Source organism: Labrys sp. LIt4 (assembly GCF_017813775.1).
GTDB classification, from domain to species: Bacteria; Pseudomonadota; Alphaproteobacteria; order Rhizobiales; family Labraceae; genus Labrys; species Labrys okinawensis_A.
The window spans coordinates 226,189-283,859 of the sequence record NZ_JAGIPY010000003.1; the positions used below are offsets into that span (position 1 = coordinate 226,189).

Below are 57,671 nucleotides of genomic sequence, written 5' to 3' on the forward strand. Positions count from 1 at the left end.
ATTCCAACAGCTCTAATCCTTGATTTCCAACACAAAATTCAGCAATTCAGGATCAATAAATTCATCCAAATCAAAACACGTTTCGGCTTGTTTTTTAAGAACGTCGGCAAAAACTTCAAAACGCCGTACCAAGTCCGATTTTGTTTTGGCTGCCGCAGCGCAATATGCTGAACGGCAGTGCCACCCGGGATGAATACCATAACGTAATGCAGCACTCTGACCGAGGCGAGAGATGGAAAACTTGGCTAGCTCGAACAATCTTAGCCGTATACCCGGCAAAGACGATGCTTCCTTGTTCCAATCAAATAGGCAAAAAAGCGGCCTATCCCTGGAATTGGCAAGAGGAGGCAAGCGCGTGCTCGATATCGTCACTGCCTCGGCTGCACTCGTCTTCCTAATGCCACTTTTCGTGCTGCTGCTCGGAGTGCTGCTCGTCCTTCAGGGCCGGCCGATTTTCATTCGGCACAACCGCGTCGGACGTGGTGGCGCACTCTTTCCCTGCCTGAAGTTCCGTTCGATGGTAACCAACTCGGACGAAGTGCTGCGCGAGCACCTTGCTGCCAACAGTGCTGCCCGCCAGGAATGGGAAGAGACCCACAAGCTCAAGAACGATCCGCGCATCACGCCGCTCGGCCAGTTCCTGCGCAAGTCCAGCATCGATGAGCTGCCCCAGCTCCTCAATGTGATCCGGGGTGACATGAGCCTTGTCGGCCCGCGCCCGATCGTCCGCGACGAAATGGTGCGGTACGGCGCCCATATCGAGGACTATCTCAAGGTGCGTCCCGGCCTCACCGGCTTGTGGCAGGTCAGCGGTCGCAGCGACGTGTCCTACCAGCACCGCGTCAGCCTCGATGTCCGCTATGTGCGGGAATGGAGCCTGTGGAGCGACATCGTCATCATCCTGAAGACGATCCCCGCCGTACTGCGTCCCTCCGGCTCCTATTGAGCTTGGTTCAAGAGTCGGCCGCAGTTCAAGCGATCGAATAACTGTCAGCCTTGCGCCCGAAGCACCACCGACTTCGGGCGTTCTTTTTTTGACTGTTGTGGCTTGTCTCGGCCGACATCCCGCACGCTGGTCCTCAGGTTGCTTGCATCGAAGGGGAATGCCTGCGATGAACATCGACACACTGCCGCAGTCGAGCGCAATTGACACGGCTCCCGCCCCACGAGCTCTTTCGGCCACCATGACCGAGCCGCTTTCCTTTGCGATCAACGGGCGTTTCCTCACCCAACCGGTCACCGGCGTGCAGCGTTATGCGCGGGAAATCACCGCGCATATCGACGACCTCCTGCAGGAGCAGGGAGGACGAGCCAGCCTCTATTTGCCCGGCAGCAGCGAGGCGCCTGCCTATCGGGCCATCCAGACCAAGCGATCCCAGCGCCTGCGCGGGCATTTCTGGGAACAGATGACGCTGCCCACGCTCGATCGTCGGTTCCTGCTGAATCTGTGCAATTTGGGACCCGTCGCACGCCGCAGGCAGATCGTCTGCATCCATGATGCGAATGTCGCGAATATGCCGGCGAGCTACAGCAAGGCATTTCGCGCCGTCTACGGCACGCTCCTGCCGCTGCTGGTCCGACGCGCCGCCGCGATCACCACCGTCTCGCATTTCTCGGCGGGCGAGCTTGCGCGCCATCTGCCGATCGCTCGCGAAGACATTGTCGTTCTGCCCAATGGCCACGAGCATGTCTTTCGCTGGAATGCATCCCGCTCCTCGATTCGCAGCAAGCACCGGTTCGAGCGTCCCTATGTCTTCATCATCGGCAGCCGCGCCCGCCATAAGAATGTCGCCATGGTGCTCGAGCTCGCCGAAGCCCTTGACGAACTCGGCATCGACATTGTCGTGACCGGCGGCCAATCCAGCATTTTTGCCACGGAAGAACACGGGATTCCCGCTCCGAATGTCCGGTTCATGGGCTTCGTCGACGATGACGACCTGGCAGCCTTGCTGCAAGGCGCGCTGTGCCTGCTGTTTCCCTCCTTCACCGAAGGGTTCGGTCTGCCGATCATCGAGGCCATGGCACTCGGCTGCCCCGTGATTTCATCCGATCGGGCCAGCATGCCGGAAGTATGCGGTGAGGCCGCCTTGCTGGCGCCGCCCGACCAACCCGCGACCTGGCTCCGGCATATCCAGAGCCTGGCCTCCTCCGACACTTTGCGCTCCGCCTTCGTCGAACAGGGGCGCAAGCGTGTCGAAGCCTTTTCATGGCGAAAATCGGCCCAAGGCTATCTCGACCTCATCCGCGAGAGGCACGCCGGAAAAGCATGACATCTTTTTTGGAAAGTCATGCCATCGCCGCAACATGTTTTCGGTATGTGATTTGAGCTTGGCGCGCTGCGAACGCCAATCGGCCAAACCTTTCGTGATCATGACCAATAGTATTGCGAGCCAAGCATTGCGACATTCCTTCCCTAACTCTATAAGCGCGGCATTCGACCTGAACTCTGCACTGCCGGCGCGGAACTGGTCGCGCGGCAGCGCTCTGCTTCCGGGCTTTCTACAATGTGAAACGTTCGAGCGCGCTCGAACCGGATCGTTGGGATTGCACGCGGTCCCGTCGTTCTAATGTCGCCCTGTTCATGGATTTTGTTGAAGGTTCGAGGCCGCTGACATGCTCTATCTCAGGCCGCTGAATGATCAGCCCACGAGTTTCGGCTTGCGCGACATTCTCGTCGAGATCATGCGCTATGCCCGGGGCCTGGTGCTGTGGTTCATCCTCTGCGTCGTCGCCGCGATCATCTATATCGTCAGCACGCCGCCGGAATTTTATGCGGCCTCCTTCGTGATTCTGGAGCCGAGAAGCTCGTTCTCGAGTTCCCAGGGGGTCGATCCCGGCCTCCTGCAGACCAACCTCGATAATTCGCAGATCGAGAGCCAAATCCAGATCGTCAAGTCCGAACGAGTTCTGCGCCTGGTGTTCCAAACGCTCAATCTGCAGAACGACCCCGAGTTCGTTGGTCCGCTGCCGGCCCAGGGCGTGACGCCGGATCTGGTTAAGCGTCACGACGCGGCCGCCTTCGCCACTTTCAGCGACCGCGTCACGGTGCGCCGAATCGGCCAATCCCTGGTGCTGGAGATCGGCTACCGGTCGAAATCCGCGACCAAGGCCGCCTCGATCGCCAATTCGATCACTGCCGCCTTCATCCGCGACCAGATCGACGCCAAGTCGCTGTCGATGCAGCGCAACAATGAATGGCTGCAGGGGCGCATCGACGAGATCAAGGGCCAGCAGCAGGCTATCGAGGAAGCTGTACGCAAGGGCGTCCTGCCTGACCGCCAGTTCTCGGCCTCCGACGCCCGGATCATCAGTTCCGCGGCCGAACCGCTTTCCAAAAGCTTTCCGCAAACCAGGCTGATCCTGCTGCTGGCAGCTTCGTTCTCCCTGCTGACGGGCCTTGGCGCGGTCAGTATCTTTCATACGCTCAACCGCACGCTGCGGGCCAAGCGGCATGTCCAGCGGGAGCTCGGTCTCAATTGCATCGGCATCATCCCCTTTGCGACCGACAAGCGCGGCGCCGGCTTGCCGCACAGTTTCGCGGATTTCCGCCGGTATCTGGCCAGATTGCCAAAAACGCTGGTGGAAGCGATCAAATCGCTGCGGCTCAAGCGGCGCCAGGCCAGTTCGGGTGAGAACTACTTCGCCTATGCGATCTCGCAGGCCGGCATGCTCTCTCCCTTCGCCGAAAGCCTGAGAGCCGTGCGAACGGCGATCATGGGCAAGGAGCAGAGTTCCGGGGCGCGTGTCATCGGCATTGCATCGTGCCTGCCCCATGAAGGCAAGTCCACTATCGCCGCCAACCTGGCTCACCTGTTTGCCGCGAGCGGCCGCCACACCATGCTGATCGACTGCGATCTACGCGACGACGCGCTGAGCCGCCACTATGCCCCTGACGCCCGCTACGGGCTGAGCGAAGTTCTGCAGCAGCGTGGCAAGCAGATCACGGCGTCCGCGATCAACCTGGCGCCTCGACTCGACTTCATTCCCGCGAACAGGGCCGGCGGCTCGGTCGATATCGATCTCTTTATCGGCTCATCCGTCATGCAGGAACAGCTCAAGGCGCTGAATGCCTATGATTGTGTCATCGTCGATCTGCCAGCCATGAGCCTGTCTTCCGACGCCAAGGCGGTAGCGCCACTTCTCGACACGATGATCTTCGTCATCGAGGCAGGCCGCACCACCAGCGACGACGTGACGGAGGCGCTCGATACCCTCCAGCAGGCCAATGGCAAGGTGATGGGCGCGGTGCTCAACAAAGTGCCGAGGCGCGACTGGCCAGTGCTCCTGCGTCGCCCGCGTTCCTGACCCGAAATACCAAGTTTATCGCGACGTCGCTTCCTTGCGCAGTACTTTTCAGGAAGCCTGATTCGTCGTTTCGCCGTCTTTGCGATTTCCGGGAGCCCCCCTCTTGGGAGGAGCGGGCTCACCCGACCGGCGCGACAAGGAAACCGGCCGGCTGCCCGGAAAAACCTATCGATGTCGGCGGCAATACCATTTGTCGCCGCCACCACGCCAATCGGCGTCTCTCTCTACCCCAGCCCTCGCCGCGATCCAGCTCGGGGTACCGCCTTCGAATTAGATAGTACCTAAATCGGTCCCACCTTCCGCTCACGAGCTATCAACATTGCTAGATTGAATTGGAGCAGAGCTTGCAACATTCTGCAGGTGCTCATGATGGCATTGCAGTGCTCTAGACCAAGGAAATACCGGACTGAATCGCCGAGGTGGCGGCAATTCACAAGTCTTTCCTTCGCGGAACATCCTGCTTTTGCCAGGCATGACCAGCGGATAACGGGCGAATTCATGATCCAGGGGACGTTTTGTTCAGTCCGGCATCCCCGGCAGTAGTTGGCTGCCCTTTGGCTAGAGTTCGGTCCTACCCTGTCCGTCCATACGTTTTGTGAAGTGTCCAAATTGCGTCCGATAGATCTATCTTCCTCGGTGCCCTTGAGGCAACCTGGTCAATCATATGGCACCACCATGGTAGTAAGCAGTCCACCAGGACAAATCGCCATCGTCAATAATAAGACATTACAGCGCGACTGCTTAAGTCGCGTCTTGGCGGTAGAATTTCCTGAACGAAAAATTCTTCCATTCGCCAGGCTGGACGAATGGAATGCCGCCGCGGACAAACACGAAGAAGTTTCGCTTGTCATCATCTGCGAGGGTGAGGCTCCGAGTGATCTGTCCTCCCTGGCCGCAGCAACCGCGCATACCCCGCCGGCTGCTATCATCATCCTGTCGGACTCCGAGGATCCCGCCAGCATTTTCAGGGCTCTCGATCTCGGTGTGAAGGGCTACATTCCCAGCACACTCGGCGCCGAAGTGGCGATCGAGGCAACGCGGCTAGTCATCGCCGGCGGGGTCTTCGTGCCCGCCGCCAGTCTGATCCGGGCCGCGTCCGAGCCTTCCCTCGCTCGCCAGGAACAGCCCGGCCGAAACTATCCGCGCATTTCCCCACGGCAATTGTCGATCATTGCAGCCGTCAGCCGAGGCAAGTCCAATGCCGCCATTGCGACGGAGCTCAACCTGCGCGAGAGCACCGTCAAGGTCCACATCCGCAACATCATGAAGAAGTTGAAGGTGAAGAGCCGCACGGCAATTGCGCATAAATCCCGCGAAATCCTGCGCGCCGAGGGTTATGAGCTCCATAATGCAGCGGACATGCAACGCCTGAGCCTGGATATTGCCCGGTCTTCTTGACGAGGGGCTGCTCTTCGTCGGCGAGTGTCCGGCCAGGAAGCCAGGGGGAAGAACGACGGCTCCGTTCCCCGTCCATCGGAGCCGCAGCTGTTTCGGCGGCCGGCTCCGTTCTTCATTTGAACGACCGGCATTTCCGCCCTCCGCATCCTGCACTCATCCGGCGCTTTCCGGCGGCTTGCTCGCCATGCCCTGCCCCAGCGGAAGGAAGAGCCCTTCCTTTTGCCCCTGCCAGACCAGCACCCGGTTGCGTCCTTGCTGTTTGGCCCGGTACAGCAATTTATCGGCCCATCCCAGCAATGCGGCAGGCTTATCCGTCTGCGATACGAAGGCCACCACCCCGCCACAGCTGATGGTCACCACCTCGGCCGTACGGGACCGGGCGTGCGGCAGATTGAGGTCGAGCACCGCGCGTCTCAGCCTTTCAAGCAACGGCTCCAACTCGTGCAGGCCGGGCAGCAGCATCACGAACTCCTCGCCGCCATACCGGGCCACCACGTCATAGGGCCGCCCGGCCGCACGCTCGAGGGCCTGGGCGACCTGCCGGAGCGCCTCGTCGCCGGCACCGTGACCATAATGGTCGTTATATTCCTTGAAGTGGTCGACATCGATCATGCCGACACTGAGCGGCTCACCGGAACGAATGGCATGTCGCCACGCCAATTCGAAGGCCTTGTCGAAATAGCGCCTGTTGGCAATGCCGGTCAGGCCGTCCTTTTCCGACAGACGCTCCAGTTCGTTGCGCTGCGCCACCAATTTGAGATGGTTGCGCACGCGGGCTTTGACGATGGCAGGGCTGATCGGCTTGACGACATAGTCGGCAGCGCCCAGCGAAAGCCCTCGCTCTTCGTCCTGTTCATTCGTGAGGGCGGTGATGAAGATCACCGCAATATTGGCGGTCTGGGGCTCGGAGCGCAGCCGACGAAGCACCTCGTAGCCGTCCATGCCCGGCATCGAGACATCGAGCAAAATCAAGTCGATGCTGCGTTCGTCCCGCGCGCGCTGAAGAGCGGTCTCCCCATCCTTCGCCAGGAGTATTCGGCATTCACGCTGCAGCAGCTCAGCCAATACTGCCCGATTGATCCGGTCATCGTCGACGATCAGCACCGTTTGCAGAAAAGCGTCACTCACCTTGAGATCTTTCAAACACCTGTTGTTCCAGATCGGCATGCAATTGCTGCAATAGGTTTTCCGCCTCGGCCAGTTCGAGCTCCTCGAAATGACCGAGGATTGCCCTCGCTCTTTCGATCTCGACGCTGCCGGACAACTCGGCGATGATCTGATCCAGGATGGCATAGGCGGCATAGTCACCGCTTTGCAGCAAGGGCTTGGCCGCTGCAATGAGCCCTATGACCTTGCGCAGGCCATCGTGCCCCGGCTCTGCCCTTCCTGCCACAGCTTCTGTGGCAAGGCGATCGAGCTGGCCGAGCAGCACTGCCAGGCTGTCGCGGAATGCGGGAAGAAGAAGCCGGAGCTCGTCGAGGTCGCCACGACGGGAAACCTCCTCGATATCGGCTGCAGCCGCACACAGCTCCTGGGCATCCAGATAGGAAGCCGCCCCTCTGACGGCATGCGCCAGCGCTGCAACGGCTCCGGTATCCCCCCGCAGGGCGGATTGATGGAGTTGCGCGGGAGCCTCCCTGAAGTCACGAACGAACCCCTGGAGCAGACGCTGCAGCCGTTCGCGGCTGCCGCCCAGACGCTTCTGAGCCGCGGACAGATCGGCCCCGCTGACGGATGCGAAAATGTCCTGACCGCCATCTGCCTGCGCAGTGCGGGGGGCCTGCCCGTCTTCGGAATCCTGTGATGGAGAGGGCGCAGGAAGCAAGTCCGCCAACGTCCGAAAGAGGGCTGTCTCGTCGATCGGCTTGGTCAGATGCGCATTCATGCCCGCCGCGAGACTGGCCTCGCGATCCTTGGTGAGGGCCTGGGCAGTCAGGGCAATCAGAGGCAGCGAAGCCCAGCGTTCCTGCGCACGTATCCTGCGAGTGGCGGTCAGACCGTCCATTTCCGGCATGTGAACGTCCATCAGGACGGCATCATAGGTGGCCGTTTCCAGCTTCTCCAGGGCATCGAGACCGTTCACCGCGGTATCCACCCTCATGCCGGCCAATTGCAGGAAATCGCCGACGACTTCCCGATTGAAGGCATTGTCGTCAACCACCAGAATGTGCCGGCCAGCCAGAGCCTCCAGGAATTCGTCCTGCGGCTGCGGCGGCAAGACCCTGTCCGCCTGCTCGTCCAAAGCGGTGGCGGCCTTGCTCGTGGTCCCGTGAAAGACCCCGACGATGGTGTTGAACATCACCGACACGGTGACCGGTTTGACGAGCACGCCGTGCAGGCCGAGTTGCTCGGCCCGCCGGAGCACTTCCTCGCGGCCATAGGCGGTCACCATCAGAACGGCCGGCGTGCTCTTCAGCCTCGCGTCGTTCTTGATGTGCCCCGCGGTTTCCAGGCCATCCATTCCGGGCATACGCCAATCCATCAGAACGACTTCGAAAGGCCGCTGCTGTTCACAGGCCTGGCTCAGCGCCGTCAATGCGGCCTTGCCGGAGCCGACGACATGGGTCTCCATGCCGAAATCATGCACCATCCCCGCCAATGTTTCGCGGGCACTGGCATTGTCATCGACGATCAGGACCCTTTTGCCCTTCAATTCACTGGAACGCAGAACACCGTCATACGAAGCAGCGCGTTGAGGCGATCTGAATTCGACCGTGAAATAGAAGGTGCTGCCCTTGCCCAGCGTGCTCGAAACCCAGATCTGCCCATTCATGCCTTCGACGAGACGCTTACAGATGGCCAGTCCCAGGCCCGTTCCGCCATATTGGCGCGAGACGTGTTTCTCCGCCTGCGTAAAAGCCTGGAACAAACCGGCGACCTGATCGGCATCGAGACCGATCCCGGTATCCTGTACGGCAAATTGCAGCCGGATGGCGTTGGTGGCCGTCGCCTGTTCGACATCGACCGACACCACTATCTCGCCCTTGTGGGTGAACTTGACGGCGTTGTTCACCAGATTGATCAACACCTGTCCGAGCCGGAGCGAGTCGCCGACGAGGCGCGTGGGCACATCGGGCGCCACGGCATAGATGATCTCGATGCCTTTCTCTTCGGCTTTCATGGCGGTCACGGCGGAGACCGATTCGAGAACGGCTTCCAGCTTGAATTCGCTTTCCTCCAGCTCCAGCTTGCCGGCCTCGATTTTGGAGTAGTCGAGAATGTCGTTGAGGATGGAGGTCAGCGTCTGCGCCGAGGCACTGATCTTTTCGAGATAATTGCGCTGCCTGGGATCCTGCTCGGCCTGGAGCGCCAGCCGCGTCATGCCGAGCACCGTGTTCATCGGCGTACGGATTTCGTGACTCATCACCGCCAGGAATTCGCCCTTGGCTTCCTGAGCCGCTTCGGCGGCCTTGCGCGCCTGGATCAGAGCCTGGGCGGTCCGCCTTTCCTCGGTGACGTCCTGGTTGATCCCCAGAGCGCGCAATACCGAGCCATCATCGGCGCGAAAGACCTTGGCTTGCCCCCGAATGTACCGGATGGCGCCACTGGGATGCACGATCCTGAATTCGCTTTCGAATGCGCCCGTCTCCGTGGTGGCCTCCTGCCATTGTGCAAACACCCGGTCGACATCGTCCGGATGCAGCAAGGAGAGCCAGCGCTCGATGCTGCCGTCGAAAGCGCCGTGCTCCAGCCCGTAGAGGACGTACATCTGGTCGTCCCAGATATATTTCTGCTCCTGGGCGTTCATATCCCATATGCCGACGCCGCCGACCCTGATCGCAAGTTCCATGCGCTCCTTGAGCGCAACGATGAGATCCTCCGCCTGCTTGCGGGCGGTGATGTCCTGCATGACGCCGTCCCAGATCACCGTGCCATCGGCCTGATAGCGCGGCCCGGACCGGCAATGCAGCCAGAGAACGCGGCCATCGCGCGTCCTGCATCTGAATTGGCAATCGAAGACGTCGCCACGCGAGAGCGAAACTTCCAGCATCGCGTTGTAGCGGGGCAGATCGTCTTCATGGATCGTTTGAGTGAAGGCGCCTCGCCGTTCCATGATCTCGCTGGCCGGCACGCCGGTCAGAGCCAGGATGCCGGCGCTCACATAGGGCAGCGACAATTTTCCGTCGGGTGTCTGCACCAGGCGATAGACAGCGCCATGCGGCAGATTGTCGACGAGGGAACTGAGCTGGGCTTCCAGTTCCTTGTTGTCCGTAACATCGCGCATGAGCCAGATGGCGTGGTCGCCAACCCTGGCAGCGGCCACTTCGGCCAAGCGCAGCATGCCGTCCTTGCGAAAGAAACTGTGCTGCCCGGTGTGATAGGTCCGGCCCGCGCGATCGCCGTTCTCCCCGGAGGCGAGAGCCTCGAACAGATCATCGCCAAAATGCCTGGACCATGCATCCGGCTTCGACAGCTCTTCCCTGCCGTAACCGGTAAGGTCCTCGATGGCACGGTTGACCAGAATGCCGTCATCGGTCACGAAAGCGGCTCCGATCGGCAAGTTTTCCATCATCTCCGACAGCCAGCGGACGCGCGCCGACAATTCCATTTCGATCTGCTTGCGCGCGGTGATGTCGGTATGGGTTCCGATGATGCGCAGGGGAGAGCCGTCCTCATCGCGCTCGATGGCTTTGCCGCGATCGAGAATGGTGCGCCAGGACCCGTCCTTGGCCCGCATGCGCAGTTCGATGACGAAATCGGGCGCCTCGCCGCGCATGTGCCGTTCCACCGCTTCCCAACTCGCCTGCAGGTCGTCCGGATGGATGCGATCGACGAATTCGTTGAGGGTGGGCCCTATCTCGCTCTCGGCATGCCCCAGCATCGCCTTCCACTGCCGGGAGTAGAAGACGTGCCCCGTGCGCAGGTCCCAGTCCCACAAACCGTCGCCCGCGCCATTGAGCGCGAATTCCCAGCGCGCTTCGCTGTGACGCAGCGCCGTTTCTGTGGCGCGGATGTCCGTGACATCACGCGAAACGCCAATCAGACCGATCACCTCGCCATTCTCGTCGCGCCTTGGAACCTTGGTCACGAAGAAATGGCGCCTGACGCCATTGACGATGAAGCTTTCCTCCATGGTGACGGCCTTGCCGCGCGCCATGATCTCCCGATCGGTCCGCAGGATGCGGGCCGCATTTTCCGGATCGACCACGTCCCTAAGATCCCGCTCCAGAATCTCAGCCGCCGGCCGGCCGAGGAATCGGGCCGTCGCCTGATTCAGCATCACGAACCGGCCTTCGAGATCCTTCAGGAAAATGGCATCCGTGGTGCCATCGAAAACCGCCTGCAGCAGATCGGTGCTCTTGCGCAATTCGGCCGTGCGCTCGGCGACCCTGACCTCGAGCTCGGCGTTGTGCCGGCGATTGGCGTCCTCGGCCTCTATCCGCTCACTAATGTCGCGCACGGTGGCAAAAAAAGTCTTCCTGGCCTGATGGAGATGGCAGGAAAGCCGGACCTCGACCGGAAAAAGCGAACCATCCTTGCGGCGATGTCTGGCGTAAAGCGTCTGCGCCACGCCCGGTTCGGCCTCTGCCCATACACCCTTGGCCCATTCCAAGTCCAAATCCTCGACGATATCGGGAACCGACATCTGCAGGAGCTCTTCCCTGCTGAAACCGGTGCTGAGCGTCACGTGATGGTTGACGTCGAGGAATCTTCCCTGATCGTCATGGACGAAGAAGTCGTCAGCCACATGTTCCAGCAGCAAGTTGAAGCGATCGTCGCCGAGCCGCCTTTCGGTTTCGATCCGTTTGTCGTCGCGTGGCATGTCGCTGCCAGTCTGGAACAGCAATCTCACGTCATGCTCGATCTCGTTTCGAAAACGGATCAGCAGGCGCTGATAGGCTGGCGGGAATCCGGCTTCATCCTGCTTTTGAACCACCAGCGCCCCAAAAATCTCTCCCTTCGGCCCATAGATCGGTGCACCAAGAAAGGCCTGCCCTGCCCCGATGTCGGTGACTGTTCCCGTTTGTCTGTCTCCGCCGGCGGAAGCGTCGGAGGCGCGTGCAACCACTTTACTGAAATGCTCCAGGGCGCTTCGGTCCGGCACCGGACCAGGACGATGACCGTCATCGGCCTCCCGGCCGACGGCAACGATCTCACTGCCTTGGCCGACGCCTTGCATGACAAATGCGACCGTGTGCTCCAGGAGCCCCGCCAGAATATCGGCGATAGCGGCCCATCCCTCCAGGACGGCAGCAGGAATGGCCGGCTTGATCTCGCCCGCATCACCCATTTGCCGCTCGCCGCTCCGCCTATTCGAAGACATGCCTGCTTTCCTTTGAAACACATTGCGTGAAAAAGCTGTCCATCACGCAAGACACAGCATCATCGCCAATCGATCGTGACACCGAGCCACCGTCACCTGAAGCCGCGCGCCTTCAAGTCTGAATGCGCTTTGCTCCGTTACGTCATGTGATGGCGTGAGTGTGATTGCAGGCGGTTCCGTCAAATCGCAAAACGCTTCAGCTTCCCAAAGCCCGGAGCCAGCGCTCGAACGATGGCAAGCCGTCCGCGTCCAGCGTCCCCTCTTTCATCACACGGCTCGGCGCGGGCGCGCTGCGAGCCTGCCGCGGACTGTAGCCGAACTCCCGGCTGAAGGCGCGGCTGAAATCGGCAGCGGAGGCAAAGCCGAAACTCTCGGCGATTTCGGCGATCAGGCGACGGTCCGATGGATCACTGAGCGCCGCATGGGCGGCAAGCAGGCGCTGTTTCTGAATATAATGAACCACGCCCCCGCTCGGCTCGAACAATTGATAGAGATGGGTTCGCGAAATGCCGAGTTCCCGGCACAGCAACTCAGGGGTAATGGTGGCCGTCTGCAGATTGTTGCGGATGAAGCGCCGGGCACGTTCCATCGCAGCCACCGTTCCATGCTTGGTGGCCACCGCCGCCCACTCCTCCGTGGAGGCCATGCAAGCCAGGATCATGTCCCTGGTGGCGTTGACCACACCGGGCAGGTCATCTTTGCTGAACTCGCTCAGCCGTGCCTCCAGACTGTCGACGTAGCTGATCAGCAGGCCGGCAAGGTTACGCGACAGGATCCGATTGTTGTTTGCGTCGAGCATTGCAGAGGAATCAGCAAAAAGATCGCGCGGCAAGTAGAGCGTCAGGCTCTGCGAGTCCAGCATCCTCCCCCGGAAGGCATGGGCAAGGGAGCGAATCTCGACCGTTCCCGGCTGGCTCTCGGCGACGCGCCCGCCGACTTCGGTCCAGGCTTTTCCCTCGCGCCTGAAGATGATCGCCCAGTGATCGACAAGACTGGAGCGAAGCTTGGCCGCGGAACGATGATAGCTGTGGGCGGATGCCTTCTGCTGCACGACCAGCATGCCGCCGAGATTCCACGCGACCTGGCGCGCGGCAAATCCATCCTGCGCCGTCACCCCGTCGGGCAGCGTCAGATCGACAAGCGGTGCATTGAGCCCTTGCCAGGCAGCGAACTGATCACCCGCCGGAAACGCCTCTGTCGAAAAAATCAGGGGCGTCAGCGCCGGAGGCGGCGGCGGAATGTCATGTTGCTGCCCGCTGGGTTGCCGCGACCAACGACGGCGCTCCTTGCCTGAGCGTGGAGCCGGTGCTCCGGAAGCCGGCTGCTGGTCGTTGCGGGGCGCACCATCGTCCATTTTGCTTTCCTCGCTTTCGCGGCAGGCTCACAAAGTCCGGAGCTCTTATACCTTGCCGACGGCGCCTCGAGGTGGCGGCCGCACTCGTAATTATGAACAACAACGGAAATCTTCAAAAGAGACTTTTCAGACTATTTTGTCCTCCCTTTTTTACCTTGCGCACAAGTGGATTCTCGCATCCTCCCTGTTGCCATTGGCCGCATGTCGCACGGTAAGGTTGCAGCCTGCCCAAGGGATATTTCATAAAATCATACCGCCTTTCGGATTGGATGCAGAAATTGCTTCCAATTATACAGAAGCACATCTCTATCGCAAATGCCGCCTTCTCTGTCGCCCGCCTCGTGGCTGGCACGCTCAAGCAGTAGGCACGCATACGGCAAAAGGCCCGAATCCTCGATCTCTGCCGCCGCCCCTGCCCGGGCAAGGTGTATGGGCGCCTACGCCGTTAGAGTCATTTCTCTACCACGTCCGAGCCAGATTGCCCCAGAATTTGTACTCATTGCTATGTCTGCGGACTCCGAGCTAACGACCAAATCATCGATCTCGCATAACTTGCCCCTTAGTCAGCATAGTACCAACACGTTGCGGATTGAACATGAACATCGCCCTCACAGACGCTTCCACCATCCTCGACAGGCGGCGGCCCCTGCAGTACCAGCGCGACAGGCGGGTCTTCGACGTGGGTAGCAAGGAAGCTCCGTCCGTCCGCGAGGACAAGGACATCGTGGCAGAAAAAGCCGCGATCAGCATTATCAACGACAACACCTTCACCCGCGATTGCCTGACCCGTTGCCTGGGTGATGCCGTCAGCGAGTTCGAAATCCGCGCCTATGAAAACATCCGGGAATGGCAGAATGCCGCGGCGAAAACCACTGCGCCAATCATTCTGCTGTGTGCGACCGGTCGCCAAGCGACCGAGGCTGCGCTCCACCAGGGTTTGGATACAATCCTGGAAGCTGCGGCCGATGCCCGCGTCATCGTGATTTCCGACGTGGAAGATCCTTCCGGCATGGTGGCGGCGCTGGAACGTGGCGCCAAGGGCTACGTTCCGATGAGCCTGGACCTCGACGTGACCATCGGCGCCGTCAATCTCGTCAATGTCGGCGGCACGTTCATTCCGGCCAGCAGCCTGCTTTCCGCCCGTGGCGCCAGTTCGCCTGCGGCCGAGGCCAAACCGCAGAAGCGCGCCTCTGCCCTGCTGACCGAGCGCCAGCTGACCGTGCTTGAAAATCTGCGCAAGGGTGATCCGAACAAGGTCATCGCTCACAAACTCAATATGAGCGAGTGCACTGTGAAGGTTCACGTCCGCAACATGATGAAGAAGATTCAGGCCCGCAACAGAACCGAACTCGTCTGCATGACCAGTGAACTCTTTCAGTCGCCATAGAAGGGTAAGAGATTATCGAAGCCTGATGCTCGAGAGCAATGGAAGTATCGTATAGCCTGACAGCCACTGTTCCAATCTCGGGTCCTGACGTGTCCAATGTCGATCGCCAATGAAGACTTAACAAGATCGCTGGAGTGCTATAGCATCGTTACCGACCTCAATTGCGATGTCTGTTGCACTGGGACGCGCCAATGATCGTCAGGCACAAGGACACATTGGGAAGAAGCATGCCACTGACGCGTGATAGAGGCATTCAGCTCCTCGGACGCTCTGTCCAAGAGAGTGACAAGGCGGTGGCGGTCCTCAATGCCCGGCGCGAAATTGTCTGGATCAATCCGAGCTTTACCAAGATGCTCGGATATCAGTCCGAGGATGTGATCGGCCGACCGCTCGTTTCGGTGCTCGTCAGCAAGGCCACGCCTTCGGCGACCCGTCTCAGTCTCGAGCGCCTTGTCAATGCCAAGCGTGGCGGCCTGGAGGAGATCAACGGTCATGATAAATTCGGTAATGAAATTACGTTACTGATTTATACTGATCATATTCGTGACATCGACGAGAACGTCACGGAGACGATCGTCACCATTCACAGCAATACCCCCGCGCGCATGATCCAGACGCTTCAGAACACCGTGCTGGAGGAATTGGTATCCGGCGCTTCGCTGGAAAATGTATCGGAATTTATTTGCAAGAAGGCTGAATTCATCACGCGGGACGTGATCTCGACCATTCTGAGGGTGGATCAGAATGGCCTGCTGCGTCCCCTCGCCGCTCCGAGCCTGCCCCAATATTATTCGGATGCTCTGGACGGAATCGCCATCGGTCCCAGCGTCGGTTCCTGTGGGACGGCCGCCTACTTCGGCGAGCCCGTGCTCGTCGATGACATCGAGACCAATCCGCTCTGGGCGCCTTACAAGGGCCTGGCGTTGCCGCTGGGCCTGCGAGCCTGCTGGTCCGTCCCCATCAAGCTGCGGGATGGTCGGGTGGCGGGGACCTTCGCCTTCTATTTTCGCGAAAAACGCGGCCCCAGCTATCTCCACGAGGAGATCGTCTCAGCCTGCGTCCATCTCTGCGCCCTGGCAATCGAGCAACACGAGGCCAAGGAGCATATCAATCGCCTTGCCTATTTCGATATGCTGACAGGCTTGCCCAATCGCCGCCAGATCTATCAGAGGGCCAGCCAGACGATCGCGGAAGCCAGCGAGAAACAAGACAAGATGGCGTTGCTGCGCTTGGACATCAAGCGCTTCAAGGACATCAACGACACCTTCGGCCACTCCACGGCCGACCAGATTCTCGGTCAGATCGCCACCCGCTTGCAGAACCAGCTCCGCCCCAACGACATCGTCGGACGCTTCGGCGGCGATGTCTTCGTGATCATCCTGCCGGAAGCCGACAGCGTTTACGCCACCATGGTTGCCAAGAAGCTGGTGGACGCCGTCGCCAAACCCTTTGCGATCGCCGACCTGCTGCTGCCGATCTCGATCAGCATTGGCATCAGCCTCTATCCCGACAACGGCACTGATGTCGAAACCCTGTTGAAAAGGGCCGATTCCGCTGCGTGCAAAGGAAAGATGGCCGGGCACGAGGCCGTTTTCCTCTACGAGCACGAAGTTGTCGACGGGGCCCAGGAGCGGGTAATATTGGGCGCGGCCTTGCGTGAGGCAGTTTCGCAGGGGCAATTGCGGTTGCTCTATCAGCCGCAAGTCAATCTCGCGGATGGTTCCCTCCATGGTGTCGAAGCCCTCATCCGTTGGGCTCACCCTGTTTTGGGCAATATTTCCACCAGCCGGTTCATCATGATTGCCGAGCAGATCGGCCTGATCGATGAAATCGGTATCTGGGCCCTCAGCGAGGCTTGCCGCCAGATGTCTGTTTGGCGCGCGGCCGGCAAAAAGATCCCGGCGATCTCCGTAAATCTGTCGCCCTTGCATTTCCGCAATCGCAATCTGCCCGATGTCTTGGCTCATCTGATGCGCCAATACGATATTCCCAAGCACACTTTGATGTTGGAGATAACCGAAGGCGTGATGATGGACGACCATCCGACCACTCTGGCGACCATTGCTGCCATCCAGGCTCTCGGTGTTGGGTTGTCGATGGATGATTTCGGCACCGGCTATTCAAGCCTGAGCCGCTTGACGCATGTCCCCTTCTCCGAGCTGAAGATCGATCGAAGCTTCATCGAAGGGATGGTGACCGATCCGAGCGCGCTTGCCGTGGTGACGGCAATCAACAGCATCGGCCGGAGCCTCAATATCGCGGTCGTAGCGGAAGGCGTGGAAACCGAAAGGCAGCAGCAGGTGCTGCGCGAACTGGGTTGCGAGATCGCCCAGGGATATTTGCTGAGCCACCCCTTGAAAGCTGCCGATCTCGAAGCCTGGCTGCAGGACAGGCGGGGTGGCTCGCCGCCGCCTGCTTCGCGGAAAATGAGAGCAGAGACCCTGCCTGCCTGACCTGCCTGGCGGTGAAAGGCGGCACCTCGGAATCGCGACAGGTGCTCGATTGCACCGGCATCAAGATGCAGCGATCACCCCACAATATGCGATCACGCCGGTACCGGCTCACGCTTTTCGCTTGCGCTCCATAAACGGAACCGGCCCGCCAAAACAGATCCGCCCCGAAACCATTATGGTCTCGGGGCGGTGCCTATATCGGCGATCACGCGGAACGCGTCAGAACAATTCATTGGTCAAGAAGGCGATCTCGGTGCGGTTGCGCGCCTTGATCTTGCGCATGATGTTACGAACATGCACCTTGACGGTGCATTCTCCCATATTGAGCTTGTAGGCAATGAGTTTGTTCGACTCGCCCTGACGTAAGCGATCGATCACCTCGAGCTGCCTTTGTGTAAAAACGGTCTGACGAGACCGTCCGCTGGTTTCGCCTTCCTCACTCGCCTGGGCGCCTTGAGAACGCGATGACAGCAAGCCGCTGGCCGGCACGAAAGTACCACCGGCGCGCACAAGCCGGATGGCGGCGATTGCGACATCGAGATTGGAGCTCATGGCGATATAGCCTTTCGCGCCCCTTTCCAAAGCCGCAACGATCTCCGTTGGCTCCTCATAATCGGAAACGAGGATGACGCGTGCTTCGGGTGCTGCCTGAATGACAAGATCCAGATCGCGCCTTATAGCCGTGTCCGTTGCTTTTCGTCCCGTCGCGCAGAGAAGGACGATCGACATCGACATGGCCGCCCCCGCAGCCTCCCAATCCGCAATGCGCGAATATCCTTCCGCAACGAAATTTCCTTCGCTCGCAGCAAGACAACGCATCAAGCAGCTGCGAGAAAGAGCATTCTCATCGATGATGACGATCCGGGTCTGCAAATCCTGGTCGAGTTTGCCAGAAGCGGACTCATCCTGAGGGCTGTCTTCCATGGGCCTCTCCCTCTTAAGCTCAACGACAGAGGAAGACGACTTCAACGGCAGCACTGAACCTACCGCAAATGGCATCAAAGCTTGGCTACTCGCGGAATAATCAGTCACAGTCTCAATCTCCAAACAAGTCATCCGACAAACACCACACGCATGCTTGAGGAAGCAGCATTGTGGCAGTCAATATTCTGGCAACCGGCGCACTCAATTCTGAGCATTTTTATTCTATGCTTGTATTGGAACAGCCATATGCCACATACCCGCGCAGCAACGGTCAAGCATAGTTTTTCAAGCTACTTACTACTATGTATCAGCCTCTTTGTAAACTCCATAAGAATGCGAAGTAGCACATGGAGTTTTGTATTATGCGTTACGTTAGACCCCAGGCTCCGTGACACCGACGTGATACTTTTTAAAGGGCCAATCGGTCCAAAGTACGGCGTCCACGTATTAGCTCGTCTTATGTCGTTAGGGAAGCAATGTGTTACCTATCGAACAGGTAAAACTGCACTTCCTGCCTTTAAAAGCTTCCTGCGTTTTCGCAGGCACGGGATCAAGCATGAGAACAAGCTCAATTTATCGACGCGCCCTAGCAACACTCAGGAAACGCTCTTTCCCTTCAACGAGTTACAATGGACACTTTCTGGAATCACAGCGGCAACCTCCCTGCCCTGCCCGTTTGATTGCCACGCTGACTCCAGATCTCGCGGAGAAACGCTTGCTCCTTTTCCGTCATTGACGCGCTGGCGGCCGGCCGCAAGGGCGCCGCCAGACCGGAAAAAGGCTGCTTCATGGCGATTTCGTGTCTCCCGAACGCGAGCCACGAATCGTTTTCGCCTATCGCTCCTGCCCCCTGCAACGCGCAGCCAAGCGCTCTCATTGTGTCGCCTCCACCGCTGGCGGCTTGGCAAATATTACTTTGACGCGATCATCCCGCGAAGCGATCAACCTTCCGAGGTCGGAAGCTTTACCGGCGACATATTGATCAAGAAAAGCACCGGCATAGCTATTCACAGCCTCGATCGTGCGATTGGCGCTCGGAAGGAGAGAGGCCATCCGCGCCAGGAACGACCGTTGAGAGGCATCGACGAAGCTCTGATGCCGGCTGCCTGTCATGACGAGGAAATATCCGCCATATCGGTCCATATTGGCCCGAACCTGCGTGTAGTCTTCGTCCGTCAGTTTCGACGTCATGCGCAGCACTGTATCGCTTGAATTGAGGTCCGCCGCGGTCGGCAGCCCGCTATCGTCGCTGATTTCGAGGAAGGGGCGTTGCAAGCCGAGCCTGCTGACATCTCCGAACAACCAGCCATCCAAGTTGACCGCGGCCTTGAAGCGCGGATCCTGCCTGCTGGTTTCGGCGGCAACCGCGCCACCGAACGAATATCCCATGATGCCGACCCGGTCGAAATCGAGCCTCTTCAGTACCGATGCGACATCATGATTTTCGCTGCACGGGATGGCAGCCTGCAAAATATCGAGGACAGCGCTGTTGTCCTTGGCAAATGCGCCTGCCTTGAGATCGACAGCCGCCCTGGTACGCTTGAAAGCCTCCTCGTTCGAAAAATCGACGAACGCCTTGTAGGCTTCGGGGCCTTTCTGGTCGATTCCGATCACCACGTAGCCACGCTGAACCAGGGCATCGATCTGGTTCATATGGCCCTCGGCACTGCCGCCCCAACCGGCATTGAAGAATATGACAGGCAACCGAGCCGCGCTTCCAGCGCTTTCGGGTTTCCTGGCATACCAGGCTCTGACCGCGAGGCGCTCGGCGATGTCGCGTTGCGACGCAGTGGATGTGCCGCCGCACAACCCTGACAGCGGCACCAGCGTGACCGCGACTTCGGGATCCCCGGCCCGTGCCAGTCCCGCGACACCGAGACCGACCGCCAGCAATGCCGCTCCCAGGCAAAGCACTCCAACGAGCCCCCTTCTTCTGCTCGACCTTACCGGCAATCGGATGAAAGAGGCTGGCATGGAGATCCTCAGCGACCAGAATTCTGTTTGAGCGTGGCCTTGATGACGTCACCGATCACCCTGGAAGCGGTGCGGCGGATGAGTTCCTCATGGGTTGCAGCCACAGGGACCATGGTGACGCCTTTGGAGGTCAGAGCGCTCCAACCCATGGTTCTGTCGAGAAAATAGCCGAGCGGCATGTTCTCATTGTGAAAGGCAAGGATCGGCATAGGCAAAGGTGTGCCGTCCTCGTCCCGGCCGGCTTCGATCACCCAATGGCCGATCCGGGCGTCTTCGTCCGGCCCGTCTTCGAAGGATTTGCGGCCGAACACGGCTTGCAAGAAGAGCCGAATGCGCCTCAAGGCATGCCGGCGCTCCTCCGCGCCGCCGAGAAGGCAACGGGCATAATAGAGGCCAGACTGGATCTGATAGGAGTATCGCCCCAGCATCCCCTTCAGCCGCGACTGACGCTTCGAATAGCCCGGGGCCCAGGCGTCGAGCGTCACGAACAGCTCGATCGTGTGGCCCTTCTCGATCAGGCGGCGTGCGACAGCGACATTGAGCCGAGCTGCGGCGCAGAAGCCGAGCAGGATATAGGGGCCCTGCGGGCGTGCCTCCTCGATGATGCGCACGCAGTGCTCCACCATCTCTTCCCGGCTGGTTTGCGCTCCTCCCTCGGCGAAAGCCGGCAAGGGGACCGAAATGAAGGGCTGATCTTCCCCCAAATGGTTGACCAGTTCCTGGTAGATGAAGGTGTCGTGCAAGGCGAAGATCGGCGTGCTCGCGCCATGCGGCTGCATGACCACCGCTCCCTTCGCCTCGGTGGTTACGGGGCCGCCCAGGAGCTTTGCCAACTCGCCGATGGTGGGGTGGCTATGCAGTTCGTCAAAGGAAATGCGCTTGCCGAAAACCTTCTCGACGCGCGAAAGCATGCGGAACGCAGAGAGTGAATGTCCGCCAAGCGCGAAGAAATTGTCCTTCGGATTGAGGATCGGCACCTTGAGGATATTGACCCAAATATCCGCAAGCTCGGCCTCGACGCGCACATGGCCATCGGGAGCCATGGTCGGGCGCGTGGGTATCGGCTCCTGAGCCGGCATGGGAAGCGGCGCCGGGCTGGCTCGCTCGCCCATCGGCCGATCCAGATCGGCGACGAAGCCGCCGAGCAGATCCTGCAACTGGGCCAGATATCCTTCCACCGTTTCCCGGTTGTAGAGCGAGGTGTCGTATTCACAGGACATGCGCCAGCCATCGGGGCGCTCTACGAAGAAGAAATTCAGATCGTAAAGTGCGCCCGGCGAAACGGACGGCATATCGACCAGGCTGAGTTCCGGGCGTTCATCGGTCGGTATGAACGAGCGCTGGCAGATCAGATTGACTGAGAACAACGGATTGCGGCCGGGCTCGCGCGTAGGCTTGGCGATGGCGATAATGTCTTCGATCGGCATATGCTGGTTGAGCAGCGCCCCCTCGATGACGTCATGCATCTGCGCCAGCACCTGGCGGAAACTCTGATTGCTGGCGATCCTGGCGCGCAGGGGCACGGTGTTGATGAAGGGCCCGACGATGTCGTTGAGTTCGATACGGTCTCGCCCTGCGATCTGCGTACCGATCGTAATGTCCTCGGATCCGCTGCGGCGATACAGCAGACATATCAGTGCGGCCGCCCCGACCATGAAGAACGTACAGCCTTCCGCCGTCGCCAAGGCCGACATCGCATCGGTCAATGTGCGGGGCAGCTGGCGCCCGAGAATGAGGGACGGCGCGGCCCCCGTTCCCCCACGCGGCTTGTCGGAGGGCGGATCGAAGCGCTTGAACCCGGCTAGTTGCGAGGTCCAATAGGCCCGCTCGCTCTTCAGGGCGTTCACCTTCATCCATTCGGTCTGCCACACCGCGAAATCGGCGTATTGCAAAGGAAGGTCGGCTAGTCTGGGGGCCCGCAATCGCAGCCGGGCCTGGTAGAACTCCATCATGTCACGCGCGATGATCCCCACAGACCAGCCATCGCAGGCGATGTGGTGGATGGTGACCAGGATGATGTGCTCATCGTTCGCGACTTTGAGCAGGGTCGCGCGAAGATTGGGCACCTGCGCAAGATCGAAAGGCTTGCGCGCCTCGATCTGGCTGATTCGCTCCCTTTCCTCATGACGGCTCGCTTCCGGCAGCAGGGTCAGGTCGATGACCGGGAGCTGGATGGTCGCTTCGGGATGAACGAGTTGCTCGGGTTCGCCGTCGACATCGCGATAGCTGGTGCGCAAGATCTCGTGTCGATCGATCACCGCATTCAGCGCCTGCTGGAGCGCGCCGGCGTCCAGCCGGCCCAGCAGGCGCCACCGCACCGCAACGTTCAGGGCCGGGTCCTCCGGCGTGATCTGGTCCAGGATCCAGAAGCGGGCCTGGGCCAGGGAACAAGGAAAGGCGTAGAGGTCCGTGTCGGCACCCTGGGAGCCCATACCGACGTCGCTGCTTGTTTCAAAACCAGCCATCGGCTTCACCGTTCCGGAGATTGCAGGGCGTTGGCGGCAACACGACGGCTACTCCTGGCGACGCGAACGAGTTGCGGGAGATCCGAAGGTTCCTCGGCCGGCGACACCCCAGCGAGCGTAGCCGCCGCCTTGGCGATGGTGCGATGCTGCAGCAGAGTTTTGGCCGACAGGCTCAGGCCGGCCTGGTTCGCCCTCGCCACGATCTGGAAGATATGGATCGAGTCGGCTCCAAGCATGAGCAGATCGTCCGCCACGCTGACCCTCGCCTGACCGAGAACCTCGGCGCAGATCCCGGCCAGGATGGTCTCGGCCTGGTTGCCGGGTGCGACATAGCTGGTCGACAGCTCGGTTGCGGTCGACTCGCTTGGCTTGGGCAGGGCGCGCCGATCGAGCTTGCCGCTCGACCCACGCGGCATCGTGTCCAGGCGAACCCACTGGCTGGGTATCATGTAATCGGGCAGATCCCGGCCGAGGGCATTGCGAAGAGCCTCGATGCTCGGTGCGCTGGATGCAGGGGCCTCGTAATAGGCCACGAGCCTGGGATCTCCCGGATTGTCTTCGCGCAGGATCACCGCATTGACGTCGAGACCGGCCTTTCCGATTGCGGCCTCGATCTCGCCGAGCTCGATACGGAAACCGCGCAGCTTCACCTGATGGTCGTTGCGCCCCAGAAGTTGGAGACGGCCACCCGGCATGAGGCGGGCGAGATCTCCCGTGCGATAGAGCCGCGCGCCGGGCATTCCCGAAACATTGTCCGCAATGAACTTTTCGGCTGTCAGGTCGGGGCGGCGGAAATAGCCGCGGGCGACGCCGTCTCCACCGATATGGAGTTCACCCACCACGCCGAGCGGCTGCACGCGATCGAACTTGTCGAGCACATGAAACTGCGTGTTGGCGATAGGATGGCCAACCGTGATCGGATCCGGGCCCGGATGGATATGGGCAACCGATGACCAGATCGTCGTCTCGGTCGGGCCGTACATATTCCAAAGCTCGCCGCCATTCTGGACCAACTGATCCGCCAAGCTGCGCGGCAACGCCTCGCCACCACAGAGCATCTTCAGCTTCGGCGAGGGCTTGAAGCCGGATTCCAGCAGGATCACCCAGGTGATCGGGGTTGCCTGCATCACCGTGGCACCACAGTCTTGCAACCGCCTCAGCAAGGCCTGGCCATCCGCCGTCTCGCTCTGAGGCGCAATGACCACGCTGCCCCCGCAAGCCAGCGGCAGATAGAGTTCGAGCGCCGCGATGTCGAAGGAGATCGTGGTGACCGCCAGCAGCCGGTCTTCGGCAGTGAAGCCAGGCACCTGGCGCATCGAGGCCAGGAAGTTGGCGACGCTGGCGTGCGTTACTTCGACCCCCTTGGGCTTGCCCGTCGAGCCGGAGGTGAAGATGACATAAGCGAGATCCTCGCCGGCCACCCTGGCGCCTGAGGCGGGCAAGGGCTGGCGTGCGGCAATCGCATCGCGGTCGCGATCGACCAGGATCGTCATGGGCGCGGCCGAAGCGATGTCTTCATAGGCCGCCTGAGTTACCACGGCTGCGACCTCGGCCTCGGCCAGAATGCCATTGAGGCGAGCGGCCGGGTGATTGGTGGCAAGCGGGACATAGGCGCAGCCCGCCTTCAGCACCGCCAGCAGCGAGACGAGCATATCGAGCGAGCGATCGACCAGTACGGCGACACGGGCAGCCCTGCCGAGACCGAGATCGTGCAGATGCGCCGCGAGCTGGCCGGCCCGCCGGTCGAGATCACCATAGGTGAGTTGCTGGTCCTCGAAGAGTGCCGCCACGGCCTCTGGATTGACCGCCGTCTGTGCCTCGATCAGCCCATGAATGGTGAGCAGGCTTGGATCGGAAGGTGCCGGCAGGGAGGGCCCGGCCAGGGAGGCAGGCACATCGCCGGGGGCCAGCAACGGCAAACGCTCGATCGGCGTCGTGACGTCGTCGGCGATCGCCTGCAGCAAGGTGCGGTAATGCCCCAGCCAGCGGAGGATCGTAGCCTCGTCGAAGAGATCAGCATTGTAGTCGCAATCAATGCGCAAGCCGTTGGCGGATTCCGTCACATTCGCGAAGAGATCGAAGGTGGAGAAGCGCTTAGGGTTGGGGACGACCTCAGTCGTCAGACCCGGAAAAGCCAGATCTCCGCCCAGGCGTTCCAGATTGAACTGCACCTCGGCAAGCGGCAGCCGGCTAGCATCGCGCGGGAGCGTCAGCTTGCGCAGGATGGTGCCGAGCGTGCAACTGCGATGGTCATAGGCCTCGAGCACGCTCTGCTTGGTTTGGGCCAGAAACTCGGCAAAGCTCGTGCCGTCCTGCCAATTCGCACGCAGCGGCAGCAGATTGACGCAATGCCCGACCAGCGCCCGATCATCCTCCACCAGGGATTGGCCAGCCGCCGGTATGCCGACAACCACTTCATTCTGGCCGGCAAGGCGCCCCATCAGGATCTCGAAGGCAGCGAGTAGCGTGGCAAACAGGGTGCTACCCCGTTTGGCCCCGGCCTTGCGGACCGCCTCATAGAGCGGCCTTTCGATGGCGAACTGGACCGAGCCGCCATTGAAGGTCTTGATCGGCGGCCGCGCGCGATCGCTGGGCAATTCGAGAGGCGGCGGCGCGGTGCGGAACTGCCCGACCCAATAGGCTTCGTCATCGGCCACTTCCTGCACGGTCTGGGCATAGCTGCTGAAGGGGAGCGGTTCGGCCAGCACGGGCTGGCTATTCTCGACTCTGGCGCGATAGAACTCCGAGAGTTCGCCGATCAGCACATTGACGGACCAGCCGTCGCAGACGATGTGATGGGCGGTGAAGACGAGGACGTGCCGGTCCGGCGAGAGCCGAACCAGTTCGCCGCGGACCAGGGGCCCACCAACGAGATCGAAGGCGGTCCTGGCATCCTGTTCGATCCGCGCCTTCAGAGCCTGCTGCGGCGAGGCTTCCCCGGAAACATCCACGAGCGGCAGGTCGAGATGGAGCTCGGGTGCAAAGCTCATGCGGGTGCCTGTCGCATCGAAGTGGATGCGCAGGGCATCGTGGCGCGCGATGACGTCGTTGAGGGAGGCCCGTAGAGCCACTTCATCGAGGGGACCATCGAAACTCAGGCTGATCGACTCGTTGAAGGCACAGGAGGCCTCGTCGCCAAGCTGTGCCGACAGCCAGACTTCTGTCTGGGAAGCGGTCGGTGCAATCGGCCCCGTGATGGCAGCCGCCTTTGCTGCCGCTTCGGTCTTGTCGTCACCGCCTGCAAGCGGAGGACCGCCAGGAAGCATGCCGTCAGCCTGCATGGCCTCGATGCTCTCGCGGAAAGCCTGCACGATCCGAGCGACATCCTCGTCCGTATGCTCGGTGGTGAGGAAGCAGGGGAAGCCCTCGTGCACATAGATGCCGCGGGCACGCAGATGATAGTAGAGCAGGCTGCCGAACCGGTAGTCGTGGCTCGGATTGATGTAGAACAGGCTGCCATAGCTTGGGACCGGCAGGGACAGGCCGCATTCGGTGAAACAGCGCGACAGCTGTTCGACCAGACGCCCCATCCGGGCCGAGACCTCCTCCTGCAGCGCAGGTCCCCTGGCTTTCAGATGCTCGAGCACGGCCTCGAGCGCGGCCAGGACCAGCGGATGGCGGACGAAAGTGCCGGCAAAGAAGGTGACGCCGACTTCCGGATAGGAGTCGTCGCCATAGCGCCAGGCGCCGCCATCCAGCGCATCCATGAAGCTCGCCTTGCCGGCCAGCACGCCGACTGGCAGACCACCGCCGACCACCTTGCCGTAGCAGGCGAGATCAGCCTTGATGTCGAACAGATGCTGCATGCCGGCAGGATGCATGCGGAAACCCGTCACGACCTCGTCGAACACCAGCGCCGTGCCGGACGCTTCGGTAATGGCGCGAACCTGCTTGAGGAATTCGACGGGGCGCAGGTCCGGACGGCGGCTTTGCACCGGCTCGACCACCACGGCGGCGAGTTCGCCGGCATGCTCGCGGATCCAGGCAAGAGCCTCCTCGGCGCCATATTCCAGAACGGTGACATTCTCCACCGACTGCGGCGGAATACCCGGCGCGACCGGAAGGGAGCGATGTTCGCCCTGACGGACCTGTCCCCTGACCAGAACTTCGTCGAACTGGCCGTGATAGTCGCCGGCGAACATGACGACGCGCTTGCGCCCGGTGACCGTACGCGCCACGCGCATGGCGGCCATCACCGCTTCCGAACCGGTGTTGCAGAAAGTGGCGCGTTCATTGCCGGTCATCTCGCAGAAGAGAGCCGCAACCTTGCCGGCCCTGGCGGATTGCGGACCGATGGCGAAGCCTTCCTGCAACTGCCGGTCGACCGCCTCGACCACGAAATCGGGGGCATGGCCGAACATCGTCTGGCCATAGCCGTTGACCAGGTCGATATATTCGTTGCCGTCGACGTCCCAGATGCGCGAGCCTTTCGAGCGGGCCGCGATCACGGGATAGACCATTTCCTTCCAGTCCGGATTGAAGCCGGAAGCGGCGCGGGGGTCGGCAAGGACGTTGCGGTAGTCCTGCGTCAACTGTTTTGAGCCGGGACTGCGGGTGTTCCAAAGCGAGGTCAGCGCCTCGATATGGCTGCGCTGGCGGGCATCCAGCCCCTGGTCCTGCGACTTCTGGCTGTTCTTGTAGACGCCGAAGCGCGACGGCAGTTCCTTGACCGGAGCCGCATCGGCCCTGGGCACCGCGGCAGGCTGCGGAACGACTTCGGCCTGAAGCGGCGCCGCTGCCGCGGCGACGGGCGGAGCCATGACGGCCTGGACGGCCGGCGCCTGCAAAACCGCACCGCCGCGCAATACCTCGAGCTGTTGCTGCATCAGCTGGGCCATGACCTGCAGTTGGTCGCGCATCAGGCCCTCCGCCCCGGCGCCCGTGCCGGCGAGCGGGATCGCTGCCGGAAGAAGCGGCGCTGGCTGGACGACCGGAGAAACGACGGCAGGCGCCGGAGCAACGGCCGGCGCCGCCGCTGCCGGGACCGGCGCAGCTTCGATGGGGGCCGGTGCGAATTTCTCGGGCGGCAACGCCGCTGCAACATGTTCTGTCAGGGCTTCGATGCTGCCGAGGTCCCCCAGAAGGGCACGGAAGGTGACCTTGAGGCCGAACTTGTTCAACAATTCCTGGGCAGCCTGGGTGAGGAACAGGGAGTCGAAACCCATTTCCAAGAAGGTCGTGCCGGGTTCGGCGGAAGCCACGTCCTCGCCGGACAGATCGGCGAAGATCGAGATGATGGCGGCCTTGATGGTGTCGGTGCGGGCGGTCATGTCGGACATCACGGTTTGCTCGGGGAGCGGCATTGGGAGGATCGCGGCGGGCGGCGCATTTTGGGAAAGCGCCGCTTCGGATCGCGGAATAGCTTGCGGACTGGCCGCAGGCGCTGTCTCGCGCACCGGCGGTTCGATCCAGTAGCGCTTGCGTTCGAAAGGATAGGTCGGCAGGGACACTCTGCGCCGTGTGGGTCGGCTCGACTGCAAGGTCCAGTCGACGGCCGCGCCGGCAGTCCACAACCGGCCCAGGGCCTCGGCCATGGTCTCCAGGTCGGGCCGCTCGCGCGCCGCGTCGGGCAGGCAGGAAACCACCGCCCTGCCCCTTGCAGCACCCTGCAGAGCCAGCGTGGTCAAGGTGTTGCCGGCACCGACTTCGAGCAGGACCGCCGCTGTGTCCCCGAGCAGGAGCGACAGGCCGTCGGCAAAACGGACCGGCTCGCGGAAATGACGAGCCCAATAATCGGGGGATGTCGCCGCTTCACCCGTGATCCATTGGCCCGTGACGCCGGAGACATAGGGAATGGTCGGCGCCTTCAGCCCGATCTTGCGCACTTCCTCGGTGAAGGGCGTGATGATCGGATCCATCATGGGAGAGTGGAAGGCATGCGAGGTGTGCAGCCGGCGGCTGACGACACCACGTGCCTTCAGCTGCGCTTCCAGCGCATCGACGGCATCGTCCGGCCCGGCTGCGACACACAATGCAGGGCCGTTGATGGCGGCGATCGCAAGATCGGCGCCCAGCAAAGGCGCAAGTTCGGCCTCGGACAACCTTACTGCCAGCATTCCCCCCGGCGGGAGGTCCTGCATCAGGCGGCCACGGGCAGCAACGAGCGGCAGCACCTCTTCGAGCGTAAAGACCCCGGCAAGGCAGGCCGCGACGAACTCACCGACGCTGTGCCCTATCATGGCGCTGGGCACGATCCCCCGGCTGATCCACAGCCGCGCCAAGGCATACTCGACCGTGAAGATCGCCGGCTGTGCATAGCAGGTGGCCGCCAGGCGCTTGTGATCGTCGGCCTCGCGCTTGGCGGGATAGAGCACTTCCTTGAGATCGCGATCCAGATGAGGGCGCAGGATCGCCGCACAACGGTCGATGTCGGCCCGGAAGCCTGCTTCGGCTTCATAAAGGCCCCTCCCCATATCGGGATATTGCGATCCCTGTCCGGGGAACATGAACACGACGCCCGCATCGCTGACGGCCTTGAAGGCCCGAGCAGCCGGGTCGTTCAGAGCAGCGACAGCCGCCGTCCTATCGCTGCAGGCCGCCGACCAACGATAATCGAAGGCCTTGCGCCCCACCTGCAGCGTATGGGCGACATCCGCAAGCTCCAGAGCCGGATTGGCGGCCAGCCGGCCAGCCAGCTCGGCGCGGGCCTTGGCCAGGGCGGATTCGCTTCGCGCCGACAGGGTAAGGACTTCGACATCGCGGCCCACAGCACGCGGCTCCAGCGACGGCGCCTCTTCCAGCACCACATGCACATTGGTGCCACCAACGCCGAAAGCGCTGACACCCGCACGGCGCGGCTCGGGGCCCTCCTGCCAGTCCGTCAGCGCCGCATTGACAAAGAACGGACTGTCCTCGATGCCGAGGCGCGGATTGGGCGTCTTGAAATGCAGGGTTGCCGGCAGTTGGCGATTTTCGAGGCTGAGCGCCGTCTTGATGAAGCCGACCACACCGGCCGCCGCATCCAGATGCCCGACATTGCTCTTCACCGAGCCGATCGCGCAATACTGCCTGCCGTCGTCGCCGGTGGCACGGAAGGCCTTTGTCAGGCCTGCAATCTCGATCGGGTCTCCGAGTGGCGTCGCGGTACCGTGGCATTCGACATAGCTGATCGAGCGGGGGTCTACCCCGGCATTGGCATGCGCCATCATGATGGCGGCGGCCTGCCCTTCCGAGCTCGGTGCGGTATAGCCGACCTTGGCGGAACCGTCATTATTGACGCCGCTGCCGCGCACCACGGCATAGATATGATCCCCGTCGGCAAGCGCGTCCTCGAGCCGCTTCAGCAGCACGGCACCGGCGCCGCTGCCGAAGACGGTGCCCCGAGCATCGGCGTCGAAGGGGCGGCAGCGCCCATCCTCCGACACCATGCCGCCTTCCTGGGTCAGATAGCCGCGCTTTTGAGGGAAGGTGATGGAAACGCCGCCGGCAATGACCATGTCGCTCTGGAACAGCAGCAATTGCTGGCAAGCCTGCGCGATAGCCATCAGCGAGGTCGAGCAGGCCGTATTCAGGCTGAAGCTCGGGCCGTTCAGGTTGAACTTGTAGGATACACGCGTCGCCAGGAACTCCCGGCTGGCGCCAAGCAGCATCGGGTATTGCCCGACCTGGAAGGCGTTGGTGAAGTCCTCCGAGACGTCGCGATTGCCGACGACATGATGGAGGAAATAGGTGTTCATGCTGCAACCGGCGATGACGCCGATGCTGCCAGGATAGCTAGCCGGGTCATAGCCGCCATCCTCGAGCGCTTCCCAGGCGCATTCGAGGAAGACGCGATGCTGCGGGTCTGTCAGTTCCGCCTCGCGCGGATACATGCCGAAGAACTCTGCGTCGAAATATTCGACATCGGACAGGATCGGCCGGGCTCGTACGAAATTGGGCGCGCGCCGAATGTCCGGCCCGAAGGTATCTTCGAGTTCGCTGTCCTCGAAACGGGTGATCGATTCCACGCCGTTGCGCAGGTTCTGCCAAAACTCACCGACAGAACGGGCGCCGGGAAAACGGCCCGCCATGCCGATCACCGCGATGGCGTTGAGCGGAGGGTCGGAGATGGAGCTCACCTTGCCGCTCCCATTTGGCGTTGGCGCATGCGCTGGAGCGCCTCCGCCTGCTGGCGGGCGCGCAGATTTTCGGGCCTGGCCGCAGGGGCCGCGGCAGGCGCGGTGCTCGAGCGGATGAAATTGGCGAGAGCCGCGATGGTGGGACGCTCGAACACATCGCTCAGGCGAAGCTCGGGATGGATGCTTTCCTGGATTTCGGCGAGAACCGTGAGGATCTGCAGTGAACTGCCGCCCTGGTCGAAGAAGTTGACCTTGGTGCTGACGTCGGGCACGGACAGAACCCGCGACCAGATGGCCGCAATCTTCTGTTCAAGCTCGTCGCGCGCCTCGGGCACGATCGGACTGGTGGTAAAAGTCGGGCTCGGCAGCGCTTTGCGGTCGAGCTTGCCATTCTCGGTCATCGGCAATTCGCCGAGATCGACGAAGGCGAAGGGAAGCATGTAGTCCGGCAGCGTCTGCGCCAGATGCGCCTTCAGGGTAGCGGCATCCGCAGGCGTTGCCGAAGGCACGATATAGGCGACCAGCTTCGCCTCGCCAGGGCCGTCCGTGCGAGCAATCACGGCGCAAGCCGTTACGGCCGGGTGGCGCATGAGCTGATTTTCGATTTCCCCGGTCTCGATGCGGAAGCCGCGGATCTTCACCTGGTGATCGCTGCGCCCGAGATATTCGAGATCGCCATCCGCCGTACGCCGGACGAGATCGCCGGTCTTGTATAGCTTTTCGACGGGCTGATTGTCCGAGGGACGCCAATCGATGAAACGCTCTGCCGTCAGCTCGGGACGGTTGAGATAACCGAGGCAGACTCCCTCCCCGCCGACATAGATCTCGCCTTCCTCGCCCACCGGCACAGGCTTGCGGTTCTCGTCGAGCACATGCACGGTCAGATCGGGGATCGGCACACCGATCAGGCTCGCCCTGGTGCCGTCGAGTTCGGCCGCAGACACCGGGCGGTAGGTCACGAAGACGGTGGTTTCGGTGATGCCATACATATTGATGATGCGCGGCTTGGTATCACCATAGCGGTTGAACCAGGGGCGCAGCATCTGGAACTCCAGCGCTTCGCCGCCGAGAATCACGTAGCGCAGAGCCAAGACGGATGCCTCCGGCCGGCGCCGGTCCACTTCGATCAAGGTGCGGAAGGCGGAGGGCGTCTGGTTGAGCACGGTCACTTTTTCCCGGACGAGCAGGTCCAGGAAATCCTCGGGCGAGCGGCTGACCCGGTGGGGCACCACCACCACACGCCCGCCATAGACCAGCGCTCCCCAGATTTCCCACACGGAAAAGTCGAAGGCATGCGAATGGAAGAAGGTCCACACATCCTCGGGACCGAAGCCGAACCAATGGTCGGTTGCATGGAAGAGCCGCACGACATTGTGGTGCGACAGCCTGCAACCCTTCGGGCGGCCGGTGGAGCCCGACGTATAGATGACGTAAATGAGCGACTGGGGATCGATCGCTATGTCCGGATTGGTAACCGGTTCGGCGCCGAGACTGCCGGCATCCTGATCCAGCAAAATCATCGGCAGGTCGCTCGGCGGCAGCGTCGGACGGCCCGTGGTCGTGGTCACGAATGCCAGCGGCTTGGCATCCTCCAGCGTGAAGGTCAGCCGCTCGCGTGGATAGCTCGGATCGAGCGGCAGATAGGCGGCGCCGGATTTCATGATGCCCAGCATGCCCACGACCATGTCGATCGACCGCTCCAGGCCGATGGCGACCAGCGTGTTGGGCTTCACCCCCATCTTGAGCAGGCGGTGAGCGAGCTGGTTGGCACGAGCGTTCAATTCGCCGAAGGTGATCGAAACGCCGTCGCAGGTCACCGCGAGGCTATCCGGGCGAAGCGCGGCCTGCTCGCTGATCAATTGATGGACGGAAAGATTGGTCTGAAACGCCTTCACGGAGCCCCCATGCAAAATCGTGTAACAACCGCCCCGGAAGATCGCTCTGCCGCAGGCACGCCGCCAAGACGCCGCTACCAGCGCCCTGCAGCTCGAATGTGATATTCTTTGCTTTCCTTCGACTCCTGGGGCGGCGAGAGGTGCCGAGTCACGATCGAGCGCGAACCGGAGTACTCCGGCTTTCGAATGCGTCGCGTGCGCTTTCGCACATTCCCCGGCAAACCAGCCCCGTAATTGAGTCGAACATTCCCAGGTCAGCTATTGCCTTTCTCCGTCCAGATATGAGCGAGCAATATCTCAATATCCATGCGAACTTATGTTTCGAAATTCTGCGTGATTTTACCGTGAAACGAAAAAATCTTCACAGGTAGATTTTCGAACTTACAGGGTACATTACATTCTACGAAGGAATTATTGGAGTGGTAGGCTCCCTACGCTTCCCTGACTGCGCCCAACCAAAATGAGGGTTTGCGGCAGGCAAGAAAACAGCTGAAGCTCAATGCAGACCCAAAGAACCCATCCAACGAAACACTGCCATTATTGTAGTGTTCGAAGATCACCGCCTCAATTCGGGAAATTGAATGCCCCTCCCCCACCCGATAGGCAAACTCGGACCAAAAGGAGTAGCGCCTATCGATCCCGCTGGCGCACACCACTAAGCCGATAGCCGTACGCTCCGGCTCTAAAGGTGGGAGCGACGGCGGACGCTTCGCAGCGACCGTTCCACACGGGAAAAGTTGCGCGCCGAGCTCAATGCTGATCCTCTAGAATCAATCAATCGCCGTGCCAGTAGAAGCCAAGCTTTCGATGCCCCCTCGTCCGCCCACTCCACCCGCTTCCCGGGACGTTCATGTCTGGCAATGGGATCTCGACGCCGACGAGGGTAGCCTCGACCGGAACTGGGAGATTTTGTCGGAAGAGGAACGCGTGCGCGCCGATAAATTCCGCTTCGAACGGCATCGTCGCCGCTTCGTGGCAGCGCGCGGGAGGCTCAGGCAAATTCTCGCCGATTACCTCGCAATGTCCCCGCAAGCGGTCGGATTCGGCTATGGCGACGAAGGCAAGCCCTTCTGCACCACCCAGCCCTCGGGATGGCGGATCTGCTTCAATCTGAGCCATAGCGACAATAGGGCAGCCCTCGCCGTCGCGAACGATTTCGAGATCGGCATCGACATCGAGCATGTTCGCACGATCGAGGACGGCGTCGCATTGCAAGTGTTCTCACCTGCCGAGCGCACGCAATTCGACGCATTGCCGCCCGGGGAGCGGCAAAGCGTCTTTTTCGAAAATTGGGCCCGCAAGGAGGCGTGCCTGAAGGCGCTCGGCACGGGCTTTGCTCACCCGCCGACCCATTTCGAATTCGATCTTGCCATCGGGGGCGACACGGCACCCCGCTTCGTCGGTGGCGATGCCGAAGAAGCGAAATGTTGGCGCATTCGCGCTCTGAGATCCGCTATGAACCGCACTGGCTCGGTGGCAGCACGGCGTCTCGATTGGTCGATCGTCGAAATGAACTGACGGGCGGCACCGGCCACTATGCCGATACGCCGGACAGACGAACGCAAAGGGTCCGCACCCTTTGAGGCCTATGACACCTCGGCAAGCGCTACCGAAACCTGGCGAAGGGATCCGGCTCGCACCCGCGAGGCAATCGCAAGGAGCTGCAGCCAGGCGCCGCAGCTCAATGAACGCGTCTACCCACCCGTAACTGCGGCTTAAGCCGCAACCGCGTGGACCTGCGTCTCGGAGCGCAGAACCGAACCCGTGATCTGGCCGGCTGCAGCGATCCCGGCGCGCATCTCCTCGCTGATCTCGAAAAGACCGGCATAGGTCATCACGCGGCCGATTCTGGTGGGTACACCAATGATATCCGCCGGACAATTGGCGAGCTTGAAGATGCGGGCCATACGCGCATCGTAGACGGACACCACGAAATCGATGCCGGCAAGCATGCCGACCTCGACGATGCCGCACAGCAGCTCGGTCGTGACCGAATGCAGGCGGCGACTGCCGTCACTTGCCAGATCCGGATCGATCGCAAAGCGAGAGCTTTCCCAAATCAGCGGGCTCTCCACAATTTCGCCATCCGGCAGCAGTACTGAGAAGACGTCGCGCAGCATATTGGGACCAGTCGTCGGCAACAGGCGCAGACCACCTTCAACACGGCCCGTGTATTGATTTCGCGATATCAAGTAAACAGGGTCGCAATCATCGAAATAATCGATTTCGCGACCATTCGAAACGTTGACGTCCCAATCAAGCCTGTCTTTAAAGACCCTTGCACGCATCTGGTAAAGTGCATCCAGGGTTTCGGTATGTAAATGACGTTCGTAACTTTGAATGACTTCAATCATCGAACAGACCCTCCGTCGGAATCTGCTCGAATTTATTGGCCACTTATTCCCTTAGAAATACGGCGTATTTGACGGGTTACCTCGATCCGAAAAAAATGCTCATATTCATTGCCTTGGCGACGGCATGAGTAACATTGGTTGCATTCAGTTTTGCTCGAGCCAGATCGAGGTAAAAACGCACCGTCCGATCCGAAAGGGAGAGTATCGTCGCAGTTTCCGAGACTGTTTTGCCGCGGGCAACCCATTTCAGGCATTCGATCTCACGCGGAGAAAGATGGACTTCCTCTTCTTCAACGGCCTCCGTCCGCAGGATGGCATTGTGGATGTGGTAGGCCAAGACCTGGAAGTCGCGCTGGAACGCTCCCAACGTCTGATCCCATTCCTGATCGGAGACGTCGCTGGTGATGGTGAAGAGTGCGCGCTCGCCGTGGCGGCCGCGGATAGGGAAGGTCAGGCCCTGGCGCCCGAGCCCAAATTCGGCAGCCTCGCCGAAAAAGGCACGGAGCTTCGATCCTTTCAGGTCGAATTTGCGCCAGTCAATGGGCAGGACAGCCGAAAATCCCTCCCTTAGAACAGGATCTATTCTAACGTAATTTTCACTCTTATAGTGCTCAACCCAATCATCGGAGTAAGTAACAGCCAAATAGGGATCGTCGCCATTAGAGCTAGGAATATTTACAGCAAAATAAGCCGCTGTGCGCAATCCATAACTCTGAACAACGCGATTCAACATCCCTTTTACGTCGCGAGACGTCGGTACACTGCCAATCTCATCGACAATATCATAATATATCTTGTCGAGCGCTCTCATATGCCGCCCCCTAAACCTCGGGGCGGTATGATAGTGCAAAACGTAGCGGGATGCTAGTTCCTAGATTACTTCGCGAGCGCCTGGCGCGATAGGTTGAAGACTTAGATTATATACTTCAATGTCTCTTTAAATCTCGAAAGTAGAGCGGCAGCACTCTGAGTTCATTTCAGTCTGGTGTTAGTTAGTCGCTAATCAACAAAGGTTGATCGGTTGAGTATCTGTCAAGAAACGGCAGCCGTTTCAATCTTCGATACGACGATGTTTCGCCATTCCCGCGAACGGTGGGGTCGAACCGATGATAAACAAGGGTCACGACGTAATGCCTAAAGTTCAACAGAGTCAATCGATGGTCACCATTGATGACGACACCGGCACGATCACCATCGATCTGGTGGCTTATGGACCGGTGCGAATCGTGATGACGGCCGATGGTGACATTGAAGTCGAGGGACGTAGCATCCTGAACACGGCTCATTGGACGAGTTTTGGTAACGAGCTTCCCAAGCGAGCCTGACAGTCGCCGTCGCGGGCCTGGTTTGAGATCGAATATATTCTGCCGATGATGGAAACCCGGGGCGGCCATGTCGCCACGGGTTTCGCTCGTGCCGTCCCGGCCTTGCCGGAACTGGTATTATTCATGGTATCTCCTCAGCAGTATCGGCAAGACCTGGCCTTCGCGCCTGCAGCTTACCCCCTCCTTGCGATTTGCCCGGGCGCGGCGCCACAGGTTTGATCGTATTTCCGCAAGCATCCAATCCCGTCGATACTGTATATCTTCTCGGTGGTGCACGTTCCTTATCCGGATTCTAGCACCGATCCGGCGCGCCCATCGATGTTGCTCTGCCCCCGTCCGTCACCGGTAGTGACGTAGCGCTATCAACAGGCGATCAGATTCGTTGCATTAGGTATGGGGGATACCGCACCGCCCAACATACGCCGCCCGAGAGGTGGCCCCCCATGCGGGGAAGCCGCCGCCCCCCGGGCATGGCTGGTACCATCCTGCCCGTTCTCGCTCGTGCCATGATCTGAAGGCAATGTGCGAAATCGCACATCGCAGTCCGGCGCCATGGTGTTTCTCACTCGGGCGGTGGGTGGTTGCCCTGGTGTCAAGAAACGGCGTCGAATCCAAGTCATTTCAAGCCTGCTTTCTTGGCTCAGGATGGCGGCAGGTCTAATATTTCTCCAAAAAGAAAACTATCTTCGTCTTCGGTCGCGAGAATTTGGAAGTTTGACATTTTGCTGAAAGTCCTTGCCTATTTCGCAATTGGAGGAGGGGAAGCAGGTGAGATCGATCGGTGAAAGCGGTCTGGCACACGAGGGAGAGCGTTACTTGAAGATCCCCGTTAGTGTAATCGACAAGCGTGCCTTCTGGCGCGATTGTCTGACGATGTGCTTGACGACCTCCTCTGCAAATCTTGCAGCCGTCGGCTACGACACCATCGACGATTGGCTGACGTCCTCCACGCATGCCCCTTCGACGATCATCCTGCTATGCGCTACCAATGAAGAGGGCACGGCCCGGGCCATCCAGTCCGGGCTCGATCGCATCCTGTCCAGCGTGCCGGGTGCGCGCGTGGTCATCCTGTCCGACATCGACAATCCGGCCACCATGGTCTCCGCCTTGGAACGGGGCGCGCGCGGCTTTGTAACCATGAGCCTCAGCCTGGAAGTGGCCATTGAAGCAATTCGCATCGTGAATGTTGGCGGCACCTTCGTTCCCGCCAGCGGCCTGCTGTCGGCGCGCCAGGGCCTTACTGCCCCGACCGAGGGCCAATCTCCGGCTGCCGAGGGGCGGCCGCACTTCACCGAACGCCAATTGGCGATCATCGCCTGCGTGCGCAAGGGCGAACCGAACAAGATCATCGCCCACAAGCTCAACATGACCGAAAGCACGGTCAAGGTTCACATCCGCAATATCATGCGCAAGATCAAGGCCAAGAACCGCACTGAAGTTGCATTTCTTACCAACGAGTTGCTGCTTCCCAACGAAGCCTCGAACGATTGAGGCTCGCGCCGCTGCAGCGGAGCATAATGCGCATCGCTTCTCGGCCATGCCGCTGCCAAGACTTGCGACTGCCCTCCCCGGCTCCCTCAGCAACCCTTGTTCTCCGGCGCGATGACGGCTACTGGCTTGTCCGTCATCGTTGGAGTGCGCCCCATGCCCGGAACGATCCGGATTCTCGACGGCGGTATGAGCCGGGAACTGCTTCGCCTCGGCGCCGAATTGCGCCAGCCCGAATGGTCCGCCCTCGCTTTGATGGAAGCGCCCGACATCGTCCGACAGGTTCACGCCGAATTCATCGAGGCCGGTGCGGAGGTGATCACCACCAACAGCTACGCCCTGGTTCCCTTTCACATCGGCGAGCAGCGCTTTCGTGAGCAGGCGCCTGCCCTGACCAACCTCGCCGGCCAGCTTGCACGGCAGGCCGCCGACAGCAGGGCCGGCCGCAAGGTGCTGGTAGCGGGTTCACTGCCGCCGATCTTCGGTTCCTATGAGCCCGAACGCTTCGATCCTTCCCGCGTCCAGGACTATCTGGAAGTGCTGGTTGCCGGCCTCGCACCCCATGTCGATGTCTGGCTCGGCGAAACCCTCAGCCTGATCGCCGAAGGCGAAGCCGTGCGCCAGGCCGTTGCAGCCACGGGCAAGCCGTTCTGGGTCTCCTTCACACTGGCCGACGCGATGGGTGAGGAGAGCTCAGAACCGCGTCTGCGCTCCGGCGAAAGCGTGGCCGACGCCGCCGCCTGGGCGGCCGGATCGGGCGCAAGCGCCCTGCTCTTCAATTGCAGCAGGCCCGAGGTGATGGGGAAGGCCGTGCGCGTGGCTAATCGTGCCCTCCGCGAGCGGCAAGCCGATATCGAAATCGGTGTCTATGCCAATGCCTTCGAAGAACAGGAGGGAGATGGCGCCGCCAACGAGACCCTGCACGGGACGCGCGAGGACCTGACGGCGACCGCCTATTCCCGCTTTGCCTGCGAATGGGCCGATGCGGGCGCCACCCTGATCGGGGGATGCTGCGGCATCGGCGCCCGGCACATTCATGATCTTGCCACTGCCCTGAGACGCTGAACGCATCGCGCGGAGCGACCACCCGCGCCTGCCCGCGCAGAAGCGCCGCGTCATCATCGGCGGCCTAGCCGGCTCGCCCCAAGGCGATGGCCGATCCCGTGAAAGGCAAGACGAGATCATAACCTGGAGGAGGCGGCGCGACCGGCGTGGTCGCCGCCGTTCCGAACTGGGTGATGCCCATGCCGACAGTCTGGGCAAGATCGTAGAGCTTGCCGGCAAATTCGAACGGATTGCTCGCGATCAGACGCGCCGAAAACACATTGGTGCCAAAGATGGCTCCGCTTGCTGATGTGAGGGAAGCGGCGACTGTGGTGCCGACCACGAGGCTGGTGCGGCGGAAGGTGGCGATGCATTCGCCCTGTGCGAAGGAGGCCGGATCGGCAAAGGTGGCCCCCGGCCGGCGCTGCAGATACAGCGAGAATTGGCCGACCGGGTCGAGTTCGAGCGAGAGCGCGCCATTGTCGATCCCATCCGCCTTGAACGGCGTGGCGGCGAAGGTGAAATGCGCACTTGTCTCCGCCGGCTTGCCGTCGAACAGCGGCGCATCCGCAAACGGCAAATGCAGGAAGTAGCCGTAATCGGCCAGCGATCCATCATTGGCGCGGTAGAAACGGCCGGTAGCGTACCAGGCGAGTTCGGCGGTCATCAAAGCGGTCATGAAGAGTCCTCGGCGGGAAAGGGGCGCCACTCTATAGACCGGGAGCAAAGCGCGTTCACGACCGTATGCTTGTTTGCTCTGAAATGGGGAACTCGAAAGATCTGGACGGCACCTCTGCAGTCGATGCCGCGTCCTCGTGTCTCCTCAGGATCCGCTCGTTCCAGCCGGTCCACCGGCGCTGGCCTGAGAAGGCTTCGACTTGACGGTGACCGTCGCCGTCTGGCCCGCCACCAGGCGAAACCCCTCGGGCAGCTTGTCGAGCGCCACGCGGATCGGCACGCGCTGGGCAAGGCGCACCCAGGAGAAGGTCGGGTTGATATTGGCCAGCAAGTTCGAGCCGTCGCTGCGCTCGCGATCCTCGATGCCGCCGGCGATACTCTCGACATGGCCGGTGATGACGGTCGGCTGGCCCATCAGGTGGATGTCGACCGGATCCCCTATCGCGATGCGGGGCAGCTTGGTTTCTTCGAAATAGCCCTCGACACGCAGCGAGTCGGTGTCGAGAAGAGCGGTCACGGCCTTCCCGGCCGTGACATAGTCCCCGGGATTGAGACTGAAGTTGGTGATCACCCCATTGACGGGTGCCTTGATCTCCGAGCGATCGAGATTGAGCTTGGCCACCGCCTGGTTGGCGAGGGCCTGCTGGTAGTTGGCGCTCGCCACGTCCTGGCTTGCCAGGGCCTGCTCGATCTTCTGGGCAGACGCCACGTCCTTGCCGAGTTCGCTATAGCGCGCATAGTCCCGCTTCGCCTGCTCCAGCGTCGCCCTGGTGCCGGAAACGGCCGCATCGGCCTGCTGCAAGGCAAGCTCGAAGCGCTTGGGATCGATACGGACGAGGATGTCGCCGCGATGGACCTGCTGGTTGTCGCGGACCAGCACTTCGCTGACCAGCCCGGACACGTCCGGTGTGACGCCGACGATATCGGCGCGCACATGGCCATCCCGTGTCCACGGGTCGTTCATATAATAATCCCACAACCGCCAGCCGAAACCGGCGGCAAGGGCGACGACGATAAGGGTAATGAGAACTCGCCCCAGCGAGGCAAAAAAGCGTTTCACGATGCAAACCGTTGAAAGATTGAAAATAGCCCGCTCAGGACGATGACGAACAGCGCGAGATCGAACAGCGAGCGATGCCAGACCAGGCGGTAGACGCCGACCCTGGCCAGTACGGAACGAAGCAGAAGATTGGCGATGACGGCGAGGAGTGCGAGGATCATCAGGCTCGGCACATAGACGCCAAAGATATCGATGTCGGCGTTCACGATGCGAGCTCCAATTTGGGAAGGAAGGGCATGGCTGCGGGTGCGGCCAGGTTCACGGGTGCTGGCGAAGCGGGAAACAGAGCTCGCCGCAAGCCTACGAGCGCCTGCACGGCATTCCGGCGCAGGCTCGGCTCCACGCCCTGCGTGAACTCCGACAGGGTCTCGTCGATGATGCCGAGCAACGACGCTGGCGGATCGACCGCCCTGCCCGTCGCCGCGCGCTCAGCGTAGAAGCGGGCGATGGCGTCCAGCACTTGCTGCAGGCGCCGCCGCTGCGCGGATGACAGCTTGCCGCGCAGCCTCTGCAGGTCGAGCACATTGATGCCGACACGCAGTTCCACCAGAAGGTCGGCCGCCGCCACGTCCTCGCTGACGCCCTGGGCCAGCCGGGGCACCAACTGGCCGAGGCGATCGAACACACGTCCGGCAAAGGCCTCGGCATGGGCGTTGCGCCCGCCGCGCGAGGTCGCGGCAATATCCGCCCAGCCGGCCCTGACCAGGCGCCTGGCGACCATCGCCGCCCCGAAGGGCCTGGTGGCCAGGGTCCAGACCAAGGCGAAAGCACCGCCGAGGATCGAGGCGACGGACGAGTTCATGAACGCCGCGAACTCGGCACTGTAATTGGCCTGCAGCCCGACGAAGGATGCCGTGTTCACCGACAGAAGCATGGCGATCATGTTGAATTGCGGGCGCGAAACCAGCGTCCCGACCAGGATGAAGGGCACGGCGAACATCACCACCAGCCCGACATAGTCATGGGCGAGCGGCAAAAGGGCGAAGAGATACACCGCCGACAGGCCGACGCTGACAGCCGTCCACACCGTGAAGCTGCGGATCTGGCTGACCGGGTTGTCGATGGCGGCAAAGAAGGAGCAGCCGACCGCCGTCATGATCACGCAGCCCGACCCCTCGCTCCAGCCGGTCCATATCCACATCAGGCCGGACAGGACGGTGGCAAGCACGACCGAGCCGGCCTGGAAGGTTAGCAGCGCATAGTCGTAGTGGCTGACCTTGCCGACGGTCCGGCGCATGCGGAAGGTCGGGCGCCAACGGCTGATGCGGTCGCCGAGCTCGATCTGCCGCTGCAGCTCGCGGCAGTCCTCCCACAGATCGACCAGTTCCTTCATGCGCTCCAGCGTGCTCGACAGCACCAAGGCCGGCCATTGCGCCTCCTCAGCGCTTTCCAGGTCAGTCTTCGGCTCCAGCGCGGCGATGTCGGCGAGCAATTGATCGGCTTCACCGCGTTCATTACCCTCGCCCGAACGCATCCAATCGAGGAGGCGCATGCGCAAGGCATCGATGCCGGCGATCTCGCCGCCTGCTTCGCGCAAGGCAGCCAGACGGTCTTCCAGAGAGGACAGCAGCGGCAGCAGCAACGCCATGCGTCCCCGCAATTCACGGGCGATGCGCACCGTCGCCTGGTTCGCGGTATCATAACTGAGCTGGCTGATCAGCATGTCCATCGCCCGAATGTCGGCGGCGAGGCGCTGGCGTTCCGGCGTGGCCCCGTTCCCGGCGCCATCGGTCAGCACGGCGCTCGCCCAGGCTCCCGCGTCGCGCAGCCAGCGCTTGATCTGCTGTCCGAGCACAGGCCCGATCCGGGTCGGAAAGAACAGGGAACTCACCACGGCGGCACAGACGATGCCGAGCGTGATCTCTTCGGCGCGCGAAACGGCGACGTCGAAGATCGTTTCGGGCGCGCTGACCGTCGGCAATGCGATCAGGGGGAGCGTGTAGCCGGCGAGCATGAAGACATAGCTGCGCGGCGTGCGATCCAGCAGGGAGACGAACAGGAAGACACCGGTCCATAGGCCGACGACGATGATGAACAATTCAGGCGCCGGCGCGAAAATGGGCAGCAGCAGAATCGATCCGGACGTGCCTATGAAGGTGCCGAGGGCCCGATAGAGCGCTTTCGACGTGGTGGCCCCCGCCAGCGGATTGGCGACGACATAAACCGCCGCCATCGCCCAATAAGGGCGCTCCAGCCCGGCGGCCAGGGCGAAATAGAGCGCCAGCATCGAGGCCGAGAACGCCTTGAGCGAAAAGACCCAGTCCCGGACCGTTGGTAGGGGGAAGCCGGCGGTCATGTCGCCGCCTCCGCCTGCTGGCGGGCTGATGCCTCCTCGATGGCCCGGAAAACGCGCAGCGTTGCCTCGATGTCGTCCTGCGGCAGATGGCCGAGAATGCGGCTGCGCAGGGCGACGAGTTCCTGCTCGATCACGCTTGTCACTCTCTCGCCCTCAGGAGTGAGCCACAATGTCTTGGCCCTGCGATCAGCCCCCTCCCGTTTTTCGATCAGGCCACTGGCGCAAAGCTGATCGAGAAGGCGCACCAGGGAGGGTCCTTCGATGCCGATCGCATCGGCGACCTCGGTCTGATTCACACCGCCGCCCATGCGCTCGATCTGGATGAGTGGCACCGCCGCAGCGTCAGAGACGCCATGGGTAGCAACGATGTCATGCACCAGGCGACGCCAATGGCGGCCGATCTGCTGGGTTTTACCGGTCAATGCGAAGCGCAGGGCGTCAATCTTTTCCATAGCTAATAGTTAGCATCCTAATTAAATGGATGCAAACTATTTACACCCGCTCTCATCACCCGCCAAAAAACCTCCTGACAGGATCTGTCACTCAGGCATATAGAATGGCGATACCAAGACCAATGAGACGCCATGGCCCGAACGAGCCGCCTCCTCTCGCTCCTGCAGATTTTGCGCGGCAAGCGCCGCCCGGTGACGGCGGCCGCGCTCGCCGCGGAACTCGCCGTCTCCGAGCGCACGCTCTATCGCGACATCGCCGAGCTGGTCGCCCAGGGCGCGCCCATCCAGGGCGAAGCCGGCATCGGCTATATCCTGCGCCCTGGTCTGTTCCTGCCCCCGCTGATGCTTTCGGAAGATGAAACCGAAGCCATCGTGCTCGGCCTGCGCTATGTCGAGCAGCGCGGCGACGACACGCTCGGCCGCGCAGCCCGCGATGCACTCGCCAAGATCGAGGCGGTCCTGCCGCCGGCTGCGCAGGAAATCGCCCGCAATCCGGTGGCCCTGCCCGGGCCGAGCCACAGGAGCTTTCCCGACAACAGGGTCGCGATCGAGGTGTTTCGCAGCGCCATCCGCGCGCAGGCCAAGCTTCGCATCGATTATGGCGACCTCAACGGCCAGGCGACCACGCGCGTGATCTGGCCCATTGCCATCGGCTTCATGAATGAAGCACGCATGCTGGCGGCCTGGTGCGAATTGCGCCAGGACTTCCGCCATTTCCGCACCGATCGCATCGCGGCAGCCAGCGAGATCGGCGAGCGCTATCCCGGACGACGCAGCCAATTGGTGAAATCCTGGCGCGCCGTGATGGACGAAATCGCCAAGCGCTAGAGCCTTCCTCCGTACCGGCTATTCTTCCGTCTTGCCTCACCACCACAAACCGGGCAAAGGGCCGTGATGCGCATCCTGGTTCCCGGCGGTTACGGTCTGATCGGTTCGGCCATCGTCTCGGCCCTGCTCGCGGCTGGCCACGAGGTCACGGGTCTCGGCCGTTCCGTGGGCCAGGCGCGCCTGCGCGAACCGCGCGTGCGCTGGCTGCAGCATGACCTCAAGGATCTCGTCAGCGCCGAGGCCTGGCGTCCGCTCCTGGCAGACGTCGACGCCGTGATCAACGCTGCCGGCGTGCTGCAGGACGGGCCCGGCGACGATGTCATGGTGACCCAATCGCTCGCCATGGTCGCCCTCTTCGAGGCTTGCGAACAGGTCGGGGTGAAGCGCCTCGTCCAGATCTCCGCCGTCGGCGCCTCGCCCGATGCCACCACCGTGTTCATGCGCAGCAAGGGCCTCGCCGACGAAGCCTTGCAAGGCTCCTCGCTCGACTGGACCATCCTGCGGCCCGGGCTGGTTCTGGGCTCCTCGGCCTATGGCGGCAGCGCTCTGCTGCATGCGCTCGCCAGCCTGCCCGGCTTCATTCCGCTGCCGCCCGCGCCGACGATCCGCAGCGTAGCGCTCGATGACGTCGCCGCAACGGCGCTGGCCGTCGTGGAAGGACGCCTCCCTCATCGGCGCATCTATGATCTCGTCGAAGACAGGGCGCATAGCCTCCAGGAAATCGTCGCAACGCTGCGGGCAAGGCTTGGGCTGCCGCCCGCCCGTTTTGCCCGCTGGCCGCTCTGGATCTTTCGCCTCGCCTTTCGGCTTGGCGACCTGGCGGGTCTGCTCGGCTGGCGCCCGCCGATGCGCACCACCTCGCTCGACCAGATCCTGGCCGGCATCGATGGCGATCCGACGCCGCTCGGCGCCGCCAATGGCCGGTCGCTCAAGGCCCTGCCCGAGATTCTGGAAGCCGTCGGCGGCACTGTGCGCGAACGCTGGTTCGCACGCCTCTTCCTGCTCAAGCCGGTAATCGTTGCGACGCTGGGCCTGTTCTGGCTGCTCTCGGGCCTGATCGGTCTCATCGAGGCGGACAAGGCGAAAACCGTGCTGACGCTGCGGGGTTTTGCGCCGACGACCGCGGCCCTCTTCGTCCATGGCGGCGCCCTCATCGATCTCCTGCTCGGCGCGGCCATGCTCTGGCGACGAACCATGCCGGCCGCCGCGACCGGCATGATCGGCGTCACCCTTGCCTATCTCCTCGCCGGAAGCCTGTTCACGCCCGACCTCTGGCTCGACCCGCTCGGCCCCTTCCTCAAAACGCTGCCGGCGGCAGTGCTCGCTCTGGTCGCACTCGCCATCAAGGACGCCCGATGACCTATGCCGACCTGCTCCTCTGGCTCCATGTGATCGGCGCCGCCGTGCTGCTGGGCACCGGGGCGGGCATCGCCTTTTTCATGCTCGTCGCCCATCGCACCGATGACGCCCGGCTGATCGCCCACGTCGCCGGCACCGTCGTCACGGCGGACCTCCTGTTCACCGCCACCGCTGTCATGCTGCAGCCCCTCACCGGTGCCCTGCTGGCGCGGGAGATCGGCTGGCCGCTAAGCTCGCCATGGATCCTGCTGTCGCTGGGCCTGTATGTCTTCACCGGCCTGTTCTGGCTGCCCGTCGTCGTCATCCAGGTGAAGATGCGCGATCTCGCCAGGAAGGCCGTGCAGGAGAATTCCGCCCTTCCACCAAACTATTACCGGCTTTTCCGCATCTGGTTTGCCTGCGGTTTTCCGGCCTTCGTCGCCGTGCTCGCCATTTTCTGGCTGATGCTGACCAAGCCGCAATTCGGATAAAGCGTTTTGCGATTTGGTGGAACCACCAAGAATCGCAAAGACGCGCCGGAACAAGGAGCTCGAGAAAATGAGCGTTCACGCTTGAACACACTTTGCTCTGGAGCAAGCGCAGCTTGCTTGTTCGCAATCCAGCGCCGACCTATACCCTCAACTTCGAATGCAGCCATCCAAGTGTGGAGGGACCATGCGTATCCTTGTTGTCGGCGCTGGAGCGACGGGTGGCTATTTTGGCGGCCGGCTGATGCAGGCGGGCCGTGACGTGACCTTCCTGGTTCGCCCCGCACGGGCGGAAAAGCTGCGGACGGAAGGCCTCCGGATCGTCAGCCCGTTCGGCAATGCCGAACTGGCACCGAAGCTGGTCACCACCGGCGGCATTGCCGAGACCTACGACCTCGTGCTGCTCACCGTGAAGGCCTATGGCCTCAAGGCCGCGCTTGATGACATCGCGCCCGCCATCGCTTCCGAGACGATGATCCTGCCGGTGCTCAACGGCATGCGGCATGTCGATGTCATCAAGGCCCGCTTCGGCGAGAAAGCCCTCCTCGGCGGCGTCTGCCTGATCGCCGCCACCATCGACGGCGAAGAGCGCATCGTGCAGCTCACGCCCATGCACAACCTCATCTATGGCGAGATGAGCGGCGAGCGGTCCGAGCGTATCAAGGCCCTTGATGCGACCATGCAGGGCGCCGGCTTCAACGCCAAGCTCTCCGACGACATCGAGCGCGACATGTGGGGCAAATGGATCACGCTCGCCAGCCTCGGCGGCATCTGCTGCCTGATGCGCGGCTCGGTCGGCGAGATCGAAGCCGCTCCGGGCGGCCTTGCCTTCGTGTTGCGCTTCTTCGACGAGGTGGTGAGCGTGGTGAAAGCCGTGGGGAAACTGCCGGGCGCGCCCATCCTCGACATGGCCCGCTCCATGCTCACCCAGAAAGGCTCGGCCATGGCCTCCTCCATGTATCGGGACCTGCAGAAAGGCGCGCCGATCGAAGCGGATCAGATCATCGGCGACCTGCTGGCGCGGGCACAGGGAGCAGGAATAGAAACGCCTTTGTTGTCAGCCGCCTATACAAATCTGGCAATCTACCAGGCAAGATGAAGTGAAACCCGGAAAGCTGTCCGCGCGTGAACGACCGGCTCGATGGCCCGCGCTGAGTGAGCATGAGTTTCGATTACGCCCGCGATGCCGGATCTGCCGCCGCAGTGCTCCGTGCAGCCGCGCCCCACAGCGAGTTGTCCTGCAAAATCGCGGCTGAGGATGGCCATGTGAACACTCACGCTGACAAAAAGCTAACAAAATCATTCGTTTCTGCGCGGAAAGCGAAGCAGCTTCACAGCGGCTGCCCGAGAAAACCCACCACCTTAAGCAGCAGACCCATAAATCAAAAATATAATAAATATCGATACGTTAAGGCATTATTTCAAACAAGCGACCTCATTGAGGCGCAGGCTAATGTCCGTGGGTCAGGCCGCACTCACCAGCGCAACAGGCGACGGCCGGCGACATATCCCGCGACAGTGACGAGACCTGCCGCCAGGCTGTACCAGGTGGCTACGAAGAGCGGGCTGTCGTCCACGCAATGGCTGGCATAGAGCGTCGCGGCAATGCCGCTGGCGGCCAGACCGGCCACCGCCCCCGCCCTGCCGGGATTCTCGGGAGCGCCTTGGCGCAGGGCATAGAGCATGCAGGCCAGCGGCCCCAGCGCCAGCAAAGGTATCAGCATCAGGCAATAGCGGGCGTTCACGCCCACCCAGCGCGTTCCCCAGGTCGCGGACGGCATGACCGCCAATTCCACCACGACCGCGCCGATCAGGAGCAAGGGAGCAATCACCAGGGCAAGGCGCCATCCGCCGGATCGTGCACCCGGCCTGACCAGGCGCAGAATCAGGCCGCAGGCTGAAACAGCCAGGGACGCCGTCACAACGAATTTGAACAGGAAGCGCCAGGTCTCGGCCGCCGCCGCGATATCGGGACGGGGCCGGAATCCCACGGTGAAAATTACGGCCGACAAGGCCGTGCCGACGATCACCGCCAGTCCGAAAGCCCTGCCGAGGGACCATCCGACCGGCGCGTCCTCGGAAATGGCATTGATGAGATCGTCGGTCTTCACGGCTTCTCACTCCGATAGAGCGCTGCGAGCTTCTTGAGGCCCCGATGCAGGGCGACTCGAACGGCCACCTCGGTCATGGACAGCCGGCCGGCCATCTCCCGGATGCTGACGCCACCGAGGGAGATAGCCTCCACGATGTCCCGTTGCGGCGGTTTCAGATGCGCCAACATTTTCTCCGCCTCATGCTGCGACAGTCCGGATGCCGGCTCCTCCGCTTCGAGAACCTCGATCACGTCCTCGATCGGCACCATCACCTGCCGCCCCCGGCGGCGCATGGTATCGATCATCTTGTTGCGCACGATCGCCGACAGCCAGGGACCGAGCGGGCGCGAGGAATCCCAGGTTCCGCGCTTGAGGTGAATGGCGAGCAGCACTTCCTGAACGACATCCTCGATTTCCGCCGGCGGCGCGCCGAAGCGCTCGCAATAGCGGCGCGCCGTGCCGCGCAGATAAGGGGTCACCGCCTGCAGGAACCGCCGATAGGCCGGTGCATCTCCGGCGATCGACTGCCGCAACCATGCCGCCCACTCCTCTTCGCGCATGGAATTATGCACGAGCCACCCTCTCTACGGCCGCTCTCACGGCTTTGTTACCGAATGACGGCACCGACTCACTGAGCCGCTGTCGCCTCGGCATAATCGTCCAGCACCGCGCGTATGGCCAGAGACAGGCAGGCCGCCATGTCGAGCCGGCCCGCATGCTCCGCCGCGGCCGGCAGGAACTGGTGTACCAATGTGGGTGGCAAGGTGCGTCCAGAGAGCGCCTGCGCCAGGCGCGCGACGGCGCCGACCGCGGCCGGATGCGGCCAGTAGTAGCGGATGCGGTCGCTATAGCTGTAGTGGCGCAGCACATGCTGGCTGGCGGCATCGCCCTGATAATAGCGCTGCCAGTAGCCGGGTTCGGCCAGCATCAGGGCCTCCATCGCCTTGGCCAGCGGGCGCTCGCCATAGGAGGCATCGAGTTCCCCGGCGATGAGATCGAGGCCGTAGAGCGCCTCGCGCCAAGCAAAGGTCAGACCAGGCCCGACCTTGAGGATGGCAAAGCCGTCGGCTACCAGCCTCGCCAGCTTCTCCCGCGGCTGATAGTCGGTGGAATGGGCCTCGAACACCAGGGAGGGTTCGTCGCCCAGCACGCCGACGAGATCGCGGGCCTTTTCGGGCTGGTAGACCACCACGTCTTCATGCCCGAACTCGACACCGGGTTGCACAACCAGGCCGATCACACGTTCCAGCGCCGCCTCGACGCCCTGCTGGCGAAACACGGTCCGGTGGGTTTCGATGGTCTGGCGCGCCGCGGACGCGGCCGTCGGCTGCAGGCCGTCGAGCGCGTGCCAGGCGCCCCCCGGCACAGGCACCTCGGTGCCGATGATATAGACCGGCAGGGGCAGGCCATTGTCGCGGGCGGTCTGCTCCGCGACCTTGGTCAGGCGGGCAGCACGCCTTGCCGTGGTCTCGTCGTCGAGCGCCTCGGGCTCGCCCTTGCAGCCCATGCTGGCATCGAGATGGATCTTGCCGAACCCTGCCGCGACATAGGCCGCCATCATGGCCTCGGCCTTGGCCATCGCCTCCTCCGCCTCGAGATGGCGCCAGGGATTGGGGCCGAGATGGTCACCGCCAAGGATCAATCCGGCGGTTTCGTAACCGGCCACTTCAGCCTTCTCGAATACGAAACGCCTGAAATCGGCCGGGGTCATGCCGGTATAGCCGCCCTCCTGGTTCACCTGATTGCAGGTCGCTTCGATCAGGACCTCCCGCCCGCGTTTGCGGCCATGCGCCAGCGTCGTCCCGATCACGTCCGGATGGGCAGAGCAGATGGACGCGATACCCCGTGATTGTCCAGAGCGCCGCGCGGGGGCGAGGTCGAGAAGCGTGGTCATGTCGAGTCTCCGTGAACGATGGATCGCGATCAGGCCGAGGCCCGCATCATCAGTTGGGCTTCGAGCCGCAATTGCTGCTGCCCCTGCAGAGATTCCCCGCCCTCGACCTGGGCGAGCAGCAGCTCGACGCCGAGATTGCCGAGGCGAAAGAAATCCTGCGCCACCGTGGTCAAGGGCGGGCAGCCGAAGCGGCTATAGGGCTGGTCGTCATGACCGGCGACGCGCAGGCGGCAATCGGCCTCACGCCCGACTTTCAGGCCGCGCTGGAAGGCGGCGGCCATCACCCCTACGGCGATGCGGTCATTGGCGCACAGCACCGTCGAGGTCGGAAACCCGGCCCCGTCGATCACCTGCAGCGCCTCTGCATAGGCGATTTCCTCGAAACGCCAGTCCGGCTTGCCAGCCACGGTGATGATCTCGGGCTGGAAGCCGAGCCGCTCCATGGCCTGGACATAGGCGTTACGGCGTTCGGCGGCATTGTGATTGACCGCCGGCATTTCGAAGAAGCTGGGCGGCGTCCCCGTGCGGCAGAGATAATCGGTGATCAGGCCGATGCTCTGCTCGTTGTCGGTGCCGACGAAGGGGGAGCCGTCCTGCAGCGAGGAATCGAGATAGACGACAGGAATATGGGCGCGCAGGGTCTCCATCCGCGTCGCATCGGTATAGGCGCCGAGGGGAGCGATGATCGCTCCGGCGATCTTGAGCGACAGCAGCGTCTCCACCGAGCGCGCCTCATGCAGGGCATCCCCGCGCGACGACAGCACCAGCACGAAATAACCGTCCTGCGCACAGCGCCGCTCGATATGGCGCACCATCTCGGAATAGAACATGTCCGAGGTGTCGGGCACGATCACGCCGATGATCTTGGGACGTTTTCGGTTGAGGTTCACCGCAAACAGGTTCGGCCGGTAGTCATATTTGGCCAGCGCCCGTTCGATACGGATTCGGATCGATTTGCGTACGCTGCCGGGATCGTTGAAATATTTCGAGACCGTCGGCCGCGAGATCCCGCTGAGTTCAGCGAACTCGGCCATGTTCCTGATCTTTCGCACCGCCCTGCTGCTCCCCCTCCGCTCAATCCGCTCTTAATTTTTACACGAGTAAACAATATTATTTTTTACACGTCGTAAAATTCCATCGGCGGATTTCTGCTTTCTTTGACCCAAAATAAAAAATTATTATTTATTTTCAATATGTTGGTCTACATTCCTTACGACCAGATGGGCCGCATTTTGTCAATTTTATCACGCGCAATATCTTTAATTGACGCCTACGGGGCGAAACCATAGTCTGACAATTCATAAAAGACAAAAACAAATTCAGGGAGGGAGACGGCTCCGCAGGCGCAATCGCACCTGCATCGCCCGGCCATTCTCGGCATCCTTTCCTCAACTCGATCGGCGGGCCTGCCCGCCGTAGCCGGCTGGATACCTCGCGCCAGAGGAGGGTCCCTGCCGGAGGGATCGACCACTTCGTCAAACCGAGGAAACGACATGAGGAAACTGCTTACGGCCCTCGCGGCTGTCGCCATCGGGGCCAGCGTGCTCGCCGCTCCGGCGCAGGCCCAGGACAAGAAATACACCATCGCCCTCATTCCGGGCCTGACCACCGACGCCTTCTACATATCGATGCGCAAGGGCGCCGAGGCCGCCGCCAAGGTGGTGGGAGCAGAACTCGTGTTCCAAGGCGCGCCCGATTTCAATCCGGTAACGCAGACACCGGTGCTCGACGCCGTCATCGCACGCAAGCCCGACGCCATCCTGATCGCGCCGACCGACAAGGTCCAGCTCGTCCAGCCCCTGAAGAAGGCCGCCGACGCGGGCATTCCGGTGATCACCGTCGATACCTTCATCGGCACCGGCAAGTACCAGACCGGCGCGGGTGACGCCGACTTTCCGCTCTCCTATGTCGCCTCGGACAATATACTGGGCGGCCGCATCGCGGCCCGTGCCCTCGCCAAGGCCATCGGCGAGAAGGGCAAGGTCTATGTCTCCAATGTGAAGCCGGGCATCTCGACCACCGACCAGCGCGAGGAAGGCTTCAAGGACGAGATGAAGAACTACCCCAACGTCACTGTCCTTGAAACGCAATTCAACGACAACGACGCCAACAAGGCCGCCTCGCAGATGCAGTCGGTGTTCGCCCGCAATCCCGATCTTGCCGGCGTCTTCGGCGCCAATCTGTTCTCCGCGCTGGGCGCCGCCAACGGCGTGCAGCAGGCCGGCCAGAGCGGCAAGGTCCGCGTCGCCGCCTTCGACGCCCCGGCCTCGATCGTCGACAATATCAAGTCGGGCCTGGTTGATATCGCCATCGCCCAGCATCCGGCCGAGATCGGCTATTTCGGCGTGCTTTCCGCCTATGCCCATCTCACCGGCCAGTCGATCCCTGCCTCGATCGGCACGGGCTTCACCGTGATGGACAAGTCCAACGTCGACAAGCCGGAAGTCGCTGCCTTCATCTACAAGGAATGAGGCTTTCCCTGCATCTGCGCCGCCGGGGATCCTGGAGCAAAATGCTCCGGCCCGGCGGCCTCTTTATGTCCCCTGAACGGAGCGCCTGATGTCGGCAGCCCAATCTTCCCTCAGCCGGGCGCAGCCCGCGGCAGGACCCCATCCCATCCTTCTGCGCATCGCGGAGCTCAGGGCCTGGCTCTTCCTGGTCCTGCTCCTGGTCTTTTTCGAGTGCTGGGCCCGCATCGCCTATGGCTCGACCTTCGTATTCTCGGTCCCTACCCTGCAGTCGATCTCGATCTATGCCGTCGCGCCGCTCCTGCTGGCGCTCGGCTCGACCTTCGTGATCATCTCGGGCGGCATCGACCTGTCGATCGGTTTCATCATGGGGCTGTCGGCGGTGGTGGCGGCCCATACGGCCAATCTGATGGGCACCTCCATGCCGCCCTTCCCCGCCATGCTGGTCGGCATCGCGGCCGGCGTCGCCGTAGCGACCATCCCCGGCTATATCAACGGCCTCCTGATCTCGAAACTCCGGGTGCCTCCCTTCATCGGCACGCTGGGCATGTATGGCGTGGCGCGCGGCATCGCCTATCTGCTGGCCGGCGGCACCACCGTCCCAGTTTCGAACGGCTGGTTCGCGGCGCTCGGCAATGGCCGCTTCTACGGCGTGCCCGTGGTGGTGATCGTGGCAGCGCTCTTCCTGATCCTGATGCACTATCTGCTCTCGCAGACGCGCTTCGGCCAGCACACCTACGCCATCGGCGCCAGCGAGCAGGCCGCGCTTCGCGCCGGCATCAATGTCAGCCGCCACACCCGCAAACTCTATGTGCTGTCGGCCGTCTGCGCCGGCATCGGCGGCGTGCTCTATGCGGCCCGCTTCACCGCCGGCGCCGCCCAGGCCGGCGAGCCCCTCCTGCTCGATTCGATCGCCGCCGTGGTAATTGGCGGCGCCAGCCTGTTCGGCGGTTCGGGTTCGATCTCAGGCACGCTGGCCGGCGCCCTCGTCATTGCCGTCATCCAGTTCGGCCTCGTCTACATCAATGTCGAACCCTTCTGGCAGTTCGTGTCGGTGGGCGTCGTCATCATCGTTTCCGTGCTGGTCGACCAGGCCCAGCGCAGCATCGCCGGAGGCCGCCGTTCATGAGCAACCAGCCCCTCCTCGACGTGCGCGACGTCTCCAAGCATTTCGGCGGCGTGACCGCGCTCAACGGCGTCTCGCTCCAGCTCAATGCCGGCGAAGTCGTCGCTCTCGCCGGCGATAACGGCGCCGGCAAGTCGACGCTGATCAAGACCATCTCGGGCGTCTACCAGGCCGATGGCGGCGAAATCCGGCTGAAGGGGGAAGTCGTGAAATTCGCGACTCCCGAAGCCGCGCGCGGCCACGGCATCGAGACGATCTACCAGGACCTTGCTCTGGCCGATAATCTTTCCATCGGGGCCAACATCTTTCTGGGACGCGAGCCGATGACGAAGGCCTTCGGCTTTCTGCCCGTGCTCGACCGCAAGAAGATGGCCAAGGCGGCGCAGGAGACCATGGCGCAGCTCGACTTCCATGTGACGCGCCTCGATGCTCCGGTGGGCAATTTCTCCGGCGGCCAGCGCCAGGCGGTCGCCATCGGTCGGGCGGTCTATTGGAACGCGCAGGTGCTGATCATGGACGAGCCCACCGCGGCGCTCGGCGTGCCCGAGCAGCGCAAGGTCGTCTCCCTGATCCAAACCCTCAAGGCCCAGGGGCGCGGCATCATCTTCATCTCGCACAATCTGCAGGATATCTTTGCCGTCTCCGACCGGATCGTGGTGCTGCGCCGCGGCACCCTCGCCGGCGAGCGCAAGATCGCCGAAACCAATCATGACGAGATCGTCAAGCTCATGGTGGGCGGCTAGGAAGTGCCAGGAAACAACTGAAGCGCGACCTTTGTCATGCCCTGCAACGACAAAGGTCGAGCCAATTCGATTGGTTTATCTGCCGACGAGAATGTGAACAGGCTCGGGCTTCTCAATTGCGGCGGGGCATGAGATGAAATGCTGGTGACCCGCTGGCTTCTCATATCCCGCCTGCTCTCGATCTTCATGATCGTGAGCCTGCTGATTGCTCCCATGGCGCCTTTCTCGGCAGCCGTGGCGGCCATGCCTATGCCGGCGGCTGACCAGGCAACCATGGCTGCCGACATGCCGTGCTGCCCCGAGGACAAGCCCTCGCTCCCCGGGGGGCAGAAATCCTGTCCCGTCGCTCTGGTCTGCCTGGCCAAATGCACGGCTGGCGACCCGATCGCCGGATTGATCGTGGCGCCCGCCTTCGAAACCGGCACGCTCGCTTTCTTCGGCAATGATCGCGACAGGACACCTTTCGTGACGGCGCCGCCGGACCGACCTCCCCGCCTCTGAATTCATCCATGGCTCCGCTGGAGCCACTCGTCGCACAGCGTCCGGAGGACGCCGTTGCCCAACCACCGGCGTTTTTAGGACGCCGGTGGATCTGGACGAATTTGGAAGCATCGCAACATGACATCATCAGCCATCAAGCAGGCGGCCATCCCCGCCCTGATCGGGTTTGCCTGGACAATCGCCGCGCCGGCCCAGGCCGGCATCGAAGATTATGAGTTCCAGCTGATCCAACCGGAGATCCGGCAGAGCGAGAGCGCCGAAATCGCCGTCCGCCTCGTCGACAAACGTTCCGGCAAGCCTATCCCCGACGCGGTAATCTTCGCGTCTCGCCTCGACATGGCGCCGGATGGCATGGAGACCATGAAGGCGCCGATCGAGCCGCTCGCTTCCAGCCAGGCCGGCATCTATCGCTTCAAGGCCAGACTGGGCATGGAGGGCGGCTGGCGCTTGTCGCTCGCGGCCAAGCTGCAGGGCGAGACCGGCACGCTCCAGGCCAGGCTCATCTTCAGGGCCGTGCCATGAAGCGAGCCGGCACGACCGTCCTCTTCCTCGCCGCGATCCTCGCGGCGGGGGCGGGAGGCTATTGGGTCGGGCGACAGGGTTTCGCCCATCCCATGCTGCGGCAGATCCTGCCCCGGCTCGACGAGGCCTTGCTCCCGGCAAACACCCAGCCGGCGCCTACCGGACCGGTGATCTATTATCGCGCGCCCGATGCATTGCCGGCCTATTCGGCCATCCCAGCCAAAACCGCCGACGGTCGCGATTTCCTCGCCGTCCACGCCAGCGAGGATGTGGGTTTCGACAAGCCCTCGGTCGAGACCGCCACGGCGTCCGCATCATCGCGGCAGATCCTCTATTACCGAAACCCCATGGGCCTGCCGGATACCTCGCCGGTGCCGAAGAAGGATTCCATGGGGATGGATTACATCCCGGTCCATGCAGACGAAGGCGAGGAAGTAGGAACGGTCAAGGTCGCCTTGGGCAAGCTGCAGCAGACCGGCGTTCGCACCGAGACCGCCGCCAGGCGTTCGCTCGTTCGCCCGTTGCGGGCTCCCGGGAGCGTGCAGCTCGATGAACGCCGCATCAGCGTGGTGACGACCCGCGCCGATGGCTTCATCAACCAGGTCGCCACCGTGACGACCGGCGAGCGGATCGTGAAGGGTCAGGCGCTCTTCCAGCTCTATTCGCCTGAGATCGCTGCCGCCAGCGCGCAATTCCTGACAGACCTCGGCAGTGGCGGACGGGGAAGCCTCACCGGCGGCGGGCGCCAGAGACTGGAGAATCTCGGAGTCCCCGCCGAGGCCATCGCCGACCTCGAACGCAGCCGAAAGGTACCGCTGTCGATGACGTGGCGGTCTCCGCGCGACGGCATCGTACTGCAGCGCAGCGCCAGCGAAGGCATGAAGGCGGCAGCCGGCGACATCCTCTTCCGCCTCGCTGACATCTCGACCGTCTGGGTGCTCGCCGACGTGCCCGAATATGAACTCGGCGGCATCCGGCCGGGCGCCTCGGCGACGATCCGCATACGCAGCCTGCCGGGCCGGAGCTTCGAGGGGCGCGTTTCCCTGCTCTACCCCGAAGTGGCCAGGGAGACCCGCACCGTGCGGGCCAGAATCGAATTGGCCAACCCGGACGGCCTGCTGCGGCCGGACATGTACGCCGATGTCGAGATCGCGGCCGGCGATGCCAATGAGGTGGTCGCGGTTCTCGACAGCGCCGTGATCGACACCGGCACTCGCCAGCTCGTCATCCTTGCCAAGGGCGACGGACGCTTCGAGCCCCGCACTGTCGAGACCGGCGACCGGGGCGGCGGCTTTACCGAGATCCGCCACGGGATCACGGAGGGCGACCGGGTGGTGGTATCAGCCAATTTCCTCATCGATGCCGAAAGCAACCTCAAGGCCGCACTGAACGGCATGACCAGCCCGGAGGTAACGCCATGATCGCCCGGCTCATCGCCTGGTCGGCGCGCAACCTCGTGCTGATCTTCGTCGGCACCGCCTTTGCCGTAGCGGCCGGCCTCTACGCGTTGAAGACCCTGCCTCTCGACGCCATCCCCGATCTCTCGGACGTCCAGGTCATCGTCTACACCGACTATGCCGGCCAGGCCCCGCAGGTCGTCGAGGACCAGGTCACCTATCCCCTCACCTCGGCGATGCTGACGGTGCCGAAATCCAAGGTGGTTCGCGGCTTCTCCTTCTTCGGCGTCTCCTTCGTCTATGTGATCTTCGAGGACGGCACGGACCCCTATTGGGCCCGCAGCCGCGTACTCGAATATCTCAACGCCGCCGCCCAGCGCCTGCCGGCCGGTGTTACCCCGACCCTCGGTCCCGACGCCACCGGCGTCGGCTGGGTCTATCAATATGCCGTCGTCGCCAAGGAGATGTCGCTCGCCGAACTGCGCTCGCTGCAGGATTGGAAGCTGCGCTACGCCGCCTCCAAGGCAGAGGGCGTGGCCGAGGTCGCCAGCGTCGGCGGCTTCGTCAAGCAATACAGCATCGTGGTGGATCCGCTGCGGCTGCGAGCCCAGGGCATTTCCTTGTCGACGGTGCGCGATGCGGTCAGGGCCAGCAATCGCGACGTGGGCGCACGCACGCTGGAACTCTCCGAATTCGAATTCATGGTGCGCGGCCGTGGCTATGTTAAATCGCCGGCCGATCTCGAGGAGATCGTACTCAGGACCAGTGCCGGCGTACCTCTTCGTCTCAGGGACGTCGCTCGCGTCGAGATCGGTCCGGACGAGCGCCGCGGCATCACCGAGCTCAATGGCGAAGGCGAGGTGGCGAGCGGCATCGTGCTGCAGCGCGTCGGCGCCAACGCACTCACGGTCATCGACAGTGTCAAGCAGCGGCTGGCCGACATAGCGGCAAGCCTGCCCAAGGGAACCGAGATCGTACCCGTCTATGATCGCTCTCACCTGATCGAGGCGGCGATCGAGACTCTCAAGGGAACGCTGTTCGAGGAGAGCGTGATCGTCGCCCTCGTCTGCATCGTGTTTCTTCTTCATCTGCGTAGCGC

At 62.1% G+C, this 57,671-nt stretch carries 41 protein-coding genes (1 of these 41 running past the window's edge); 21 read left to right on the top strand and 20 right to left on the bottom strand.

What is annotated here, in order from left to right; all coding sequences use genetic code 11:
• Positions 1-12: 12 nt before the first annotated feature.
• A complete protein-coding gene (locus J8I29_RS06985) occupies positions 13-351 on the bottom strand; it encodes a hypothetical protein (RefSeq protein ID WP_181161356.1) in 339 nt (112 codons plus the stop codon).
• Between the two features lie 4 nt (positions 352-355).
• On the opposite strand from J8I29_RS06985, the gene J8I29_RS06990 reads away from it, so the two are divergent.
• The 4 genes from J8I29_RS06990 (at position 356) to J8I29_RS07005 (ending at position 5,703) form a co-directional block, all read left to right on the top strand.
• The gene (locus tag J8I29_RS06990) at positions 356-946 is read left to right on the top strand and encodes a sugar transferase (RefSeq protein ID WP_348535987.1); all 591 of its coding nucleotides are present in this window, start codon (positions 356-358) and stop codon (positions 944-946) included.
• Positions 947-1,112: 166 nt separating this feature from the next.
• Entirely contained in the window at positions 1,113-2,270 is a 1,158-nt protein-coding gene (locus J8I29_RS06995) for a glycosyltransferase family 1 protein (protein WP_209431090.1), read from the top strand.
• A gap of 343 nt (positions 2,271-2,613) precedes the next feature.
• On the top strand, positions 2,614-4,305 hold the full coding sequence (locus tag J8I29_RS07000; protein WP_105865083.1) for a cellulose synthase operon protein YhjQ/BcsQ: 1,692 nt from the start codon (positions 2,614-2,616) through the stop codon (positions 4,303-4,305).
• A gap of 753 nt (positions 4,306-5,058) precedes the next feature.
• Positions 5,059-5,703 (top strand): response regulator transcription factor, encoded by a 645-nt coding sequence (locus J8I29_RS07005; protein WP_209431091.1) that lies wholly within the window; start codon positions 5,059-5,061, stop codon positions 5,701-5,703.
• Between the two features lie 153 nt (positions 5,704-5,856).
• On the opposite strand, the gene J8I29_RS07010 is transcribed toward J8I29_RS07005, so the two are convergent.
• From J8I29_RS07010 to J8I29_RS07025, 3 genes are all read right to left on the bottom strand, one after another.
• Entirely contained in the window at positions 5,857-6,870 is a 1,014-nt protein-coding gene (locus tag J8I29_RS07010; RefSeq protein WP_105865085.1) for a diguanylate cyclase, read from the bottom strand.
• Positions 6,824-11,968 (bottom strand): PAS domain S-box protein, encoded by a 5,145-nt coding sequence (locus J8I29_RS07015; RefSeq protein WP_348535988.1) that lies wholly within the window; start codon positions 11,966-11,968, stop codon positions 6,824-6,826. Before J8I29_RS07015 ends, J8I29_RS07010 begins: the two co-directional genes overlap by 47 nt.
• 196 nt (positions 11,969-12,164) lie before the next feature.
• Positions 12,165-13,322: a helix-turn-helix domain-containing protein gene (locus J8I29_RS07025; RefSeq protein ID WP_209431094.1), complete on the bottom strand. Its 1,158-nt coding sequence runs from the start codon at positions 13,320-13,322 to the stop codon at positions 12,165-12,167.
• 595 nt (positions 13,323-13,917) lie between these two features.
• Between J8I29_RS07025 and J8I29_RS29960 the strand changes: the two genes are divergently transcribed.
• Positions 13,918-14,709 (top strand): response regulator transcription factor, encoded by a 792-nt coding sequence (locus J8I29_RS29960; protein WP_245196759.1) that lies wholly within the window; start codon positions 13,918-13,920, stop codon positions 14,707-14,709.
• 227 nt (positions 14,710-14,936) lie between these two features.
• Positions 14,937-17,162 carry an EAL domain-containing protein gene (locus tag J8I29_RS07035; protein WP_209431095.1) on the top strand — a complete coding sequence of 742 codons (2,226 nt, stop codon included), beginning with the start codon at positions 14,937-14,939 and terminating at the stop codon, positions 17,160-17,162.
• Between the two features lie 219 nt (positions 17,163-17,381).
• Here J8I29_RS07035 and J8I29_RS07040 read toward each other — a convergent pair whose 3' ends face one another.
• The 5 genes from J8I29_RS07040 to J8I29_RS07060 all read right to left on the bottom strand — a co-directional run bounded on the left by J8I29_RS07040 (position 17,382) and on the right by J8I29_RS07060 (position 32,477).
• The gene (locus J8I29_RS07040; RefSeq protein ID WP_181161346.1) at positions 17,382-18,086 is read right to left on the bottom strand and encodes a response regulator transcription factor; all 705 of its coding nucleotides are present in this window, start codon (positions 18,084-18,086) and stop codon (positions 17,382-17,384) included.
• Positions 18,087-18,959: 873 nt separating this feature from the next.
• On the bottom strand, positions 18,960-19,979 hold the full coding sequence (locus J8I29_RS07045; protein ID WP_209431096.1) for a dienelactone hydrolase family protein: 1,020 nt from the start codon (positions 19,977-19,979) through the stop codon (positions 18,960-18,962).
• A gap of 89 nt (positions 19,980-20,068) precedes the next feature.
• Positions 20,069-22,525, bottom strand: coding sequence for a condensation domain-containing protein (locus J8I29_RS07050; protein ID WP_209431097.1), 2,457 nt, complete (start codon positions 22,523-22,525; stop codon positions 20,069-20,071).
• Between the two features lie 5 nt (positions 22,526-22,530).
• On the bottom strand, positions 22,531-30,582 hold the full coding sequence (locus J8I29_RS07055; RefSeq protein WP_209431098.1) for a non-ribosomal peptide synthetase/type I polyketide synthase: 8,052 nt from the start codon (positions 30,580-30,582) through the stop codon (positions 22,531-22,533).
• Positions 30,579-32,477, bottom strand: a complete 1,899-nt coding sequence (locus J8I29_RS07060) for an amino acid adenylation domain-containing protein (RefSeq protein ID WP_209431099.1) — start codon at positions 32,475-32,477, stop codon at positions 30,579-30,581. Before J8I29_RS07060 ends, J8I29_RS07055 begins: the two co-directional genes overlap by 4 nt.
• A gap of 807 nt (positions 32,478-33,284) precedes the next feature.
• Between J8I29_RS07060 and J8I29_RS07065 the strand changes: the two genes are divergently transcribed.
• Positions 33,285-33,995 carry a 4'-phosphopantetheinyl transferase superfamily protein gene (locus J8I29_RS07065; RefSeq protein WP_209431100.1) on the top strand — a complete coding sequence of 237 codons (711 nt, stop codon included), beginning with the start codon at positions 33,285-33,287 and terminating at the stop codon, positions 33,993-33,995.
• Between the two features lie 197 nt (positions 33,996-34,192).
• Here the strand turns inward: J8I29_RS07065 and J8I29_RS07070 are convergent, their stop codons facing one another.
• Together J8I29_RS07070 and J8I29_RS07075 are read right to left on the bottom strand one after the other, a co-directional pair.
• A complete protein-coding gene (locus J8I29_RS07070) occupies positions 34,193-34,831 on the bottom strand; it encodes an acyl-homoserine-lactone synthase (RefSeq protein ID WP_105865096.1) in 639 nt (212 codons plus the stop codon).
• A 76-nt stretch (positions 34,832-34,907) separates the two neighbouring features.
• Positions 34,908-35,642 (bottom strand): LuxR family transcriptional regulator, encoded by a 735-nt coding sequence (locus J8I29_RS07075; protein ID WP_082980089.1) that lies wholly within the window; start codon positions 35,640-35,642, stop codon positions 34,908-34,910.
• Positions 35,643-35,988: 346 nt separating this feature from the next.
• Between J8I29_RS07075 and J8I29_RS07080 the strand changes: the two genes are divergently transcribed.
• The 3 genes from J8I29_RS07080 to J8I29_RS07090 all read left to right on the top strand — a co-directional run bounded on the left by J8I29_RS07080 (position 35,989) and on the right by J8I29_RS07090 (position 38,709).
• Complete coding sequence (locus J8I29_RS07080; protein WP_156771738.1) at positions 35,989-36,156, top strand: hypothetical protein; 168 nt, start codon at positions 35,989-35,991, stop codon at positions 36,154-36,156.
• An 816-nt stretch (positions 36,157-36,972) separates the two neighbouring features.
• A complete protein-coding gene (locus J8I29_RS07085) occupies positions 36,973-37,647 on the top strand; it encodes a response regulator transcription factor (protein ID WP_209431101.1) in 675 nt (224 codons plus the stop codon).
• 153 nt (positions 37,648-37,800) lie between these two features.
• Positions 37,801-38,709: a homocysteine S-methyltransferase family protein gene (locus J8I29_RS07090; RefSeq protein WP_209431102.1), complete on the top strand. Its 909-nt coding sequence runs from the start codon at positions 37,801-37,803 to the stop codon at positions 38,707-38,709.
• 64 nt (positions 38,710-38,773) lie between these two features.
• On the opposite strand, the gene J8I29_RS07095 is transcribed toward J8I29_RS07090, so the two are convergent.
• The 5 genes from J8I29_RS07095 to J8I29_RS07115 all read right to left on the bottom strand — a co-directional run bounded on the left by J8I29_RS07095 (position 38,774) and on the right by J8I29_RS07115 (position 43,174).
• The gene (locus J8I29_RS07095) at positions 38,774-39,367 is read right to left on the bottom strand and encodes a hypothetical protein (RefSeq protein WP_209431103.1); all 594 of its coding nucleotides are present in this window, start codon (positions 39,365-39,367) and stop codon (positions 38,774-38,776) included.
• 144 nt (positions 39,368-39,511) lie between these two features.
• A complete protein-coding gene (locus tag J8I29_RS07100) occupies positions 39,512-40,426 on the bottom strand; it encodes an HlyD family secretion protein (protein WP_209431104.1) in 915 nt (304 codons plus the stop codon).
• Positions 40,423-40,632 (bottom strand): DUF1656 domain-containing protein, encoded by a 210-nt coding sequence (locus tag J8I29_RS07105; protein WP_209431105.1) that lies wholly within the window; start codon positions 40,630-40,632, stop codon positions 40,423-40,425. The genes J8I29_RS07100 and J8I29_RS07105 overlap by 4 nt, the downstream gene beginning before the upstream one ends.
• A complete protein-coding gene (locus tag J8I29_RS07110; RefSeq protein ID WP_209431106.1) occupies positions 40,629-42,722 on the bottom strand; it encodes an FUSC family protein in 2,094 nt (697 codons plus the stop codon). The genes J8I29_RS07105 and J8I29_RS07110 overlap by 4 nt, the downstream gene beginning before the upstream one ends.
• Positions 42,719-43,174 carry a MarR family transcriptional regulator gene (locus J8I29_RS07115; RefSeq protein ID WP_105865104.1) on the bottom strand — a complete coding sequence of 152 codons (456 nt, stop codon included), beginning with the start codon at positions 43,172-43,174 and terminating at the stop codon, positions 42,719-42,721. The genes J8I29_RS07110 and J8I29_RS07115 overlap by 4 nt, the downstream gene beginning before the upstream one ends.
• 132 nt (positions 43,175-43,306) lie before the next feature.
• Here J8I29_RS07115 and J8I29_RS07120 point away from each other — a divergent pair, with 132 nt between their 5' ends.
• The 4 genes from J8I29_RS07120 (at position 43,307) to panE (ending at position 46,927) form a co-directional block, all read left to right on the top strand.
• Entirely contained in the window at positions 43,307-44,002 is a 696-nt protein-coding gene (locus J8I29_RS07120; RefSeq protein WP_209431107.1) for a YafY family protein, read from the top strand.
• Between the two features lie 66 nt (positions 44,003-44,068).
• Positions 44,069-45,361 carry an SDR family oxidoreductase gene (locus J8I29_RS07125; RefSeq protein WP_209431296.1) on the top strand — a complete coding sequence of 431 codons (1,293 nt, stop codon included), beginning with the start codon at positions 44,069-44,071 and terminating at the stop codon, positions 45,359-45,361.
• Positions 45,358-45,831 (top strand): DUF2269 domain-containing protein, encoded by a 474-nt coding sequence (locus J8I29_RS07130; protein ID WP_209431108.1) that lies wholly within the window; start codon positions 45,358-45,360, stop codon positions 45,829-45,831. Before J8I29_RS07125 ends, J8I29_RS07130 begins: the two co-directional genes overlap by 4 nt.
• 184 nt (positions 45,832-46,015) lie before the next feature.
• Positions 46,016-46,927, top strand: a complete 912-nt coding sequence (gene panE, locus J8I29_RS07135) for a 2-dehydropantoate 2-reductase (protein ID WP_209431109.1) — start codon at positions 46,016-46,018, stop codon at positions 46,925-46,927.
• Positions 46,928-47,303: 376 nt separating this feature from the next.
• Here the strand turns inward: panE and J8I29_RS07140 are convergent, their stop codons facing one another.
• Genes J8I29_RS07140 through J8I29_RS07155 form a run of 4 tightly spaced genes read right to left on the bottom strand, consistent with a single transcriptional unit; the run spans position 47,304 to position 50,849 of the window.
• On the bottom strand, positions 47,304-47,939 hold the full coding sequence (locus tag J8I29_RS07140) for an NrsF family protein (protein ID WP_209431110.1): 636 nt from the start codon (positions 47,937-47,939) through the stop codon (positions 47,304-47,306).
• On the bottom strand, positions 47,936-48,493 hold the full coding sequence (locus J8I29_RS07145; protein ID WP_209431111.1) for a sigma-70 family RNA polymerase sigma factor: 558 nt from the start codon (positions 48,491-48,493) through the stop codon (positions 47,936-47,938). Before J8I29_RS07145 ends, J8I29_RS07140 begins: the two co-directional genes overlap by 4 nt.
• 56 nt (positions 48,494-48,549) lie before the next feature.
• Positions 48,550-49,815 carry a D-tagatose-bisphosphate aldolase, class II, non-catalytic subunit gene (locus tag J8I29_RS07150; RefSeq protein ID WP_209431112.1) on the bottom strand — a complete coding sequence of 422 codons (1,266 nt, stop codon included), beginning with the start codon at positions 49,813-49,815 and terminating at the stop codon, positions 48,550-48,552.
• A gap of 29 nt (positions 49,816-49,844) precedes the next feature.
• Positions 49,845-50,849 (bottom strand): LacI family DNA-binding transcriptional regulator, encoded by a 1,005-nt coding sequence (locus tag J8I29_RS07155; protein WP_209431113.1) that lies wholly within the window; start codon positions 50,847-50,849, stop codon positions 49,845-49,847.
• Positions 50,850-51,308: 459 nt separating this feature from the next.
• Here J8I29_RS07155 and J8I29_RS07160 point away from each other — a divergent pair, with 459 nt between their 5' ends.
• From J8I29_RS07160 to J8I29_RS07190, 7 genes are all read left to right on the top strand, one after another.
• Entirely contained in the window at positions 51,309-52,286 is a 978-nt protein-coding gene (locus tag J8I29_RS07160; RefSeq protein ID WP_105865113.1) for an ABC transporter substrate-binding protein, read from the top strand.
• Between the two features lie 88 nt (positions 52,287-52,374).
• Positions 52,375-53,412 (top strand): ribose ABC transporter, encoded by a 1,038-nt coding sequence (locus tag J8I29_RS07165; RefSeq protein WP_105865114.1) that lies wholly within the window; start codon positions 52,375-52,377, stop codon positions 53,410-53,412.
• Positions 53,409-54,152 carry an ATP-binding cassette domain-containing protein gene (locus tag J8I29_RS07170; RefSeq protein WP_105865115.1) on the top strand — a complete coding sequence of 248 codons (744 nt, stop codon included), beginning with the start codon at positions 53,409-53,411 and terminating at the stop codon, positions 54,150-54,152. The genes J8I29_RS07165 and J8I29_RS07170 overlap by 4 nt, the downstream gene beginning before the upstream one ends.
• Before the next feature lie 144 nt (positions 54,153-54,296).
• Complete coding sequence (locus tag J8I29_RS07175) at positions 54,297-54,653, top strand: hypothetical protein (protein ID WP_209431114.1); 357 nt, start codon at positions 54,297-54,299, stop codon at positions 54,651-54,653.
• 117 nt (positions 54,654-54,770) lie between these two features.
• The gene (locus J8I29_RS07180; RefSeq protein ID WP_105865117.1) at positions 54,771-55,175 is read left to right on the top strand and encodes a FixH family protein; all 405 of its coding nucleotides are present in this window, start codon (positions 54,771-54,773) and stop codon (positions 55,173-55,175) included.
• A complete protein-coding gene (locus tag J8I29_RS07185; RefSeq protein WP_209431115.1) occupies positions 55,172-56,596 on the top strand; it encodes an efflux RND transporter periplasmic adaptor subunit in 1,425 nt (474 codons plus the stop codon). The genes J8I29_RS07180 and J8I29_RS07185 overlap by 4 nt, the downstream gene beginning before the upstream one ends.
• Positions 56,593-57,671 carry the start of a CusA/CzcA family heavy metal efflux RND transporter gene (locus tag J8I29_RS07190; RefSeq protein WP_209431116.1) on the top strand. The gene runs 2,095 nt beyond the window's last position, so only the first 1,079 of its 3,174 coding nucleotides appear in the window; it begins with the start codon at positions 56,593-56,595; its stop codon lies beyond the right edge, outside the window. Before J8I29_RS07185 ends, J8I29_RS07190 begins: the two co-directional genes overlap by 4 nt.

What these genes read in the sequence shown, in the direction of transcription:
- J8I29_RS06995 (WP_209431090.1), top strand. Translation starts at nt 1,113, where the DNA reads ATGAACATCGACACACTGCCGCAGTCGAGCGCAATTGACACGGCTCCC.
- J8I29_RS07000 (WP_105865083.1), top strand. Translation starts at nt 2,614, where the DNA reads ATGCTCTATCTCAGGCCGCTGAATGATCAGCCCACGAGTTTCGGCTTG.
- J8I29_RS07010 (WP_105865085.1), bottom strand. Translation starts at nt 6,870, where the DNA reads ATGCCGATCTGGAACAACAGGTGTTTGAAAGATCTCAAGGTGAGTGAC.
- J8I29_RS07015 (WP_348535988.1), bottom strand. Translation starts at nt 11,968, where the DNA reads ATGTCTTCGAATAGGCGGAGCGGCGAGCGGCAAATGGGTGATGCGGGC.
- J8I29_RS07025 (WP_209431094.1), bottom strand. Translation starts at nt 13,322, where the DNA reads ATGGACGATGGTGCGCCCCGCAACGACCAGCAGCCGGCTTCCGGAGCA.
- J8I29_RS29960 (WP_245196759.1), top strand. Translation starts at nt 13,918, where the DNA reads ATGAACATCGCCCTCACAGACGCTTCCACCATCCTCGACAGGCGGCGG.
- J8I29_RS07035 (WP_209431095.1), top strand. Translation starts at nt 14,937, where the DNA reads ATGCCACTGACGCGTGATAGAGGCATTCAGCTCCTCGGACGCTCTGTC.
- J8I29_RS07040 (WP_181161346.1), bottom strand. Translation starts at nt 18,086, where the DNA reads ATGGAAGACAGCCCTCAGGATGAGTCCGCTTCTGGCAAACTCGACCAG.
- J8I29_RS07050 (WP_209431097.1), bottom strand. Translation starts at nt 22,525, where the DNA reads ATGGCTGGTTTTGAAACAAGCAGCGACGTCGGTATGGGCTCCCAGGGT.
- J8I29_RS07065 (WP_209431100.1), top strand. Translation starts at nt 33,285, where the DNA reads ATGCCCCCTCGTCCGCCCACTCCACCCGCTTCCCGGGACGTTCATGTC.
- J8I29_RS07070 (WP_105865096.1), bottom strand. Translation starts at nt 34,831, where the DNA reads ATGATTGAAGTCATTCAAAGTTACGAACGTCATTTACATACCGAAACC.
- J8I29_RS07075 (WP_082980089.1), bottom strand. Translation starts at nt 35,642, where the DNA reads ATGAGAGCGCTCGACAAGATATATTATGATATTGTCGATGAGATTGGC.
- J8I29_RS07080 (WP_156771738.1), top strand. Translation starts at nt 35,989, where the DNA reads ATGGTCACCATTGATGACGACACCGGCACGATCACCATCGATCTGGTG.
- J8I29_RS07090 (WP_209431102.1), top strand. Translation starts at nt 37,801, where the DNA reads ATGCCCGGAACGATCCGGATTCTCGACGGCGGTATGAGCCGGGAACTG.
- J8I29_RS07095 (WP_209431103.1), bottom strand. Translation starts at nt 39,367, where the DNA reads ATGACCGCTTTGATGACCGCCGAACTCGCCTGGTACGCTACCGGCCGT.
- J8I29_RS07110 (WP_209431106.1), bottom strand. Translation starts at nt 42,722, where the DNA reads ATGACCGCCGGCTTCCCCCTACCAACGGTCCGGGACTGGGTCTTTTCG.
- J8I29_RS07115 (WP_105865104.1), bottom strand. Translation starts at nt 43,174, where the DNA reads ATGGAAAAGATTGACGCCCTGCGCTTCGCATTGACCGGTAAAACCCAG.
- J8I29_RS07120 (WP_209431107.1), top strand. Translation starts at nt 43,307, where the DNA reads ATGGCCCGAACGAGCCGCCTCCTCTCGCTCCTGCAGATTTTGCGCGGC.
- J8I29_RS07125 (WP_209431296.1), top strand. Translation starts at nt 44,069, where the DNA reads ATGCGCATCCTGGTTCCCGGCGGTTACGGTCTGATCGGTTCGGCCATC.
- J8I29_RS07130 (WP_209431108.1), top strand. Translation starts at nt 45,358, where the DNA reads ATGACCTATGCCGACCTGCTCCTCTGGCTCCATGTGATCGGCGCCGCC.
- panE (WP_209431109.1), top strand. Translation starts at nt 46,016, where the DNA reads ATGCGTATCCTTGTTGTCGGCGCTGGAGCGACGGGTGGCTATTTTGGC.
- J8I29_RS07150 (WP_209431112.1), bottom strand. Translation starts at nt 49,815, where the DNA reads ATGACCACGCTTCTCGACCTCGCCCCCGCGCGGCGCTCTGGACAATCA.
- J8I29_RS07155 (WP_209431113.1), bottom strand. Translation starts at nt 50,849, where the DNA reads ATGGCCGAGTTCGCTGAACTCAGCGGGATCTCGCGGCCGACGGTCTCG.
- J8I29_RS07160 (WP_105865113.1), top strand. Translation starts at nt 51,309, where the DNA reads ATGAGGAAACTGCTTACGGCCCTCGCGGCTGTCGCCATCGGGGCCAGC.
- J8I29_RS07165 (WP_105865114.1), top strand. Translation starts at nt 52,375, where the DNA reads ATGTCGGCAGCCCAATCTTCCCTCAGCCGGGCGCAGCCCGCGGCAGGA.
- J8I29_RS07170 (WP_105865115.1), top strand. Translation starts at nt 53,409, where the DNA reads ATGAGCAACCAGCCCCTCCTCGACGTGCGCGACGTCTCCAAGCATTTC.
- J8I29_RS07180 (WP_105865117.1), top strand. Translation starts at nt 54,771, where the DNA reads ATGACATCATCAGCCATCAAGCAGGCGGCCATCCCCGCCCTGATCGGG.
- J8I29_RS07185 (WP_209431115.1), top strand. Translation starts at nt 55,172, where the DNA reads ATGAAGCGAGCCGGCACGACCGTCCTCTTCCTCGCCGCGATCCTCGCG.